At 34.8% G+C, this 57,671-nt stretch carries 55 protein-coding genes and 1 pseudogene (1 of these 56 running past the window's edge); 38 read left to right on the top strand and 18 right to left on the bottom strand.

Annotation, left to right across the window (positions count from 1 at the left end):
* On the bottom strand, window positions 1–789 hold the 5' portion of the coding sequence (locus tag D1606_RS06265) for an Nramp family divalent metal transporter (protein ID WP_233548034.1). The gene continues 474 nt to the left of window position 1, outside the view; only the first 789 of its 1,263 coding nucleotides appear in the window; its start codon is at window positions 787–789; its stop codon lies off the left edge, out of view.
* A gap of 234 nt (window positions 790–1,023) precedes the next feature.
* On the opposite strand from D1606_RS06265, the gene D1606_RS06260 reads away from it, so the two are divergent.
* From D1606_RS06260 to D1606_RS06250, 3 genes are all read left to right on the top strand, one after another.
* Window positions 1,024–2,073 carry an XdhC family protein gene (locus D1606_RS06260; RefSeq protein WP_158582328.1) on the top strand — a complete coding sequence of 350 codons (1,050 nt, stop codon included), beginning with the start codon at window positions 1,024–1,026 and terminating at the stop codon, window positions 2,071–2,073.
* Window positions 2,066–2,677, top strand: coding sequence for a nucleotidyltransferase family protein (locus D1606_RS06255; protein WP_158582327.1), 612 nt, complete (start codon window positions 2,066–2,068; stop codon window positions 2,675–2,677). Before D1606_RS06260 ends, D1606_RS06255 begins: the two co-directional genes overlap by 8 nt.
* A gap of 104 nt (window positions 2,678–2,781) precedes the next feature.
* Complete coding sequence (locus D1606_RS06250; protein WP_119415165.1) at window positions 2,782–4,050, top strand: molybdopterin molybdotransferase MoeA; 1,269 nt, start codon at window positions 2,782–2,784, stop codon at window positions 4,048–4,050.
* Between the two features lie 56 nt (window positions 4,051–4,106).
* Here D1606_RS06250 and D1606_RS06245 read toward each other — a convergent pair whose 3' ends face one another.
* Complete coding sequence (locus D1606_RS06245) at window positions 4,107–4,751, bottom strand: GDSL-type esterase/lipase family protein (protein WP_119415164.1); 645 nt, start codon at window positions 4,749–4,751, stop codon at window positions 4,107–4,109.
* 476 nt (window positions 4,752–5,227) lie between these two features.
* Here D1606_RS06245 and D1606_RS06240 point away from each other — a divergent pair, with 476 nt between their 5' ends.
* From D1606_RS06240 to D1606_RS06200, 8 genes and pseudogenes are all read left to right on the top strand, one after another.
* Window positions 5,228–6,139: an FAD binding domain-containing protein gene (locus tag D1606_RS06240; protein ID WP_158582326.1), complete on the top strand. Its 912-nt coding sequence runs from the start codon at window positions 5,228–5,230 to the stop codon at window positions 6,137–6,139.
* Complete coding sequence (gene pucD / locus D1606_RS06235; protein ID WP_119415162.1) at window positions 6,129–8,387, top strand: xanthine dehydrogenase subunit D; 2,259 nt, start codon at window positions 6,129–6,131, stop codon at window positions 8,385–8,387. Before D1606_RS06240 ends, pucD begins: the two co-directional genes overlap by 11 nt.
* Entirely contained in the window at window positions 8,378–8,905 is a 528-nt protein-coding gene (locus tag D1606_RS06230; protein WP_119415161.1) for a (2Fe-2S)-binding protein, read from the top strand. Before pucD ends, D1606_RS06230 begins: the two co-directional genes overlap by 10 nt.
* Window positions 8,906–9,273: 368 nt before the next feature.
* Window positions 9,274–12,210, top strand: coding sequence for a leucine-rich repeat protein (locus tag D1606_RS06220; protein WP_119415159.1), 2,937 nt, complete (start codon window positions 9,274–9,276; stop codon window positions 12,208–12,210).
* A 327-nt stretch (window positions 12,211–12,537) separates the two neighbouring features.
* Window positions 12,538–12,777: pseudogene (locus tag D1606_RS06215) on the top strand (GNAT family N-acetyltransferase); the annotation flags it as partial.
* Between the two features lie 137 nt (window positions 12,778–12,914).
* Complete coding sequence (locus tag D1606_RS06210; protein ID WP_119415157.1) at window positions 12,915–13,460, top strand: NUDIX hydrolase; 546 nt, start codon at window positions 12,915–12,917, stop codon at window positions 13,458–13,460.
* A gap of 167 nt (window positions 13,461–13,627) precedes the next feature.
* The gene (sspO, locus tag D1606_RS06205) at window positions 13,628–13,789 is read left to right on the top strand and encodes a small acid-soluble spore protein O (protein ID WP_233548033.1); all 162 of its coding nucleotides are present in this window, start codon (window positions 13,628–13,630) and stop codon (window positions 13,787–13,789) included.
* A gap of 308 nt (window positions 13,790–14,097) precedes the next feature.
* A complete protein-coding gene (locus D1606_RS06200) occupies window positions 14,098–15,294 on the top strand; it encodes a chromate transporter (protein WP_119415156.1) in 1,197 nt (398 codons plus the stop codon).
* A 61-nt stretch (window positions 15,295–15,355) separates the two neighbouring features.
* Here the strand turns inward: D1606_RS06200 and D1606_RS06195 are convergent, their stop codons facing one another.
* Window positions 15,356–16,897, bottom strand: a complete 1,542-nt coding sequence (locus D1606_RS06195) for a DHA2 family efflux MFS transporter permease subunit (RefSeq protein ID WP_119415155.1) — start codon at window positions 16,895–16,897, stop codon at window positions 15,356–15,358.
* Window positions 16,898–17,118: 221 nt separating this feature from the next.
* Between D1606_RS06195 and D1606_RS06190 the strand changes: the two genes are divergently transcribed.
* A complete protein-coding gene (locus D1606_RS06190) occupies window positions 17,119–18,012 on the top strand; it encodes a TetR/AcrR family transcriptional regulator (RefSeq protein WP_119415154.1) in 894 nt (297 codons plus the stop codon).
* 103 nt (window positions 18,013–18,115) lie between these two features.
* On the opposite strand, the gene D1606_RS06185 is transcribed toward D1606_RS06190, so the two are convergent.
* Window positions 18,116–18,826 carry a VIT1/CCC1 transporter family protein gene (locus D1606_RS06185; protein ID WP_119415153.1) on the bottom strand — a complete coding sequence of 237 codons (711 nt, stop codon included), beginning with the start codon at window positions 18,824–18,826 and terminating at the stop codon, window positions 18,116–18,118.
* 243 nt (window positions 18,827–19,069) lie between these two features.
* Between D1606_RS06185 and D1606_RS06180 the strand changes: the two genes are divergently transcribed.
* The 3 genes from D1606_RS06180 (at window position 19,070) to D1606_RS06170 (ending at window position 22,323) form a co-directional block, all read left to right on the top strand.
* Window positions 19,070–19,738, top strand: coding sequence for a response regulator transcription factor (locus D1606_RS06180; RefSeq protein ID WP_119415152.1), 669 nt, complete (start codon window positions 19,070–19,072; stop codon window positions 19,736–19,738).
* The gene (locus D1606_RS06175) at window positions 19,728–20,771 is read left to right on the top strand and encodes a sensor histidine kinase (RefSeq protein ID WP_158582325.1); all 1,044 of its coding nucleotides are present in this window, start codon (window positions 19,728–19,730) and stop codon (window positions 20,769–20,771) included. Before D1606_RS06180 ends, D1606_RS06175 begins: the two co-directional genes overlap by 11 nt.
* Window positions 20,772–20,844: 73 nt before the next feature.
* On the top strand, window positions 20,845–22,323 hold the full coding sequence (locus D1606_RS06170; RefSeq protein ID WP_369973758.1) for a multicopper oxidase family protein: 1,479 nt from the start codon (window positions 20,845–20,847) through the stop codon (window positions 22,321–22,323).
* Between the two features lie 83 nt (window positions 22,324–22,406).
* Here the strand turns inward: D1606_RS06170 and D1606_RS06165 are convergent, their stop codons facing one another.
* Window positions 22,407–23,192, bottom strand: coding sequence for a GNAT family N-acetyltransferase (locus tag D1606_RS06165; protein WP_119415149.1), 786 nt, complete (start codon window positions 23,190–23,192; stop codon window positions 22,407–22,409).
* A gap of 495 nt (window positions 23,193–23,687) precedes the next feature.
* Here D1606_RS06165 and D1606_RS06160 point away from each other — a divergent pair, with 495 nt between their 5' ends.
* Window positions 23,688–24,059 (top strand): iron chaperone, encoded by a 372-nt coding sequence (locus tag D1606_RS06160; protein ID WP_119415148.1) that lies wholly within the window; start codon window positions 23,688–23,690, stop codon window positions 24,057–24,059.
* 263 nt (window positions 24,060–24,322) lie between these two features.
* Here the strand turns inward: D1606_RS06160 and D1606_RS06155 are convergent, their stop codons facing one another.
* Both D1606_RS06155 and D1606_RS06150 read right to left on the bottom strand, forming a co-directional pair.
* The gene (locus tag D1606_RS06155; RefSeq protein ID WP_119415147.1) at window positions 24,323–25,132 is read right to left on the bottom strand and encodes a methyl-accepting chemotaxis protein; all 810 of its coding nucleotides are present in this window, start codon (window positions 25,130–25,132) and stop codon (window positions 24,323–24,325) included.
* A 231-nt stretch (window positions 25,133–25,363) separates the two neighbouring features.
* A complete protein-coding gene (locus D1606_RS06150; RefSeq protein WP_119415146.1) occupies window positions 25,364–26,239 on the bottom strand; it encodes a YitT family protein in 876 nt (291 codons plus the stop codon).
* 308 nt (window positions 26,240–26,547) lie between these two features.
* Here D1606_RS06150 and D1606_RS06145 point away from each other — a divergent pair, with 308 nt between their 5' ends.
* Together D1606_RS06145 and D1606_RS06140 are read left to right on the top strand one after the other, a co-directional pair.
* Entirely contained in the window at window positions 26,548–26,841 is a 294-nt protein-coding gene (locus D1606_RS06145; RefSeq protein WP_119415145.1) for a hypothetical protein, read from the top strand.
* Between the two features lie 17 nt (window positions 26,842–26,858).
* A complete protein-coding gene (locus D1606_RS06140; RefSeq protein ID WP_119415144.1) occupies window positions 26,859–27,776 on the top strand; it encodes a phosphotransferase in 918 nt (305 codons plus the stop codon).
* 219 nt (window positions 27,777–27,995) lie between these two features.
* On the opposite strand, the gene D1606_RS06135 is transcribed toward D1606_RS06140, so the two are convergent.
* Window positions 27,996–28,745: a glucose 1-dehydrogenase gene (locus tag D1606_RS06135; RefSeq protein ID WP_119415143.1), complete on the bottom strand. Its 750-nt coding sequence runs from the start codon at window positions 28,743–28,745 to the stop codon at window positions 27,996–27,998.
* Between the two features lie 520 nt (window positions 28,746–29,265).
* Here D1606_RS06135 and D1606_RS06130 point away from each other — a divergent pair.
* The 7 genes from D1606_RS06130 to D1606_RS06100 all read left to right on the top strand — a co-directional run bounded on the left by D1606_RS06130 (window position 29,266) and on the right by D1606_RS06100 (window position 36,339).
* Entirely contained in the window at window positions 29,266–30,033 is a 768-nt protein-coding gene (locus tag D1606_RS06130; RefSeq protein WP_119415142.1) for an ABC transporter ATP-binding protein, read from the top strand.
* A gap of 13 nt (window positions 30,034–30,046) precedes the next feature.
* A complete protein-coding gene (locus tag D1606_RS06125) occupies window positions 30,047–31,039 on the top strand; it encodes an aliphatic sulfonate ABC transporter substrate-binding protein (protein WP_119415141.1) in 993 nt (330 codons plus the stop codon).
* A 19-nt stretch (window positions 31,040–31,058) separates the two neighbouring features.
* On the top strand, window positions 31,059–31,862 hold the full coding sequence (locus D1606_RS06120; protein ID WP_119415186.1) for an ABC transporter permease: 804 nt from the start codon (window positions 31,059–31,061) through the stop codon (window positions 31,860–31,862).
* Window positions 31,863–31,878: 16 nt separating this feature from the next.
* Entirely contained in the window at window positions 31,879–33,009 is a 1,131-nt protein-coding gene (gene ssuD / locus D1606_RS06115; protein ID WP_119415140.1) for an FMNH2-dependent alkanesulfonate monooxygenase, read from the top strand.
* 220 nt (window positions 33,010–33,229) lie between these two features.
* Window positions 33,230–33,787: an ECF-type riboflavin transporter substrate-binding protein gene (locus tag D1606_RS06110; protein WP_119415139.1), complete on the top strand. Its 558-nt coding sequence runs from the start codon at window positions 33,230–33,232 to the stop codon at window positions 33,785–33,787.
* 13 nt (window positions 33,788–33,800) lie between these two features.
* Entirely contained in the window at window positions 33,801–35,519 is a 1,719-nt protein-coding gene (locus tag D1606_RS06105) for an ABC transporter ATP-binding protein (RefSeq protein WP_199670680.1), read from the top strand.
* Window positions 35,509–36,339, top strand: coding sequence for an energy-coupling factor transporter transmembrane component T family protein (locus tag D1606_RS06100; RefSeq protein WP_119415138.1), 831 nt, complete (start codon window positions 35,509–35,511; stop codon window positions 36,337–36,339). The genes D1606_RS06105 and D1606_RS06100 overlap by 11 nt, the downstream gene beginning before the upstream one ends.
* A gap of 22 nt (window positions 36,340–36,361) precedes the next feature.
* On the opposite strand, the gene D1606_RS06095 is transcribed toward D1606_RS06100, so the two are convergent.
* The gene (locus D1606_RS06095; RefSeq protein ID WP_119415137.1) at window positions 36,362–37,219 is read right to left on the bottom strand and encodes a helix-turn-helix domain-containing protein; all 858 of its coding nucleotides are present in this window, start codon (window positions 37,217–37,219) and stop codon (window positions 36,362–36,364) included.
* Window positions 37,220–37,304: 85 nt separating this feature from the next.
* On the opposite strand from D1606_RS06095, the gene D1606_RS06090 reads away from it, so the two are divergent.
* From D1606_RS06090 to D1606_RS06060, 7 genes are all read left to right on the top strand, one after another.
* Window positions 37,305–37,994: a CPBP family intramembrane glutamic endopeptidase gene (locus D1606_RS06090; RefSeq protein ID WP_158582324.1), complete on the top strand. Its 690-nt coding sequence runs from the start codon at window positions 37,305–37,307 to the stop codon at window positions 37,992–37,994.
* Window positions 37,995–38,212: 218 nt separating this feature from the next.
* Window positions 38,213–38,689 carry a VanZ family protein gene (locus tag D1606_RS06085; protein ID WP_119415136.1) on the top strand — a complete coding sequence of 159 codons (477 nt, stop codon included), beginning with the start codon at window positions 38,213–38,215 and terminating at the stop codon, window positions 38,687–38,689.
* A gap of 159 nt (window positions 38,690–38,848) precedes the next feature.
* Window positions 38,849–39,196 (top strand): PadR family transcriptional regulator, encoded by a 348-nt coding sequence (locus D1606_RS06080; protein WP_119415135.1) that lies wholly within the window; start codon window positions 38,849–38,851, stop codon window positions 39,194–39,196.
* Window positions 39,183–40,181, top strand: coding sequence for an HAAS signaling domain-containing protein (locus tag D1606_RS06075; RefSeq protein WP_119415134.1), 999 nt, complete (start codon window positions 39,183–39,185; stop codon window positions 40,179–40,181). The genes D1606_RS06080 and D1606_RS06075 overlap by 14 nt, the downstream gene beginning before the upstream one ends.
* Window positions 40,182–40,426: 245 nt before the next feature.
* A complete protein-coding gene (locus tag D1606_RS06070; protein WP_119415133.1) occupies window positions 40,427–41,278 on the top strand; it encodes a DegV family protein in 852 nt (283 codons plus the stop codon).
* Window positions 41,279–41,509: 231 nt separating this feature from the next.
* A complete protein-coding gene (locus D1606_RS06065; RefSeq protein WP_119415132.1) occupies window positions 41,510–42,427 on the top strand; it encodes a LysR family transcriptional regulator in 918 nt (305 codons plus the stop codon).
* A gap of 98 nt (window positions 42,428–42,525) precedes the next feature.
* Window positions 42,526–43,629 (top strand): 5-methyltetrahydropteroyltriglutamate--homocysteine S-methyltransferase, encoded by a 1,104-nt coding sequence (locus D1606_RS06060; RefSeq protein ID WP_119415131.1) that lies wholly within the window; start codon window positions 42,526–42,528, stop codon window positions 43,627–43,629.
* 170 nt (window positions 43,630–43,799) lie between these two features.
* Here the strand turns inward: D1606_RS06060 and D1606_RS06055 are convergent, their stop codons facing one another.
* From D1606_RS06055 to D1606_RS06045, 3 genes are all read right to left on the bottom strand, one after another.
* Entirely contained in the window at window positions 43,800–43,997 is a 198-nt protein-coding gene (locus D1606_RS06055; RefSeq protein ID WP_119415130.1) for a YwbE family protein, read from the bottom strand.
* Window positions 43,997–44,191, bottom strand: a complete 195-nt coding sequence (locus tag D1606_RS06050; RefSeq protein WP_119415129.1) for a hypothetical protein — start codon at window positions 44,189–44,191, stop codon at window positions 43,997–43,999. Before D1606_RS06050 ends, D1606_RS06055 begins: the two co-directional genes overlap by 1 nt.
* A 196-nt stretch (window positions 44,192–44,387) precedes the next feature.
* On the bottom strand, window positions 44,388–44,693 hold the full coding sequence (locus D1606_RS06045; RefSeq protein WP_119415128.1) for a hypothetical protein: 306 nt from the start codon (window positions 44,691–44,693) through the stop codon (window positions 44,388–44,390).
* Window positions 44,694–44,886: 193 nt separating this feature from the next.
* On the opposite strand from D1606_RS06045, the gene D1606_RS06040 reads away from it, so the two are divergent.
* Window positions 44,887–46,848, top strand: coding sequence for a thioredoxin domain-containing protein (locus D1606_RS06040; RefSeq protein WP_119415127.1), 1,962 nt, complete (start codon window positions 44,887–44,889; stop codon window positions 46,846–46,848).
* A gap of 266 nt (window positions 46,849–47,114) precedes the next feature.
* On the top strand, window positions 47,115–48,857 hold the full coding sequence (nagZ, locus tag D1606_RS06035; RefSeq protein ID WP_119415126.1) for a beta-N-acetylhexosaminidase: 1,743 nt from the start codon (window positions 47,115–47,117) through the stop codon (window positions 48,855–48,857).
* A gap of 118 nt (window positions 48,858–48,975) precedes the next feature.
* Here nagZ and D1606_RS06030 read toward each other — a convergent pair whose 3' ends face one another.
* Together D1606_RS06030 and D1606_RS06025 are read right to left on the bottom strand one after the other, a co-directional pair.
* Complete coding sequence (locus D1606_RS06030) at window positions 48,976–49,473, bottom strand: NUDIX hydrolase (RefSeq protein WP_119415125.1); 498 nt, start codon at window positions 49,471–49,473, stop codon at window positions 48,976–48,978.
* A gap of 47 nt (window positions 49,474–49,520) precedes the next feature.
* Window positions 49,521–49,700 (bottom strand): Fe3+ hydroxamate ABC transporter substrate-binding protein, encoded by a 180-nt coding sequence (locus tag D1606_RS06025; RefSeq protein ID WP_119415124.1) that lies wholly within the window; start codon window positions 49,698–49,700, stop codon window positions 49,521–49,523.
* Between the two features lie 208 nt (window positions 49,701–49,908).
* Between D1606_RS06025 and D1606_RS06020 the strand changes: the two genes are divergently transcribed.
* The 3 genes from D1606_RS06020 to D1606_RS06015 all read left to right on the top strand — a co-directional run bounded on the left by D1606_RS06020 (window position 49,909) and on the right by D1606_RS06015 (window position 53,640).
* Complete coding sequence (locus tag D1606_RS06020; protein ID WP_233548032.1) at window positions 49,909–51,126, top strand: GNAT family N-acetyltransferase; 1,218 nt, start codon at window positions 49,909–49,911, stop codon at window positions 51,124–51,126.
* A gap of 221 nt (window positions 51,127–51,347) precedes the next feature.
* Entirely contained in the window at window positions 51,348–51,500 is a 153-nt protein-coding gene (locus D1606_RS18680; RefSeq protein ID WP_158582323.1) for a hypothetical protein, read from the top strand.
* Between the two features lie 268 nt (window positions 51,501–51,768).
* Complete coding sequence (locus D1606_RS06015) at window positions 51,769–53,640, top strand: dynamin family protein (RefSeq protein WP_119415122.1); 1,872 nt, start codon at window positions 51,769–51,771, stop codon at window positions 53,638–53,640.
* Window positions 53,641–53,816: 176 nt separating this feature from the next.
* On the opposite strand, the gene D1606_RS06010 is transcribed toward D1606_RS06015, so the two are convergent.
* Genes D1606_RS06010 through D1606_RS06000 form a run of 3 tightly spaced genes read right to left on the bottom strand, consistent with a single transcriptional unit; the run spans window position 53,817 to window position 55,713 of the window.
* The gene (locus tag D1606_RS06010) at window positions 53,817–54,548 is read right to left on the bottom strand and encodes an ABC transporter permease (protein WP_119415121.1); all 732 of its coding nucleotides are present in this window, start codon (window positions 54,546–54,548) and stop codon (window positions 53,817–53,819) included.
* Window positions 54,545–55,276 (bottom strand): ABC transporter ATP-binding protein, encoded by a 732-nt coding sequence (locus D1606_RS06005; protein ID WP_119415120.1) that lies wholly within the window; start codon window positions 55,274–55,276, stop codon window positions 54,545–54,547. Before D1606_RS06005 ends, D1606_RS06010 begins: the two co-directional genes overlap by 4 nt.
* The gene (locus D1606_RS06000) at window positions 55,273–55,713 is read right to left on the bottom strand and encodes a helix-turn-helix domain-containing protein (protein WP_119415119.1); all 441 of its coding nucleotides are present in this window, start codon (window positions 55,711–55,713) and stop codon (window positions 55,273–55,275) included. The genes D1606_RS06005 and D1606_RS06000 overlap by 4 nt, the downstream gene beginning before the upstream one ends.
* Before the next feature lie 231 nt (window positions 55,714–55,944).
* Here D1606_RS06000 and D1606_RS05995 point away from each other — a divergent pair, with 231 nt between their 5' ends.
* Window positions 55,945–56,958, top strand: coding sequence for a restriction endonuclease (locus tag D1606_RS05995; protein ID WP_119415118.1), 1,014 nt, complete (start codon window positions 55,945–55,947; stop codon window positions 56,956–56,958).
* 24 nt (window positions 56,959–56,982) lie between these two features.
* Here D1606_RS05995 and D1606_RS05990 read toward each other — a convergent pair whose 3' ends face one another.
* On the bottom strand, window positions 56,983–57,237 hold the full coding sequence (locus D1606_RS05990; RefSeq protein WP_119415117.1) for a hypothetical protein: 255 nt from the start codon (window positions 57,235–57,237) through the stop codon (window positions 56,983–56,985).
* Between the last annotated feature and the right edge of the window lie 434 nt (window positions 57,238–57,671).

The following is a 57,671-nucleotide window of genomic DNA, read 5'->3' as shown; positions in this document are numbered from 1 at the left end:
ACTAATATTAAAATCTGTTCCATATAATAATCCTGCCCCTAGTACGAGTAGGGATAGGGTAAATAACGCTGTAACAATATAGGCAACAGCAGAGTCAAAGCGAACGGCACGTATAAAAGAGGGGCCAGTCCATCTATTTTCTTGTAGCCAATAGCCATAACTAGCCATTGTTAAAGATCCACCGACACCACCGATTAAACCAAGGGCATACACTAATGATCCTTTTGGAAGTGTTGGAATTGCAGTTCCCCATATATCACTTAGTTGTGGAATAACAAGTAGGGCAGATCCAACAACCGCAACAAACATTATGCCGATTAGTACGTTCATCACATTTTCAAATGTTTTATATTTTCCCCACCATACAAGTACAAATCCTAATAATCCATGAATAATAGCCCATTGCGTTAAAGAAAGTTGAGGGAATAGTGCTGTCATTGCGAGTGCACATGAGGCGGTACCAGCAGCACCATAAACAAAGCCCCAAATGACAGAGTAAACGCCAAAATAACCAGTTGCCCATTTCCCCATAGCGTGCCAACCTTCTAGTATCGTTTTTCCGCTAGTTAAATGCCATCGTCCTACCCCTTCATTTAAAGCAAATTTCAGTATAGAACCAACAATAATGGCCCATAGAAATACTAATCCATAATTTGTCCCCGCTACAAGTGCAGCCACTAAATCTCCTGCACCCACCCCAGTAGCAGCAACGATTAATCCTGGTCCAATAATAGATCCTTTTTTAATCATTTGTTCTTGCTCTAAAGGTAATTGTTTTTGTTCTAACATTGTATGTACCCCCTTTGAATACTTGTAATCGATTTCAGTTCGATTAATTTAATTATCAATTTTGTTTTCAGAAAAATCAAATATTATTTTAATAGGTTACTGTTTTACTCATCTTTTGTATTTGCATTGTAAAGTTAGTTAATAATAATTAGTTTTTTAGTTAATGTATACATTGACATACAATTTTGAATTTTGCTAATATATTAAAAATAAACTAGAGTGGGGGATTGTCTATTGTCAAGATTGCATGAATTTCAAGAGCTTTTTCACCAAATACAAATTGCTTGGGAAAAAGATGAACAAACGGTTTTAGTTATCTTAACGGATGTAAAAGGCTCTGCTTATCGCCTACCGGGAACGAAAATGTTGATGACTTCAGGAGGGACCATGGTAGGGACCATAAGTGGAGGCTGTTTAGAAGCGGATTTGTATGAATGGGCGACAAAAGTATTTGAAAATAGGAAACCAATGACGTTAAAGTACGATTTAAGTGATACAGAAATTTGGAGTTTAGGTATTGGTTGCAAAGGAGACTTAGAGATTCTGTTTCTCCCTATTTTTCCACAGGATGAAACGTGGAAGAAAGTAGAAAAACATCTCGCAAATGAGGAATCATTTACATTAATCATAGAAATGGAAAATGGTCAAACAAAAGTATTGCAAGAAATGAATAGCAAGTTACATAACGATACGAATTTACCAATCGAATTGATCGAATATGCTGAAGCTATATATATGAAGCAAACACGTGCAGAAGTCATCGAACATCAAAACAAAAGATACTATATGGACGTTGTGAAACCTAGCGAGAGATTAATCGTTGCAGGAGCAGGGAAAGATGCAGTTCCTCTTGTAGAATTAGCGTATAAGGCAGGATTCTCCGTGACGGTTTTAGATACACGCTCAAATTTAAATAATCTTCAACATTTCCCACATGCAAAACATATTACCTCTGCTATCGAGAATTTATCAGATTCACAGCTAAGTCATAGTTGGTGGCTTATTATGAATCATCATATGGAAAAAGATGAGGCAAGTTTAAAGTATGCAATCGAAAGCAATCCTCGCTATATAGGTGTTTTAGGACCAATTTATCGAACAAATGAAATGCTAAATAATATTGGATATAGTATAAATAGCGCGCCAATCCATTCACCTGTTGGATTAGATTTAGGAGCAGAGTCGATGGACGAAGTAGCCATTAGCATTATATCTGAGTTGATGTGTTTAAGGGCAGACCGTACCCCACAATATTTACATGGAAAAGGGAAAATTCATGTGTAAAATTGGTGCAATTATTTTAGCAGCAGGACAATCGAAGCGAATGGGAGAGCCGAAATTATTTCTTCCTTTTCAAGGTACTCCAATCATCCACTATCCAATTGAAATGGCAGTTCAACATAAACTGGAACCTATTGTAGTAGTGGGAGGAAAGTATTATGATCAACTCAAAGAAGAATTAAAACCTTTTTATCCCTCTTTATCATTGATATACAATGAACAGCATGCAAATGGCATGTCCACTTCTCTAATTGAGGGTATAAATTCTATAGATGGTGACCTTGATGCTGTCCTTATCTTTCTAGGGGATCAGCCTCTTGTAGCACATCAAGTAGTGGAAAAGCTGATAGATACTTATCAAAAAAATAGAGAGAATGGTATATACATAGTTCGTCCTCGCTACGAACAACAACCAGGTCACCCAATATTATTTGATAGAAGCCTTTTTAATCAGTTTCAAAATCTAAAAGGCGATGAAGGTGGAAAAAGTATTATTAAAGCGAACAAAGAACATTTACAATATGTAGATTTTGAGCAAACGGATTGGAATTTAGATATTGATACGAAGCAAGACTATAAGCATTTACTCCAATATTATGGTAACTAATGTGAAGAGTCATGAAATCAGAGATGCTTTTGATAGACTGCTCTAACTTGGCTGAGTATTGATACAGAAAGACATTACTAAAATTTAATCGGTGGGTGAGATGAATGTTGATAAAACGTAATGCAATTTCTATTGGAGAAGCTGTTCAAAAAGTTATGAGTGATATTGAAAAAGGGGGCACGGAGAAGGTCACTTTGGTTGAAGCGAGTGACCGATATTTGGCAGAGGATATTGTTGCCAACCAGGATGTTCCGGCATTTGATCGTTCACTTTATGATGGTTATGCAATACGCTCTGAGGATACGAAGAATGCAACGAATGCTTATCCAGTTGAACTTGAAGTAGTAGGTCATATTGGAGCTGGCGCAGTATTTCATAATGGGATTCAACCATACCAAGCGGTTCGTATAATGACTGGGGCAGAAATGCCTGAAGGTTGTAATGCTGTCATCATGCTTGAACATGTCAAAGAGTTAACTAAGTTTGATAAAGACTATATAGCTGTTGACCGCTTTATTTCTGAACATGAACGTGTATTTAAAAAAGGACAAGAGATTCAAAAAGGTACATATTTGGTTGAAAAAGGGACACGTATCACCCCTGGAATTATTGCTTTGCTTGCAACTTTTGGCTATAGTGAGGTACTTGTAGGGAAAAAGCCAGTCGTAGGTGTACTTGCTACTGGAAGTGAACTTTTAGAAATCGATGAACCATTGGTACCTGGGAAAATTCGTAATAGTAATTCCTATATGCTTATGTCTCAAATTGAAAAAGTAGGGGCACAACCAAAGTATCTAGGGAAACTTGAAGATGATTTGGATAAAAGTTTCGAAGTCATTCGAAATGAGTTGGAAAACGTCGATATTCTCATTACAACAGGTGGCGTTTCGGTTGGTGATTATGATTATCTCCCAGAAATATATGATCGTTTAGGTGCAACTGTATTTTTTAATAAAATCGCTATGCGTCCTGGAAGTGTCACAACAGTTGCAAAACTAGGTCGTCAATTTTTATTTGGTTTATCAGGAAATCCGTCAGCCAGTTTTATAGGCTTCGAATTATTTGTACGACCTGTTATTCGCACGATGTTAAATAACAAAGAGCCTTACCTTGCATCACAAAAAGCTATTTTAGAAAATTCTTATCCAACGCCAAATGCATTTGCCCAACTGATCCGAACAAAAATAGAAAATCACAATTCAACTGTATGTGCAACGTCAACCGGACTAAACATGTCCAGTTCTATCACCTCTTTAGTAGGAGCAGATGCATTAGTTGTTTTACCTCCAACTGAATCGGGGTATGAAAAAGGTGAAATTGTAGATATTTTATTGCTATCTGATGAGGGCCAAGAAGATTTTTCTGTTGTCTAAAGGATATGATGGGATAACCCCGTTAATACTGAAAAATTTTATTTTGATGATAGAATTTATAAGCTTAATAACGGGGAATATCCGCCCCTGCTTAAAGCTAATGCTATTTGATAGTATCCGCTTCCATTAGGATGCACTCCTCCTGGTGGTAATAGTGTTTTTTCATTGTCCTTAAAAACACTATAGATATCAACGACTTTAACATTCGGTTCCTGACTTAACTTGTTTAACATTGAATTAAACGCTCTAATCCCATCATCTGCTATAGGAATATTAGGGAACGGATTGTATAAATTCGTTAATCGTAAAATATATTGATCTTGTTTATCTAGATGGTGAATTTTTTCTAATATTTTTGAGATATTATTTACTGTCTGTTTAATAGCATAAGATATACTTTCTTCGTCTTTATTTACCAAAAATTTTTTTGCCGCGTTTATTAAATCATTTCCTCCAGCTGTTATTGTGATGATATTTGCACAATTGACCGCTTCCGTAACCGTCGGGCTATTTAGCATCTTTAACACATCATCAGTAGTAGCTCCTGACCTTGCATTTTTTTGATAAGCAATGCGCCTTTTAAAAATTTGTTGGCTTAGATATCTGTAGTATTCAACAAATCCAGGATCCAATAGAGGAACACCAATCCCTGCTGTAAGAGAATCACCAATCGCAAGATAACGTAAATGATTAATATCCATAGTTCACCTCAACTAATTAGTATATCCTTATAATATGCAGGAAAAAGATTAATGGAGAAGCAGTAAAAAATGCGTATACAGTCTAGATAATGATGTGTTTCTAAAGATAAGGAATTCAATCAAAATAATAATTTAAGCTGGAATATACACAAGCTCAATTTGTATATTTCAGCTTTTTTGATTTCTCATATATAGCACTTTGATTTCAATGCATAATATGTTATTTCATCTAACAATGCAAGTTATAAAAAATAACATTTAGTTAATTTCACCAAAAATATTCTGAATATTAGATGAATTAAATAGTGACATGCAAAATATCCCTTGATATGATGTTATGTAATATAACACGAAACTTTTATTCTACTTCATGAAAGTCAATCTATAAACCTCAGTTTTATCGATTCACAAGCATCTTTATACTTCAATAAATTAGTGCATCAATGCAATACATAAATCTTAAAGGGGGATGTTGTATGGTAAATCAGATTGAACCTTTGATATCAAGTTCTCCAATCATATGGGCTCCAACTACTATTGAGGAGGCAATTGAACGAAAAAAAGAGTTTGGTTCGGAAGCGGAGTTTGTTTCAGGATCGACGCTTTTGCAATTGCAATGGAAGAATGGACGTAAAGTTCCGAAAAATATAATCAGTCTCGAGCAAATACCAACGTTAAAGCAAATTCAAATAGATGAAGATAAAAGAATTTTGTCGATAGGAGCATCAACTTTACTTAGTAGTTACAAGACAGATCCAAACTTAAAAGACTTCACCGTAATTTGTGAAGCATTGCAATCGATTGCTGCTCCTGCAGTAAGAAATCGTGGGACGATTGGTGGGAATATTATGGGCGGAGTAGGTGACTTGATACCACTTTTCCTAGCGCTTAAGGCAAAGCTACTATTCCACGATGAACAGGAAACGAAATTAGTAGACTTTTGGAATTGGCTTCAACATTCACAAAAGAAAACGGCGGCTTTACTATCAGCTATTCAACTAACCTCTGATTTGGTTCGTACTAACTCGTATTCATTTTATAAAAAAATAGGTAGAAGAGAAACGTTTACGGCAGCTATCTTAACTGTTGCTGGAAGAATAAGTTGGGATGAAGATGGTGTTATTGAAGAAGCCAATCTTGCTTTAGGCGGAGGGGATAATCAGCCTCTCCTTTTAGAAAATACAGCGTACCATTTGATAGGGAAAAAAGGCGATGTACTTGATTGGAAGGGTGTTTATACATCCATTTTATCTGAAATTTCACCTGCAGAAGATGCTTTTGTTTCTGCCAATTATCGAAGAAAAGTTGCGGCCAATCTTATGGTTGCTGCATTACAGAGAGAGTTCACGTCAATTGGTTGTGGTGAGGGGGATACCGATGAAATCTAACTTAATAGAAAAAAAGGATCGAATACGTCCAGATGGATTGTCTAAAGTAACAGGGGATTTGAAATACTTAACTGACTTAACTTTCCCGAATATGTTGTATGGAAAAGTATTAAGAAGCAAATACCCACATGCGAAAATTCTTTCTATTAATACTGAAAAAGCCGAAAGTATACCGGGTGTTGAAGCAGTAATCACTCATAAAGACGTTCCAGGGATGAATAGATTCGGCATCATAATTGCCGACCAACCAGTTTTTTGTGAAGATCGAGTTCGCTATATAGGTGATGCGATTGCAGCTGTTGCCGCAGAATCATTTGAGCTCGCAGAAGAGGCATTGAAGCATATCGAAGTGGTTTATGAAGAACTGCCAATTCTCGATTCACCAGATAAGGCGCTCGAATCGGATGCAATCAGACTTCATCCAGCAGGGAATATTTGTAGCCGTTCATCTTTTCGAAATGGAGATGTTCAACAAGCTTTTGAAGAATGTGTTGCAATCGTAGAAGAAACGTATGAATTACCTCGGCAATTACATGGATATATGGAAACGGAAGGTGGAGTAGTTGTCCCTGAAGATGATGGGGGCATTACAGTTTACGCTGCTACTCAACACGGTTTTAAAGACCGTTTTCAAATTTCAAGGATTTTAGGAATTCCAGAAAGTATGATTCGAATTGTTTCGTCTCCAATTGGAGGTTCTTTTGGAGGCAAGGATGAACAAAATATTCAACCCTATGCTTCGCTTCTAGCCTTAGCAACCAAAAAACCGGTGAAAATTCATAACACAAGAGAAGAATCCATTCGAGCAAGCATTAAAAGACATCCAATGAAAATCACCGTAAAAACAGGTACAGATGCTACTGGGAAAATACTTGCCCATCAAGTGAAAATCATTGCAGATAAAGGTGCATATACCACGCTAGGCCCTGCAGTTCTAGACTTTGCAGTGGAACATGCAGCAGGTCCTTATATGATTCCGAACATTGAAACGGAAGGCGTATCGGTTTATACGAATAACGGTGTATCCGGGGAATTTAGAGGCTTTGGTGGAAATCAAATAACGTTTGCTTTAGAAGGGCAGATGGATCGTTTAGCAGAGGTCTTAAAAATGGACCCAATCGAAATTCGAAAGAAAAACTTACGAACCACTTACGATTTGGGGCCAATGGGGCATCGGATAGCGCCAACAGATGGAGCAGCTCTTGTTTTAGAAAAAGTCCAAGAACTTTCAAAGCTACCCAACAAAGATTATAAAGAATCGCCATGGAAACGATATGGAACAGGAATTGCCATTACCATGCACGGAGGGGGACTTGGATTTGGTCGATTAGATAGTGCTGGTGGCCGAATTTCTTTAAACAAACAAGGTGAAATTGAAATATCCTTTGGTTTTGAAGAATGTGGTCAAGGGCTTCTATCCGTTATTGAAAATCTGGTCATCGAAGAAATCGGTTGTAGTCAACAAGATGTAAAAATTGTCATTGGTGATACTTCAGTTGTTTCGCTTTCCGGATCTTCTACAGCATCACGCGGAACAAGTATTGTTTGGCAATCTCTACAAAAGATGAAAGGTCCGTTTAAAGAGAAAATATGTAAGTACGTATCAGATACAACATCAATTCATGAAGAAGAGCTATATCTAGGTCCAAATGGTATTTGGCAAGTTGGAAAAGATGATGCACCTTGCATGACGTATAAAGAATGTGCTGAAGGAATCGTTGATCAAACTGTTCTAACAAGTTTTCATTTTCCAGTGACACCCGATGCGGTAAATGGGGGTCATTTCTTATACACGTTTGGAGGCGTAAAAGTCGAGGTGGAGGTAGATCTTTTAACTGGAAAAGTAAAGATATTAGCACTTGATCATGTCGTCTCTGCAGGACCTGTTGTAAGTCCTAAAGGGTATATTGGTCAAATTGAAGGCGGAGGTGTCATGTCACTAGGGTATACCTTAATGGAAGAGGTGAAAATGATTGACGGTCAATTAGCAACGACTAACTTTGACGCTTATCTGATGCCTAATATTGTAGATGTTCCTTTTGATACAAATGTTCACGCAATTGAAGATTTAGTAGAAGGGGATCCGTATGGCCCAAGAGGAGTAGGGGAAATCGGCACAATAGCGATTATTCCCGCTGTTGTCAAAGCAGTTCATGATGCAATTGGCTGTTGGGTATCTAAACTACCCATTTCTTCTGAAGAAATCCTTGAAAACATTGAATCGAAGGGGATGCTTACATGGATGTAAATAACACAGCTTTACATAATGATTTGGCTATAGAAGATCAACAAACGTTCACTTTAAATATAATGATTAATGGTGACAAGTATATATTAAAAACATCTCCAACTGAAAAACTAGTCAATATATTAAGAGACGAATTGCAATTAGTAGGAACGAAAATTTCGTGTGGTATTGGCCGCTGTGGTGCATGTAGCATTTTGGTCGATGGTGCACTCGTCAATTCTTGTCTACTAATGGCTTATCAAGTAAATGGAAAATCCATCACGACAATTGAAGGAATGGGCGGTGTGTCTCTCGATGAGATTCAAGAGGCATTTCTTCTTGAGGGGGGTTTTCAGTGCGGATATTGTACCCCTGGTATGATCTTAGCGGTTAAATACTTATTATCTATGCAACCAAACCCTACAGAGGAGGATATTAAAGAAGCCCTTTCAGGAAATTTATGTAGATGTACTGGATACGGTGGAATTATTCGTGCAGTACAAAGCTTGGCAAATAAACATTCAAAAAATATTGTATAGAATCTCTATTAAAGAGAGGAAGTTTTTTGAATAATCCATCTTAATAGAGTTTAAGAATTACTGTAAAAAGCCATACCTTTTTATTGGTTTTCTTGATTAGGTTCCAGGAGACTTAAATTGTCTGGAACGTGGATTCAATTTAAAAATGCGTGGATTGAATTTCCAAAAGCGTGGATTGAACCTTGAAATGCGTGGATTAAACCCAATCTTGCGTGGATTAAAAATCAGTTCAACAGGGTTGTTTGATTGTGGTGAGATTACGATCAATCCATATCCATGCATTTCTTTTAAAATAGAAATATATCACTTTTTTGATATGTTATAATCATATATGAGAATTTTATATCAATATAGAGTGAGGTTTATTTATGAGGTTAGCATATAAGGTAATAGTAATCTTTACATTGTTATTAAGTTTTATATCTATATCAATTATTCCAGTGAGTGCGGAAACACTTCAAGAAGGCAATTTTAAATATATTGATATAAATGGAAAAGTAGAAATTATAGGTTACGATGGGAAATCAAAAAATGTGGAGATTCCAAGTGAACTGAATAATAAGCCTGTAACGAGTATAGGGGATTACGCTTTTAATAGAAAAGATTTAACGAGCATCTCTATCCCAGAAAGCGTGACGAATATAGGTGATTATGCATTTCATGATTGTCAACTGACCAATGTCAACATTCCTGAAAGTGTGACGACAATAGGAGAAGATGCATTTGCTTATAATCAATTAAAAAGTCTCGTTATTCCCGATAGTGTAATAAGTATAGGCAATTTTGCATTTGGTTTTAATCAAATATCGGATTTAACTATTCCGAAAAGTATTAAAATAATAGGGAAGTATGCGTTTAAATCAAATCAACTAACAGATATAACAATGCCAGATAATCGTAAGACAATCATGGGCGATGGTGTATTCGATCATAATCAACTAACAAGTGTGACAATCCCTGACAATGTGACGAGTATCGGTAATTATACTTTTAGCTATAATCAGTTAAAGAGTGTCACGATTCCAGACAGTGTGACGAATATAGGAGTCAATGCCTTTAGTAATAATCAATTAACGAGTGTAACAATCCCTGATAATGTGACGAATATAGGTGGTCATGCTTTTAGCTATAATCAGTTAACTAGTGTGTTGATTCCTAGAAAAGTGGAGAGTATAGGAACTGGAGCATTTGAAAATAATCAATTAAAAAGTGTTGATATACCAGATAATGTAAAGTATATAGAGAGTTCTGCATTTGAAAATAATCTATTAACCAACGTAGTCATTCCCAAAAGTGTAATTATAATAGAGGCAGGAACTTTTGAAGGTAATCAGTTAACAAGTGTGACAATCCCAGACAGTGTAGTGAGTATAGAAAATTTTGCATTTGAAAATAATCAATTAAAAAAAGTAGACATTCCGAATAGCGTTAAAACAATATGGGATAGTGCATTTGAAAATAATCAATTAAAAAAAGTAGACATTCCAAATAGCGTTAAAGCAATATGGGATGGTGCATTCAAAAAGAATCAACTAAAAAGTGTATCTATTCCCAATAGTGTAACTAGCATAGGGTCTTCTGCATTTAGTGAAAACCAATTAACGAATGTCACGATTCCAGAAAGCGTGACGACAATAGTGCATGATACATTTAAATCTAATCGATTAACCAATGTAATCATTCCAAATGGTGTGACGAAAATACAGAATTCTGCTTTTGATCATAATGAATTAACATCTGTCACCATCCCCGATAGTGTAACAACTATAGAGGATTATGCATTTTACAATAATCAATTAACGAGTATAACCATCCCCGATAGTGTGACGAGTTTAGGAAAGTATGCATTTAGTTCTAATCAACTAACGAGTATAAACCTTCCGAAAAGTTTAATAATAGAGAAATCTCCATTTAGTGATAATCCATTAAAAAGTGTTACCATCCCAGATGGAACTACGGAAATAGGACCATTTGCATTTGAAGGAAATAAATTAACAAGTATCACCATTCCTGATAGTGTAACACGTATATACGATTCTGCATTTGAAGATAATCAGTTAACGAACGTCACCATTCCGAATGGAGTAAAGAAAATTGGATCATTTGCATTTAAGGGGAATCAACTCTCTAGTCTCCTTATCTCGAATAGTGTAACGAAAATAGGAGATTATGCATTTAAAAATAATCAACTTACGAGCGTCATTATTCCTAATAGTGTAACAAGTATAGGAGATGGTGCATTCAGTAATAATATCTTGTTAAATGTATCTATTCCCAATAGTATAACTGAAATTTCGGAGAGTACATTTAATCAAAATAGATTAACGAATGTAGATATTCCGGAAAGCGTAACGAAAATAGGAGACCATGCATTTAGTAATAATCCATTAACGAGTGTTACTATTCCTGATAGTGTAACGCGATTTGGCTTGGATACTTTTGATTATAGATTAACTGATTATCCCACTCAAATTAAAGATTTACATGCAAGTATCATCGAATCAGATTCTTTAAAACTTAAATGGAAAAAACAAGATGTAACGGGCTATCAAGTTTTCAGGTATGATACGGACAGCAATAGCTATAAACTTTTCGAAACTATTTCAAGGAATATAGGTAGCTATACAATGAGCAACTTACGTGCCGGAACAACATATCGCTATAAAGTTCGATCATTTAAAACGTTGGGGATATTGAATTACTACGGTACGTTAAGTAGTGAAATTGCAATTACGACCAATCTTCCTCAGGTAAAGAATCTTGTTATTTCTAAGAGAAGTAGTAATTCCTTAAAACTAACTTGGTCTAAACAAAATGATGTAACGGGTTACAAAATCTATCAATATGATAGTAAAAACAAATTGTTAAAAACTATTACAAGTAAGTCAAACAGTTACGAATTATCAAAGCTTACTCCTGGAACAACGTATCAATTTAAAATTCGTTCTTATAAAACGAATGGTAAAACGAATCAGTACAGACCCTACAGCGATGTCTTAAAGACCACTACTAATCCAGGAACTGTAGTATCGAGCGTTAAAAAAGATAAAGCACACAGTATAAAAGTAAACTGGAAGAGTATTGCTTCATCTAGTGGATACCAAATTCAATATTCCACTAGTAGCAAATTTGCAAGTAGTAAAACAAAAAGCGTCACAATAGCAAGTAAAAATACGGTAACTAAAACAATAAAAAACTTGAAAAAAGGCAAAAAATATTATGTGAAAGTAAGAGCGTATAAAACCTTATCTGGTAAATCATATTACGGCTCTTGGAGTACTATAAAAAATGTAACTGTGAAATAGGGTGAACACGATGCAAGATAGAAGAGAACACATTAACCTCTTCTATCTTTTTTTAATAGAGTCTTTAAAACTCATTTCTTTTTATATAAATTTAAAATTTGTATGAATATACAGTCGGATTCCTTTTGAGAACTATAAAATTATAAACACATTTATAAAGCTGAGGGATATCTTTTAATCATTCAATCTTTTAAAGTATAAAGCAGGAGTTTTCGGTATTTGAGTAGAATATGTATAGTATTTGAAAAGTGTTTGGAGGTCGCTATGTTGCTATTATTTTTTTGATATATATCATCTACTAACTAACTAAAAATAATTTTGGAGTTTATTAGTGACGGCGTTCTATCTGCTTACATTCCGTTACTAGAAGTATTACCAAAATACAAAAATAAAGGAATTGGCAAAGAATTAGTAAAATGTATGTTACAAGAACTGGACGAAATTTATATGATAGATTTATGTTGCGATGAAGACTTAATTCCTTATTATGAGAAGTTTGGGATGATTCGATCAAATGCAATGCTTTTAAGAAATTACCAAATGCAGTCGGGGAATTCAGACAAATAATTTGGATGAGTGGGCTGCATTCACATATAGTATTTAAAACTGTAGCACAAATCAAAGACGGGTTTGTGCTATTAGTAATTATAAGGCATTGTAAAAAGATTATAGTAAATTTCAGCCACAAGGCAAGAGGTGAAAAAATGCATTTTCAAAAGATACTAGAAACTACTCCATTAGTTAAAAACCCTAAAAGTATCATTCAAAGACACGCTGTTAAAGCAATAATTATTCATGAAAATAAAATTCTACTAATTCAAACAAATAAGGGAGACTTTAAATTTCCTGGTGGCGGTGTAGAAGAAAACGAAAACCATATTGAAGCATTATTGAGGGAAGTTAGAGAAGAAACTGGTTACATAAACTTTATCGTGAAAGATTTTTTTGGAATTGTTATTGAACGAAAAATAGACAAATTTAAAAGTGATCATTTATTTCAAATGAATTCCTACTATTACATATGTGCATTAAAGAACAAAGAAACAGTTCATCAGGAGTTAGATGCATATGAAACTCTTCAAGAATTTAAGCCAAAATGGGTTAATCTTGAAGAAGCCATAAACCAAAATGAAACCCTATTCACATATCCTGAGATGAATAATTGGTTAAAACGTGAAACACTTGTTTTAAATGAAGTGAAGGAACTGGCTATAAAAAGAAATAAAATGACCATAAAGAGAAATAAATAAGCTCTAAACGGAAATAAACACATACAAAAAAGAGATAAATAGCTATCAAAAAGAAATAAAACATCGAAAAAAAGAAATAAACTCTGTTCAACCTAAAAGAGCAATCGGTTTTTATTTGGAATACTTCATAAGAATTTGCAAAGTCTATTCTTATGGAGGTGGTAAACATGAACGAAAATCAAAAAATGAGTAAACAATTGAGCAAGGATTTCAATAATAAACAAGTAACTCGTGATCAACAATCTAGAGATTTCAATCAGGAATTTGCGAATGAGCCATTGACTGCAACCGAAAAGTTAAATAATAAAAAGACAAAGAAAAGACAATAGAATGAAATAAAAGGGCCGTCTCGAAAGTCGTAAATGTACGATTTTTGAGTATGGCCTTTTATAAATTTATTTAAGTTACTGTAAATATTGTAAATAATTATTGATTATGTTGAATCAAAAAATTAGATGGGGTAACTTCATAATAGCAAAGTTTGCTAGTAATCTCTGACATACATAGTGCAACTATTCAAATAATGAAGGAAGACTTAGATGGCGAGAGATAAAATATGAAATATAGAACAATGCTCAGAGGTGATAGCATACCAGAAAGAATATAGCGCATTTCGAAATTCGAAAGTGGGGTAGTGATGAAAAAGCAAGCGGAAAATAAGTGGAAGAGATGGTTGGAAATTTGGATGGTTGCAACAAAACTAGGGATGACATCTTTTGGTGGTCCAATAGCACATCTTGGTTATTTTCATGAAGAGTATGTCAGGAGAAAAAAGTGGATCAACGAGAAAAACTATGGGGATCTCGTTGCCTTGAGTCAATTCTTACCGGGTCCAGCAAGTAGTCAGGTAGGCATTGGGATAGGCGTTGCGCGTGGGGGAATTGTTGGAGGAATAATATCGTTTCTTGGATTTACCTTACCGTCTGTTATAGCACTCATCTTTTTTGCGTCTTTACTTCAAATTTATGATATTAGAGATGCTGGCTGGCTAAGTGGATTAAAGATTGTAGCGGTTGTAGTTGTAGCTCATGCGGTAATAGGAATGGTTCAACATCATGCGCCTGACATTCAGAGAAAAACGATTGCGTTGTTCGTATTAGTAGTTACACTTATTTGGCAAACTGCATTTACTCAAATTGGTGTGATTTTAATAGCAGGAATTGTTGGATATTTTCTTTATAAAAATAAATCCATAAAAGAAGGACAAACAAACGTATCGCTTTTTCCTATTTCAAAACGTCTTGGATATTTAAGCTTAGCGTTATTCTTTATATTGTTAATTTTTCTTCCTATTCTAAGTAGATTAATATCTAGTAATTGGATTAGTATGTTTGATAGTTTTTATCGTGCAGGGGCCCTAGTTTTTGGAGGGGGGCATGTTGTATTACCATTGTTAGAACAGGAATTTGTGCCAACTGGTTTACTCAGCACACAAGAATTTTTGGCTGGTTATGGTATCACCCAGGCAGTACCAGGGCCGTTATTTACGTTTGCGGCATACATTGGAGCTGTTATGAACGGCTGGCAAGGTGGAATATTTGCGACATTTGCGATATTCTTGCCTGCATTCCTTTTGATCATTGGGTCGTTACCAATTTGGGATGCGCTTCGTACAAATTCAAAGGTTAAGGGAGCTCTGCTTGGAGTAAATGCTTCTGTTGTCGGTATTTTAATCTCCGCACTATACACGCCAATATGGACCAGTGCGATTAAATCATCTATGGATTTTGCACTGGCAGCAATTCTATTCTTCATGTTAGTATATTGGAAGCTTCCGCCTTGGGTAATTGTGCTAACAGGAGCAGTTGGTGGTTTCATAATTTCATATCTTTAATACGTAAATAAAAAAATGGCACAAAACTGAAATATCAGTTTGTGCCACTTTGAATAAATGCTTATTTTGCTGTTTTGTCTTCTTCAACTTGTGCTGGTGTTACTTTAACTCGTTTTAAGAATAAAGATAAGACAAGTGCTACAATTGTAATGATCATAGCGATGAAGAATGAGAAGTTAATACCTTCTACCATGGCTTTGTTAGCTAAATGTTTAGCAACTTCTTTACCATATTTGGCCATTTGAACTTCTGTCATTTGTTCACCGTTTTGAGCAGCTTCCATTGCTTTTTCTTTTACTTTTTTCGCAACAGTTGCTTTAATGTCTAGGTCGTCTGCTTCGCTCTTTGTACGGTTTGTCATGATTGTGATCATAACTGCAGAACCGATTGCACCTGCAACTTGTTGAAGTGTGTTGTTAAGTGCTGTACCATGTGGATTTAAACGTTGTGGTAATTGGTTTAAACCATTTGTCATGATAGGCATCATCACCATTGACATACCTAACATACGAACAGTATATGCAATGATTAAGTAAGTGTAAGTAGTATCTAATTTTAGTTGTGATAAAAAGTAAGTAGAAATAGCTACGATTGATAAACCAACTACTGCTAAAGGACGAGGACCAATCCGGTCAAATAATTTACCAGTGATTGGTGACATAAGCCCCATTACAAGTGCTCCTGGTAACATCATTAATCCAGCGTCTAATGGTGAAATACCACGAACATTTTGTACATAAAGTGGAGTTAAAATCATACCAGAGAACATCGCCATTGAGATAACAACTGAGATTACGCTACCCATAGCGTACATTGGGTGTTTGTATACTTCCATGCTTAGAAGTGGTTTTTCAAGTCGTAATTGACGAAGTACAAAGATGATTAAAGCTATTGTACCAATTGTGATAGTACCCCAAACTTCGAATGCATTCCAACCTGCAGATGAAGCAGTAGAGAATCCATATAACAGGCCACCAAAACCAATTGTAGATAAGATGATGGATAATACATCGACTGTAACAGGTCTTGTTTCCATTACATTATCGAATTTAAAGATTCCCAATAATAATGAAATTACAGCGAATGGTAAGATAACAATGAATAAGTAGTGCCATGAGAAATGCTCAACTAAGTAACCAGATAATGTAGGACCGATGGCTGGTGCCATGATCATAACAAGACCGAAGATTCCCATTGCTGCCCCACGTTTTTCAACAGGGAAGCTAACTAACATAATATTCATTAATAATGGACCCATTACTGATGCGCCAAGAGCTTGAATCATACGAGCTGCTAGTAACACACCAAAGCTTGGTGCCCAAATCGCTAATGCTGTACCGATTGTGAAAATCGTCATTGAAGTGACGAATAATGTTTTATTTTTGAAGCGCGTAATTAAAAATGCACTAGCTGGCACAAGTACACCACTTATTAACATGTAACCAGTTGCTAGCCATTGAACAGTTGATGCTTCAACATCAAAATCCTTCATAATAGAAGGAAGCGCTACGTTTAAAAGCGTATTGTTTAAAAACGCTACGAATGCCCCGACGAATAATATTGCAATCATCAAGTAAGGGGGCTTTTTATGTGTTGTGTTCATGCTTAAATCCCTCTTATCCTATTTTTATATTTTAAGTTTACTTGATTTATTTTATACTCGCAGTTCAATTATTGCAAGAAAAATATAGAGAGGGTATTGGAAACCTTAATAGAAAGGGCTTTCATAATTATAATGTTAGTCCATTCACTTGCCGGTTCGTGTAGAAATAGGGTAAAATTAAACTGTTAGTTCAACTTAATATACTAAAAAAAGGTGAATATATGAACAACCGTAAGCGACAAATTATTAAGGCTTGTGTAAAATTATTCTCTGAAAAAGGTTTTACGGAAACATCGATTCAAGATATCTTGGATGAAGCTCAAATTTCAAAAGGGACGTTCTACAACTATTTCCCATCTAAAAAAGAATGTTTAATAGCTATTTTAGATATTGGACGAAAAGAAACGAATGTACGCAAAATCAAAGCTTTAACAGGAAAAGAAAAGAACGACAAGAATGTACTTGCCGCTCAACTGATTTCTTCTCTGCAGGTGAATAAAGAACAAAATCTATTGCCAATTTTTGAATCTATTCTACATTCTGGTGATAAGGAGTTAAAACAATTAGTCGATCAAATGCTTCTACAAGAGATAAATTGGACTGCTCGTCGACTATTAGACATCTACGGTCTTAAATTGGTTCCCTATCATTATGATGCGGCTATTCTTTTGTTCGGTATGATGCATCAAATGTTTCATATTGGAAAGATCATTGGTTATCCACGTGGAAATGTCACTGATAGTGTAAACTTTGTTCTCACTCAACTTGATGCGATTATACCAGAGCTGATTAAAAAACAAAAAACAATGCTTGGTACGTATTTTGAAGATTATATTAAGGAACATACGTTTGTTGAGACCGTCGATCAACAAGAGCTATTGAAACAAGTTACAGGTTTTAAAGCATATTTGGAAAAGCTGAGCTTTCAACAAAACGAGTATCTGGATTATTTAATCGAAGAACTAGGAAAAGAAAAGCCACGTTTTCATATTTTAAGTGTTGTAGCATTCCAATTTTACAATAGTTTTCGCGATACCGTGCATGCACCAGAAGCAATCGAAATTACTAATCATATTTGGCAATTATCGAGGGATAAAAATCAAAAAAATGCATGATATACAAAATAAAAAGAACAGATGTTATCTCCATTAGAGCATTTTCAAAGCACGTATATTTTCTATATACAAAGTTTTGAAGGTGTTTTTCTTTGGACAAATTTTATGAAATCAGTCTTGCTATTAAGAAGGCGATACCTGCAGCGATACCTCCGACTAATGTTGTTTGGAAAGCACTCTTAAATGGGTTTGCGCCTGTAAAACGTCCTTTTACAAATCCGAAGATAAACAAAGCGATAAGTGTCATAATGACGGAAAGAAGTAAAGCTGAATTTGCATTTTGGATGAGCATATAGGGGAACAAAGGAATGAGACCACCCACTATATAGGATCCACCAATTGTAACAGAGCTCGTTAGTGCACGTTTTGGTTCGGGCTTATCAAGTCCAAGTTCATATTTCATCATGAAATCCACCCATTTATCAGGATCTTTACTCATAGCAGTAACTGACTCTTTGATTGCGGATTCAGGTAGATTCCATTCACGTAATATGTCTGCTACTTCTTCACGTTCTCGATCCGGCAATTCCACAATCTCTCTTCTTTCACGTTCTACTTCGGAAGCATAGTGTTCCTCATCTGTACGTGCGGCTAGGTAACCACCAAGTCCCATTGCAATTGACCCAGCAGCTATCTCAGCCACACCTGCTACGACAACTAGACTTGCATTTGAGATACTGCCGGAAAGACCAGCAGCAAGTGCAAAAGGAACGGTCAATCCATCAGACATACCGATTACAATATCACGAATTAGATCTGACGCAGTGAAATGTTTTTCTTCATGTGTTGGTTTAGTACTTTCAGTCTCTGACATAAAAATCTCCCTTTTTTAATAAACGATCTCTATAAATTAAACGATAATAAATACCCATTCATTTCCTAGAAAATAAAACATGGTGCATTTCCAATTGAATAGCACCATGTTTTCTTTTAATATGTATTATTTTCATTATGACATACAATAAAATACACAAATATGTCTTATTGTAATTGATATTTTATAGAAGTAATTAGATTATATTTAAAATATAATTAAAGAAAACAGGAGATTTTATACATGAAAGTTTTAATCGTAGATGATGAAGAAAAGATTACTAATGTATTGGTATCTTATTTTGAAAAGAATGGAGATATCACTTATGTTGCACATACTGGCGAGTCAGCTATTCAAATAGTAGATGAGGTACCGCTGGATATGATTATTTTAGATTTAATGTTATCCGATATGGCTGGTGAAGATATATGTCAATACGTGAAATTAAATTACGATATTCCAGTAATAATGCTTACGGCCAAAATCTCAATTGATGATAAGCTAAAGGGATTTGAATTAGGTGCTGATGATTATGTAGTAAAACCATTTCACCCTAAAGAAATTATAGTGAGAGCAGAGAGGTTATTACCTGAATCACGTAAAAAACAAATCATTCAATTTGGACAGTTAGTAATTCACAAAAATGAAAGACAGGTATTATTAAATCAAGAAAGTCTTCAACTAACACAACATGAATATAGCATTTTACTATTACTAGTTGAAAATCCTAAAAAAGTCTTTAGCCGAGAGGATATTATAAAAAAGATATTTGGATTTGATATGGATATAAATCTTCGGGTAGTTGATCAACATATTAAGAATATCCGTAAAAAAATAAAGGATAACTACATTCAAACTGTTTTCGGACTAGGTTATAAGATGAATGAAAAGGTTGAAAAAGATGAAATTTAACATAAAAGTTGCATTTATAATAGCGATTTTCACTTTAAGTATGCTTTTAATGATTACGGGCATTTTGCTTTATAAAGGGCATGAACATTTAATGATGCTACATATAACAGATTCTCAAGAAGTCATCCACCATTTTGATATGGCCTTAAGAGAGACGGCATTTTGGTCTATAGCGGTATTGCTCGTTGTCATACTAATTTCAAGTTTATTGATCGCACGTGCATTGGCACGGCCTATTCAAGAAATGAATAATTTCGCTTTATTACTTGTACAGGGAAAGCGGAATTTACATATAACATATACAATCGATGATCAAATTGGACAATTAGGACAATCCTTATTAAAACTAGACGAAACATTAGAAACCTATGAGCTTCGCCGAAAGGAAATGACACAAGATCTTGCTCATGAAATTCGAAATCCACTAGCTTCGATTAAAAGTTATTTGAGTGCATTTGAAGATGGAGTTTGGACAGCGACTCCTGAACGTTTGCAAGCATGTGTGGAAGAAATTGATCGACTCATCCTCCTTGTTGGAGAATTAGATACCCTGAATGATATTAATAGTCCAACGTTTAAAGTTGTGAAGAAAGAAGAAACAATCGAAAATTTAATAGAGAAAGCTGTGATAGGAATTGCCAGTGAGTTGCTTGAAAAAGATATCCAGCTAGAATTGGATTTAGATTCATCAATCCATGCGCATGTAGACGAGCTTAGATTAAATCAAATTCTCCATAATATTATTAAAAATGCCATGTACCATGTTCAAAGAGAAGGCTTAATCCTCATTAAATTATTTAAAGAAAGTAACTACTTTATCATTCTTATCCAAGATAACGGAGTAGGTATGGATTTAGAAACAAGTAAAAAGATTTTTCAGCGAAATTATCGAGGGGAAAATCTCTATCCCGGTAGTGGAATTGGAATGACCATAACGAAAAAACTTGTTGAGGCACACGGTGGAACGATTACAGTAAAAAGTCATGAAAATGAAGGAACAACTTTTTATATAAAAATGCCTCTTTCTACATAATTTCTACACAACTCTTTCGTATGATCGTTGCGAAAGGACGTGTTGATGTATGAAGAAAGTGGCATTAGCAAGTATGATAATTAGTCTTGGGTTACTTAGTGCTTGTAGTGAAAGTAATAGTGATCATTCTTCCAGTAAAGACATGAAGGGAATGGATCATTCATCTATGAATATGGGGGGCATGGACCACACCAATATGGATATGAGCCATGAATCCATCACAGAGTTAAACAGTAGCCTTGGAGAAAATGAATTAACGTTTCCGAAAATGCTTGGACCAGACCAAAAGAAGAACAATTCAATTTCATATACAGTTCGAGCACAACAAGGTACTTCTGAAATTTATGATGGGGTTAAAACGATGACATATGGATATAATGGTAACTTTTTAGGCCCTGTTATTCGCCTCGAAAAAGGCATGAACGTCAACATTCATTTAGTAAATGATTTAGATGAAGAAACTACTTTCCATTGGCATGGACTTGAAATTCCTGGAAACGAAGATGGCGGTCCACATAAAGTATTAAAACCAGGAGAAACAAAGACCATTCACTTTAAAGTGAATCAAGAAGCAGCAACACTTTGGTTCCATCCACATCCAATGCATGAAACAGGCAAACAAGTATATAAAGGCTTAGCAGGATTGCTTTATATTGATGATCAGAATAGCGAGAAATTAGATATTCCAAAATCATATGGAGAAGACGATCTACCAATTATTCTTCAAGATAAAACATTTACAAAAGATAAACAACTAGATTATGACAAAGTGTTGAATGAAGATGGAACGACAGGGGACACGCTGTTAATCAATGGAGTTGTAAACCCAAAACTAACAATCGAGCGAAAAAAAGTTCGATTACGCATTTTAAACGGTTCTAATATGAGGAATTATACGTTACATTTTAATAATGATATGGAATTCCAACAAATCGCAAGTGACGGTGGTTTCTTAAATAAACCTACTACAACAAATGAGATTGAAGTTGCACCTGGAGAAAGAGTAGAGGTCATTGTAGATTTAACAAAAGTGAAGGAAAATGAAGTTTCTCTAGTCAATGAAGACAAGAAAACAATTTTACCAATTCATCTAAAAGGAACCGTAAATCATTCCAAAACAGTAGAAACTGTAAACCAATTAAATTCTATTCGTACTACCGATGATATGAAAAACAAAAAGGTCACAAAAACAATAAAACTGGCGGGCATGATGAACAATGTGACGATTAATGATAAGAAGTTTGACCCAAATCGAATCGATTTTACACAAAAGGTAAATGAAACGGAAGTTTGGGAAATTGATAATGTAAAAGATGCAATGGGGGGGATGAACCATCCATTCCACATCCATGGCACACAATTCCGAGTGATCTCAATTGATGGTAAAGAACCACCGGCAAATTTATCTAGTTTAAAAGATACGATTTCATTGAAACCGGGTCAAAAAGCAAAAATTGCTGTGAAGTTTACACAAAAGGGAATCTATATGTTCCATTGCCATATTCTTGAACATGAAGATAATGGCATGATGGGACAAATTAAAGTTGACTAGACAATATACTTAGAAATAAAAAGCAATAAGCCATTTTGATACATCTTGTCAAAATGGCTTATATTTATAAATTGAAAGGATACTTACCCCTGAATTTCTTTGATACTTTTTCCGCCTAAAAAAGCATGTCCTGTTCTAAGCTTATCTACCGTTTGGAATCCATATTTTTGATATACTTTTTCGATTGATTCATTTATTGGAAATACCCAGAGTTTCTCTAGACCGTTATTCGTAATTTCTTTTTGTACAAATTGAATGAGTTCACCTACGAAGCCTTTTCCTCTATATTCTTCGAGTGTCGCAACACTCTCTAATCGAGCTTGATGATTATGTTCAAAAATACATGCTGTTGAGCAAGGGGTTCCATCATATCGAAGAAGATAGTGTGTGAAAGAAGGATGATTGAATTGTTCTTCGAAGACTTTCTGTATGATTTCTTTTCCACCAAATTCCTTGATGCTAGACTCGATTTCTAATGCTTCTTGATAATTCTTTTTGGTAACCTTTTCAATAGAGGTTAGTTTTCTTTTTTCGATTTTAATAACTTGATTGTCCCATAACTGAACAGGACTAATGAGTTCTTCATAGCCAAAATTATTTGACTTAAGCTCAGAGATTAAGTCTTGTTGGACATCTAAATTATAGATATAAAATCTAGGTATGATATTTCTAGAAATATAAAAATCTTTGACTTCATCAAGGATTTGTTTTGGATCATGAAAAGAATCGCTTATATGCGCATGATTTGCATCATAATAATTTGGTTGGTTTTCATTGCAAAAAAAAGCACCCCAGGAAGTATCGAATCGTTTCGTAAAGGTTTCCAAGTATGCGAAATCAAGTAATAGAATATCTTTTAAATTTAACATATTATTAGTCTCCTATATTTTATTTGAATAATTGAAATAGAGAATATAACTATATTTTTCATTCTCTAGAATTTATTTTCAATTGTCCAGTCGATTTTAACATTTAATTTCTTGCAATTGTAAATATTATAAATGATTCTTCTTATCGTTATATCTATAATTTTCCTATTTATGGTATCATTACTGAAAGATTGGCGGTGTAATAAAGTGAAAAATATCATTTTGGGGATTTTTATTGGGGTTTTAATAGGTGAGATTGTATACGATTTTTTCTTTAAAGGTGAATTTAGTTTATTTCACATTCTCTTTTTAACAATTGCCATAAGCTTCGGTTTTTACTTTGCTAGACTAATAAATAGTTATAGATTGTAGTAGTTGAGGTGATAAATTGGACTAAAGTATTTATAGTTATGTATTCTAATAGAAGATAAAAAACTAGCAAATGCTGAAAGATAAATCTTTTGGCTAAAATAAATAATATCAAAGGAGGAAGACATGGAAGTTTTTGCAGAATATTTATCAGGTATCGATAATCCAGATCACCGCGAACGAACAGAAGAAATTTTGACATGGGTTGCTAGCAAGTATCCAAATTTAGAACCACAAATCAAGTGGAATACACCAATGTTCACAGATCATGGAACATTTATCATTGGCTTTTCCACATCGAAGAATCATATGAGCATTTCCCCAGAAGAAGCTGGCATTGCACACTTTGCCGATGACATTACCAATGCTGGCTACACTCACACAAAAGGCTTGTTCCGAATTCTGTGGAAAGAACCTGTAAATTACGAATTGCTTGAGGAAATAATAGAATTTAATATTCAGGATAAAGCAGGAGATATGAATTTTTGGCGGAAATAAACTATTGCTCCTAAAAGTACATCAATTTTGTTAGAGTGAAATTGACTAGAACAGCTGTGTCAACACTAAACAATACAACTTTTATGAGGAATGTAGCTTGAATTCTTTAGGGGTTATGTACCCAAATGTTTTGTGTATTTGACAATAACATAATCATTTAATTCAAAAGACAGTGACAGCGGGTAAGCATCTAAAGTTAATTTAGAGTAAAAAGGAACCGATTAATTCCCATGAGGAAGTCGGTTCCTTTTCACTTAGAATTATTATTCAATGTTTTCAAAGTCCTCAATGGTTTTCTTGAATTTGGTTTGCGTTTCAAGAATTGATTTTTGTAAATTATCGGTGATAGCATTTATCCTTTTTACTTCTTGTGTGATGTTTTCTATATTGCTATCTACTTGACTAATTGAATCTGAGACATTTCCCGCTAATCTACGAACTTCATCCGCTACAACCTTAAAGCCTCTACCATATTCCCCTGCACGAGCGGCTTCAATGGCTGCATTTAATGCCAGCATATTCGTTTGAGTAGCTATATTGCGTATTAACTTAGATACTTCACTGATTAAATTGGTATGTTCTTTTAAAGATTGAATTGTATCTACTTTCTCCTTAGAATTTGCAACAACCAAATCTACTAATTCTACGGGCATATTTTTTAATTGAGAAATGACGTCTGTTGTTTGGTTTTCCCGTTCTGTAATATCCGTAGCTATTTTAAGGACAGCCTTTACCTGACCTTCCTCATTGAGAACGGGCATATATGTAGCTTCAAACCATAGTAAATTTCCTTTTTTGCCGACTCTTTGGATTTTTTCTTGAAACTTGACTCCTTTGCGAAGACTTTCCCATAATTCAACATATTCTTTGCTATTAACATATTCTTTCGTACAGAATTGTCTATGAGTCATATTTTTCATTTCACTAACGGTGTAACCCAAAGTTCGTGCAAAATTTTCGTTTACCCAAATGACTTCTTTATTTAAGTTGAACTCTATCATTGCTAGATTTGTTTCTAAAGCTGATAAAATAGCTTTTTGTGTGCTTGGATTGAAATTTACAATGGTGTTCATTAGTAAAAAACTCCTTTGTGAATATATTTAAATGGATTATATGTAAAATAATATATAACTTTTTTCCTGCTTTTATATAGATAAAGTATCATAGAATTTATTTTTAGTATAGTTTTATGGTATGGGTAGGGGAGTCTATAATCATATCTTTCACCCTATAAGGCAAAAAAAGATGAAATAACCTCAGACTCATAAAAAATGATGAATCTGAGGTTTCTTCGTGAAAATATTTTAGTGAATGTTCTTTTTCGTGAAGTTACCGCCCTTTACTTCGGCCATATCATAAACTGTAACGAATGCTTTTGGATCGATTTCGAATATAATTGATTTGATCTTAGTATCTTCTAAACGGTTAATAACACAAGTAACTTCTTTAAATTGCTCGTTCGTATATCCTCCATAAACATCTGTTAAGGTAGCACCACGACCAAGACGATCTCGAATAGTTTCGACAAGTAATTCTGGTTCTTTCGAAATAATTTTATATGTTTTAGTCCCACTAAATCCTTCTTCAACAATGTGAATAACTTTCGAAGCGATAAAGTAAGCAAGCCCAGATAAAATTGCACCTGTTAAACCAAAAACAGTTGAAACAAGAATAAATACAAACATATTTAAAAATAATATCAAGTCGCTTGTCCCAAACGGTAGTTTACGTGAGAGTAAAACGGCTAACATATCAATTCCATCTAATGCTCCACCATTACGCAAAGCAAGACCCATACCAAAACCTAAAATAATCCCCCCAACAACTGTTATTAAAAGGGAATCACCTTCGATAATCGTTTCGACATGATGAAAAGCTACTGTACCAATCGCTAAAGAAAGGATGCCTAATACAGAATAAATGGCAAAGCTTTTACCAATTTGTTTATAGCCTAACCATATAAAAGGAGCATTAATAATAGCGATTAATACGCCTAGTGGAAGACCGAAAAGCTGAGAAAAAACAATGCTAATACCGGTCACACCACCATCAGATACATTGTTTGGTATTAAAATGGATTCTAATCCATAGGCAGCTATTAATGCGCCAATTATTACTAAAATCCCTTTAAAAATAGCCCCTTTCGCACTTATTTTTGTCTTCGTTTTACTATTTCCCATAGTGTACCTCCATAGTTGTTTCAATCTAAATAAAATTGCCTTATACAAATAGCGTTCCTCTAGGTTTAACTTAATTGTACCAAAAATATGCGGGAAACGTGATGAACTGGGTATCTATTTAGTAGAAAAAGGTTAATTTACACCAAAAATTCAGGTGGAATTCTATTACTAAGAAGTAAGATGTGTTAAACAAAAAAGGACTTATGCTATTTTTGTAGAATTGATTATAAGATTATAAATGTGCAACAGGCCAATTTTTTTTCTGAAAAATTGGTTGGGAAGCTTTTCACTATTAAAGGGGGAGCACGATGTCAAAAGAACAAATTAAGGGACTTAGTATTATCTTGTCCATAATGATGATTATAGGATTGGTGTTGATGTTTTTCAGTGTTTCGATTGGAACTTATTTAGGAGACTCTTGGGCTTCAAGTCAACCAGATGGTTATCTTGATAACAGATATGAGGTAGTTATTGAGAATTATATAAACAACTTTGTAATTATTGGAAGTATTCTATTTGGTGTGGGTATATTAACTGGCGTATTTACTTATATTAAGTCCTTTTCGTTGAAAGGAAACGAAGATGTATCTGAAAATGATTGAAGAGAGGAGAAAAAACTTTGAATTCAAAAGAGATTATCCATAAATTTGGTATAAAAATTGATGAAGAACCCACTAGTATTTATCCTTTCTCACCCGTTTATAAAGTCAAAAAAGATGATCAAGATGTAATTATTAAAAAAACGCAAACGCCTTTAAAAGCAGCTCAAAACTTAATGTGCTTTTTAAAAACATTAAAAGAGCATGAAATAAATATCGTGACACCTTTAACTGAACCCATAGAAATTAATGAGTCCATTTACGTGATGTATCCTTTTATCGATGGAAATAAATATACAGCAAAAGATGAAGAAATTTATCAGTCAGGTAAGTTGCTAGGTAGAATCCACTCAGTTTCAAGTCAGATCAATGAATTTTATTTACCTACATATGATGTCTTTGATTTTACTGAGCAAGAAGTATTACGCGACATGCAATCCATTCGGCAAAACATTCAGAAGACAAACCGTACTTTCTCAGTAGACGGTATGGAACAAAAACTATTAGAAGCTGTTAAAAACCAAGCAACTATAAAAGATTTAAAGCTGCCTTTAGTGGCTACACCATATGATTACAAAGCAAATAATATAGTATATACACCCAAACCATTTTTAATCGACCCGGACAACGCTACATGGTTGCCAAGAATTTTTGACTTAGCATTAGTTTTACTATTATTTCATAATGAGCTCGATACAGCACCAGATTGTATATTCACGCCAAAACAATGGAAGTTATTTTTAGAAGGATATAAAAAATACACGACAATAACTGATTTAGAAAAAGAGGTTTGGGATGCAGTGTTACAACATATTTTTTTAGATGAAGTTATGTGGTTAATGGCAGAATATGAAGAAGATTGGCTTGATCATAACCAATATAACTTATATAGAAGTCTAGTTGATATTCTTTTCAACTCAGCTGATTATAAAATTTAGGTAGATCAGCTTATGTGAATGTTGTGCTTGACTTGAAAGCTTTCTTTTCAACTAACATAATATTTTTTGAAACATACAAAGCAGACGGTTTAGAAGTGTTGGTACCATACCTCTAATTGGCGTCTGCTTTTACTATAGTTTATGAAAATCTTTAATTATAATGTATATTAGAATTCCAACTTTGATAACTATTTGTTATTGTATTCTTTGTAAATCCTCTTATTCCTCATATATCATTTTTCTCGTCATTCCACCATCTACAACTAGGTTAATGCCTGTGATAAAATCATTTTCTTTGGCAGTTAAATAAAGAGCAGCTCGTGCAATATCATCTGGTTTTCCTACACGTTTTGATAAATGTTGTTCATGGTCTATTTTACTTAATTTAGAATAATCTCCTGTTTCAATCCAACCAGGGGAAATGGCATTAACGGTAATCCTATCTTCACTGAATGAGGCTGCAAGGGCATGTGTAATTGCAACAATCCCACCTTTTGTGGCAGCATAACTTTCTGAATTTGGCTCAGACATGATGGCCCTTGTGGAGGCAATATTTACAATAGAGCCACCTTCCTTGTTATGACGCATATATTTTGCTGCTTCACGTGATGCTAAGAAAACACTTCTTAAGTTTGTGTTTATCATATCGTCCCATTCTTCAATTGATAAATCATAAGGAGACTTAAATAACGTTTTTCCAGCATTATTGATTAAAATATCTATTTGACCGTATGTTTGATGGGCTACTTCCATTAATCGAACTATATCTTTCTCCAGCCTTACATCTGATTGTACGAAAAGTGCTTCTCCACCTTGTTCTGTAATTCTAGCAGCTGTTTGTGCTCCAGCGTTTTCATCGATATCTGCTAAAACGACATTGGCACCTTTCTCTGCATAATGTAAAGCAATTCCTTTCCCAATTCCATTTCCAGCGCCTGTTATGATCACTGTTTTATTTGTAAAATCCAATGTATTCTCACATCCTTATTTAAAATTACATAACATCAATATAGTTTTTAAGGTAACATAAAAAGAAAATAGAAGCATCAATCTTATGGGGTCTCGAGATGTTTAGTAATTGTTAACAAGCACAGTAGTAAGTATAAAATCTTGTATACTACTTATCGTTTTAAATCCATAAAATTAAAATGAACTATAATGCAATAGGCTAGATTTCTCTCAAGTAGGAACCTAGCCTCTAAAGTGTTTATGTTAATCTAGAAATGAAAGAATATTTCGAAAAAAGTATTGACATTATATTTGGAAGAACCTAAAATAAACTTATTGAAATACTAGGTATTGAAATACATTAAGAAGCAGGATAGCTTTAAACTCATCTAAAGGAATTTAAAGCTTTTTATATTCAATGAATACCTAGTTATTAAATAAGAATAATAGATAATTAGACTCACTAGACAACTGGAGGTCTTTATTCATGTTAGGAACATGATGAAGACTTCTTGTTGTCTTTTTTATTAGGAGGTATTAAATGAGTGTACAAATTCAAATCGATGAAAAAAGCTTCCAAATCGAACAAGAACGTAAACGTGTACTCGATGAAGTTAAATTAACAGTTAAAAAAGGTGATTTTTTAACGATTATTGGACCAAGTGGTTGCGGTAAAAGTACGCTTTTAAAAATTGTAGCGGGACTTGACACAGAATATCAAGGTGCTGTTCATGTTAATGATCGTCAAGTTGTAAAGCCAGGTATTGCTCAAGGGTTTATTTTTCAGGAACATCGTTTGTTTCCGTGGATGACCGTTGAGCAAAATATAGCAGCAGATCTAAGTCTGAAAGATCAAGATGTTCGTCAAAAAGTAGACGAAATGATTGAAATTGTGAGATTAAAAGGTTACGAGAAGGCGTATCCGAGTGAAATATCAGGCGGTATGTCACAGCGGGTAGCAATTGCGAGGGCGCTTATTCGAGATCCGGAAGTATTGTTACTTGATGAGCCGTTTGGAGCACTCGATGCATTCACACGCCAGCATTTACAAGATGTGCTCATTGATATATGGCAACGTAAGAACATTACGATGATACTTGTAACACACGATATTGACGAGGCAATTTATCTTGGAACCGATGTTGCGATTTTACGTGCAAATCCAGGACATATACAAAAGCTCGTGCATGTCGGACTGAGTTATCCACGTGCAAAAACAAGCCCTTCCTATCAGCAGGTAAGGCAGCAAGTCTTACAAGAATTCGAAAAAACAGAAAGCCAACGTTATATCGATGGTGAAGGCATATAGGAGGAAGAGACATATGAAAAAAACATTTTTATTATTACTGACAGCAATCACGTTATTGTTAGCAGCTTGTTCATCATCAGATGCTAAAAGTAACGGCAGTAAATCCTCAACGAAAACAATTAATTTAGGCATTCAGCAAGTGCTTTCGCCATTGTGGGTAGCGAAAGAAAAAGGATGGCTAGAAGACGCGTTTGCAGAAGTTGGTGTGAAAATTGCCTGGACAGAATTTCAAAGTGGCCCACCGCAATTTGAAGGAATTGCAGCAGGAAAGTTAGATATTACAGAGGTAGGTAATACACCACCTCTTTCAGGTCAAGCAGCAGCCATTGATTTTAAAGAAATCGCTTTATTATCAAACGGTGAAACAAATAATGCGATTTTACTTCCAGAAGGTAGTGATATAAAGTCAGTAAAAGATTTAGAAGGCAAAAAAGTAGCGGTAGCAAAAGGTAGTAGTGCGTTTGGTTTGTTATATGCGGCATTTGAAAAAGAAGGTGTTGATCCTTCGAAAGTTGATGTTATTCAGCTTCAGCCGGATGAAGCTCAGCCAGCATTTGAAAATAATTCAGTAGATGCATGGGCAACATGGGAGCCGTTTATTTCCTATCAAACTGTTGGAAACAACGCAACAGCATTATTAAAAGGTAAGGATGTTGGCACGTATGGTGCAATGTTTACAATTGCACGCACAGCATTTACAGAGCAAAATCCAGATTTAGTAGCTACTTATTTAGAAGTATATCAAAAGGCAACAAAATGGATGAAAGAGAATCCAAAGGAAGCTGTACAATTTTTTGCTGATTTAAAAGGAATCGATCCAGCCACTGTAGAGGAAATATTAAAAAATACACCATATGAATTACAAGTAATTAATGACAAAGTAATTGCTAGTCAACAAAGCGCAGCAGATTTATTTGTCGAGCAAGGCGTTTTTAGTAACAAAATCGACGTGACAAAAGTAGTGGATAATCAATTCGTCGAAAAACTGTTAAAAGGAGCTGAGTAATTTGGTACGTGCACAGGCTATGAATCAACCAGTTGCACGAGAGAAAAAAGCACGGAAAAGCATACCAATTTGGGTAAAAGGATTAGTTTTGCCACTGTTCATTATCGTTATTTGGCAAATAGTCTCATCCAGTGGCGTTGTTTCTGCTACGGTTCTTCCTAGCCCGCTTCAAATTATAATAACCTTTTATAATTTAATTGTTAGCGGTGTATTATTTAGTCATTTACAAATTAGTATTTATCGTGCAGTAGTCGGCTTTTTACTCGGTGCAAGTATCGCATTAGTTCTAGGTTTTGTTGTTGGCTTTTCAAAGCATTCTGAAAGCTATATTGATCCGACGATGCAAATGCTACGAACAATTCCTAGTTTAGCAGTAACACCATTATTTATATTGTGGTTTGGTTTTGATGAACTGTCAAAAATTTTACTTATTGCGTTTGCTTCGTTTTTTCCGGTATATGTCAACACGTATAACGGTATTCGTTCAGTTGATTCGAAGCTGTTTGAAGTGGCACAAGTATTGGAATTTAGCAAATGGAAGCAGTTAACGAGATTAATCTTACCATCAGCACTTAGTCATATTTTAGTAGGGATTCGCCTGTCAATTGGGATTGCATGGCTTAGCCTTGTCGTCGCCGAGCTAATGGGTTCAAGCGCTGGTATTGGTTATATGATTATGGATGCACGGCAGTTTTCACAAACAGATAAAGTGTTTGTTGGCATTATTATTTTTGGAGTCGTCGGTAAATTGACTGATTCACTTGTTCGTATATTGGAGAAAAAATTATTAAAATGGCGAACTAACTTTGAAGGCGTCGAATAATAAAGGAGCGATTTTAATGGATATATTCTGGTTTATTCCAACTCATGGTGATGGTAAATATTTAGCAACGAGCAAAGGCGCTCGCGAAACGAATTTCCCGTATGTAAAGCAAATTGCACAGGCAGTCGATGAGCTTGGTTATGAAGGGGTATTAATTCCGACGGGTAAACCTTGTAACGATCCGTGGGTAACAGCCTCAGCACTAGCGTCAGTGACACAAAAATTGAAGTTTTTAATCGCGGTTCGTCCAGGGATTATGAATCCAACTGTTGCGGCACGTATGACTGCTACGTTAGATCAAATTTCGAATGGTCGTTTACTAATCAATGTCGTAGCAGGGGGCGATCCGGTCGAGCTAGCAGGCGATGGTGTATTTGTTTCCCATGATCAACGTTATGAAATAACAGATGAATTTTTAGATATTTGGCGTGCTTTGTTAGCTGGAGAGACAGTCAATTATGAAGGCAAGCATTTAAAAGTTGAAGGTGGAGAAATCATGTTCCCAGGTGTTCAAAAACCACATCCACCTATTTACTTTGGAGGCTCATCCGATGCAGGGATTGAGGTTTCTGCAAAGCATTCGGATGTGTATTTAACTTGGGGAGAGCCACCGCAACAAGTAAAAGAGAAAATTGAGAAAGTACGTGCAGTAGCAGCGAAGCAAGGGCGTGAACTAGAATTTGGGTTGCGCGTGCATGTCATTGTACGTGAAACGAAGGAAGAAGCTTGGCATGCAGCAAATGAGTTAATCAAATATGTCGATGAAGATGCTATTCAAAAAGCACAAGAAGTATTTAGTCGCTATGATTCTATCGGCCAAAAGAACATGACCGTGTTAAACAAGGGTGACCGTAATAACCTAGAAATTTATCCGAATTTATGGGCTGGTGTTGGTCTTGTACGAGGTGGTTGTGGTACAGCAATCGTTGGTGATCCAGAAACAGTAGCAGCACTGATTCGTGAATATCAAGCAGTGGGTGTCGATAAGTTCATATTATCGGGTTATCCGCATTTAGAGGAAGCGTATCAATTTGCGGAGCTTGTGTTCCCATTACTTGATTACAAGCAAGATAAACAAGCAAGTGGTGCACCAAAAGGTGAAGTTGTAGGTTACCAATATACAGCAGATAAATTAACGAAAATATAATTAAGAGCCAATTCATAAACTACAACTACAGGGGATTGTTGAAACGAGAGCAATCGTGGAATAAGCATAATCTGCTAAATGAGGCTAAGTAATTAGCGAATTAAGGTGGTATCGCTATGAATCGCCCTTAAATATGTAACAGTAGTTACATTTTTAAGGGCTTTTTTATAATCTAGAGACTACAACTAATAAAATGTTTTTAAAAAGGGAGAGATGGAAAATGAAAAAATCAATATTTGACACAAAAACAATCGTAGCAATTGGGGTGGGCACAGCTTTATTCTTCGTCTTAGCACGCTTTGTCATTATTCCAACAGGGATTCCAAATACAGAAATCCAAACATCTTATGCGTTTTTAGCATTAATTAGTGCAGTTTTTGGTCCGATTGCTGGTTTCTTTGTAGGCTTTATAGGTCATGCATTAAAGGATATTACAGCTTACGGTTCTGCTTGGTGGAGCTGGGTAATTGTTTCTGGGATTGTAGGTCTAGGAATTGGGTTATTTTTCAATAAGTTTAAAGTTGAAGCAGGCGAATTTACGAAAAAGTCCATTATTTCATTTAATATTGTCCAAATCGTTGTTCAGTTAGTTGGTTGGGGATTAGTAGCACCAGTATTAGATATTTTAATATATTCAGAGCCTGCTAACAAAGTATTTACACAAGGATTAGTAGCAGGACTTTGGAATATTGTAGCAGTCGGTGTTATAGGTACACTTCTACTTATCGCATATGCAAAAACTCGTACTCAAAAAAGTAGTTTAAGCTACGAAGAATAGGTTGGTGATTTCGGTGCAGCCGATCATACAGTTTGAAAATTTTAGTTTTAAATATGATAGTCAGCAAAAGCCGACATTAAAAAATATTAATTTATCGATTTATCCAGGTGAAAAGGTCTGCATCGTAGGTCCATCTGGTTCTGGAAAAAGTACATTAGCACATTGTATTAATGGACTTATTCCAGAACGATATAAGGGGGAGGTATCTGGCACTTTATCTATTGCAGGTAAAGTGGCAGATTCGTTTTCTTTATTTGACCGTTCCAAAGTTATTGGTACGGTATTACAAGATACGGATAGTCAGTTTGTAGGTATTACCGTAGCGGAGGATATCGCCTTTGCATTAGAGAATGCCATGGTACCGCAGAACGAAATGAAAGGCAAAGTAATGGATGCTGCTATACAAGTTGGTATCGAGGACCATTTACAGCATCAAATTTTTGAACTATCTGGTGGGCAGAAGCAGCGTACAGCGATGGCAGGAGTCCTAGTAAATAATATAGAGATTTTACTATTTGATGAGCCCTTAGCGAATTTAGACCCTGCGACAGGAAAAAGTGCTATGACATTAATCGAACAACTTCATCAACAAAATAATAAAATAGTTATTTTAATCGAGCATCGTTTAGAGGACGCATTATCGCAAACGATTAATCGTATCATTTTAATAAATCATGGAGAAATTGTCGCGGACATGAAGCCAACGGAGCTGCTAAAAACAAATTTGTTAGCAGAAAATGATATTCGTGAGCCACTGTACACACGTCTTTTAAAATATGCAAATGTACCGCTACAAGAGATGGAACAATTGGATAAAGTAGAGGAAATACCATTTCATAATTATCGTAAGGAAATACTTCACTGGTATGAAGCAAATGTACCTGTTATGAATGAAGAAAAAATACAGGAAGCACCACTTTTAGTTTTGGAAAATCTACATTATACATATCCTGGAACGAAACAAAGTATTTTAAAAAATATTAACCTGACATGCCATGCTGGGGAATTTATTAGTATTGTAGGTACAAATGGTGCGGGAAAATCTACGTTAGCTAAATGTATAAGCGGCTTTGAGAAGGTGAAAGATGGCGTGATCCGTATAAATGATGCAGATGTGACAAATGAATCTATTAAATCACGAGCAGAAAAGGTTGGTTATGTTTTACAAAATCCTAATCAAATGTTTTCGCAGCCGAAAGTATTTGACGAGGTAGCATTTGGATTGCGCCAGCGTGAGGTTTCTTCTGAAAAAGTGACAGAAATTGTTCATGACACATTAAAAGTGTGCGGTCTCTATCCGTTCCGGAATTGGCCAATTACTGCACTAAGCTATGGACAAAGGCGTCGAGTAGCGATCGCGACAATTTTAGTGTTAAATCCTGCTATTTTAATTTTAGATGAGCCAACAGCTGGACAGGATTATAAGCATGCTAAGGATCTCATGACATTTCTGCAATCATTAACAGCCCGAGGGACAACGGTCATTGTCATTACACATGATATGCATCTAATGACGGAATATACGAATCGTTCGATCGTCATACACGGAGGAGAAGTAATCGCGGATTGTAAACCATCACAAGTACTGACAAATCCGGAGCTCGTTCGCAAGGCTAGCTTAAAAGCATCTTCGTTATACGAAATAGCGTTAGCTGTAGAGCTAGCAGAACCGTTTGAACTAGTAGAGCGCTTTATCCAATTTGAAAGGAGAGTGGCGCAATATGGCGAATGAAATGTTAGGTTATATTGAGCTAGATTCCTTTATTCACCGTTTGACCGGGGCGACAAAATTAATAGTTTTTATTTTATGGTCTACAGCTACTATGCTTACGTATGATACGAGGCTACTTGTAGTTTTACTTGTATTTAGTATCATACTTTTTTCTGTTTCGAAAATTAAGCTGAAGGAAATAATCTTTATTCTTGGTTTCATTTTATTTTTTTTACTTTTGAATAATATTGCGATTTTTATATTTGATCCTAATCAAGGGGCTAAAATTTATGGAAGCAAAACGATGCTAACGGGTACATGGTGGCGTTATCATGTAACAGCTGAACAGCTATTTTATCAGTTTAATATTACTTTAAAATATATTGCTGTTATTCCACCAGCGTTATTGTTTTTACTAACAACACAGCCAAGTGAATTTGCAGCATCGTTAAATAAAATTGGGGTCAGCTATCGTTTGTCATATGCTGTTTCCATTGCGTTTCGTTATATTCCAGAGGTGCAACGAGATTTTAAAACGATTTTACAAGCACAACAAGCACGTGGAGTAGATATTTCTCGTAATGAAAAAATCGTCAAGCGAGTTAAAAATGTAATAGCTATTATTGTGCCACTTATTTTCTCTACACTTGAACGAATCGAAACGATAAGCAATGTCATGGATATGCGTGGATTTGGTCAACATAAAAAGCGTACGTGGTATGTTGGCAGAAACTTTAAGGTGGCAGACATCATAGCAATCGTTATTTGTGGTGTGTTAGTTGGTGTAACGCTATGGCTATTTACCGTGAATGATGGACGTTTTTATAATCCATTTCAGTAATAAAATCATGCCCAATTTTGGCCTAATCGAATTCGACTTGATGAAGAGCCAATTCTTGCTTGAAAACTTTAAATACATGTTCGTCGTTAAATAGTTGCTGAAGCATGTCGAATTGTTGTTTCTCTTTTGTATAATTCATCTTTAAATGGTGCTTGCAAATAATTTTCCGACAAATGATAAAACCAAGTGTTTGGTAGGTTAATTTGTTTTGGTACTTTTTATGAATTGTTTCTAATTCTTTAAGGCACTCTTCAAACGCGCCATCCTCTATATAAAGTGACGTTAAATTAAGGAGGAAATAGATTTTTAAATATGTCATATCGCGTTCATAGTGCTCATATGTATCAAGGCGACGAATTGCAGTTTGAGTAATTTCATGAGCGATGTCGAGTGGAAAATATAATATTATAGCATTTAACAGCTCTAAATCATTAATATACCAGTTATCAAGTTTTTGCATGCGTGCCCAAACTTGTGTAGCAAATGCACGAACTGCATCGATATTGTGCCCTGTTACATGCTCTTTCAACGCTAAATAAGAAAAGTGAAGCATTGTAATATCTTCATCGGCATTCAAACTTAAAAACTGCGTAATTTCCGAAAGTTGGTACTCTATTTCATCTTCTAATACGAGTTCCATACGGGCAAAGTTTTGGATAAGTTGCTGCTTTTTTGTAGCTTTATAGCCTTGATGAATATAAAAAAATTCGTTCATTGACAAGTTAAGCCGCTCAACTAATTTTTTTAAAATATCGGCATCAATCGCTAGCTGTCCACGTTCAATTCGTGAATAAGTGGCCTGTTGCAAAATGCCCTTTGCTATCTCTTTTTGTGTTAAATTACGATTTTTACGAATTTTTAGTAGCGTTTCTCCAATCATTTTATACCTCCGAATATACCGATTCGTATATTTTGCTAGATTATTACATTTCCTAATTATACTAGATATAAAGGAGGAAATGTCTATGATTTTTTTAGGGATAGTATTATTAGGAGCAGTTTTATTTTTGATAGTGAGTGACTGGTTATTTTTAAAAAAGGATGTAACAAAAATTGAACGATTGAAAATATATAAAGATACAATTGTGATTCAATGGAGTATCTTATTAATTATTTGTATTGTTTGGCTCGTTAGTGATTTTAGCTGGAAGGAGCTATTTACGATAGATAGTGGCAATAGCGAAGAGTATAGTTCTTCATTTATAGCTGGATTTTTAACAAGCGTTATTATAGGAGCGCTTTTATTCGTTTTCATTATGAATTGGCGAGCAAAAAAGGGGGATTCTAAAAATCTAGTAGTTGGAAATATTGACTTTTTATTACCTCAAACGAAGAAGGAACGCTTGGCATTTATTTTTGTAGCTGCAACAGCAGGCATTTGTGAGGAAATTGTATTTCGCGGTGCAATGGCTGTTTTTTTATTCGGGTTGCCATTTGAATTTTCATTAGGTACGGTTGCAATTATTAGTGCTGTTATTTTTGGGATAGCACATTTTTACCAAGGGGCAAAAGGTATCCTTGGAACAGGTCTTTTTGGGTACATAATATTTAAAATATATATGGCTAGTGGCTCACTATTAGTACCGATTATTATTCATTTTATTGTCGATTTAAAATTTGTTCTAACACCTAATGGTAAGGTGAATCTAAAGTAGATATGAAAGTTAATTGTTATAAATACTAAGGGGATTAGGGACATCTTTAATAATTTTTGCACCGCTATCAGCACGATTAAGAACGAATTTCCTTGAGAAATTCGTTTTTTCTTTGCTTTTAAAACAAAAAATTAAGATTAACTTAAGATTTTAAATGACTTTATTTTAAGTTTTATAGGTTATGATACTAGTGGAAAAATATAGAGGGAGAAACCTGAATGAAAAAATTTTTAAATTTAGGCTATTGGATTGTATTATTATTCTATTTGTATCTACTAATCGATACGGTGTTTTTTGCAAGAGATGCTAGACGAAGCATTAACTTGACTCCCTTTGACATGATTGCAGAGCAAGGCTTTACGTTAAATGTATGGGGAAATATATTGATGTTTATTCCACTTGGAATCTATTTTGCTAACTGGATGAAAAAGTTTCATTTTTGGAAAGTGCTCGGAGCAGTCATTGGGACAAGCTTAGGAATTGAAGTACTGCAATATATTTTTAAGCGTGGAGCAAGCGATATCGATGATTTGTTGTTAAATTCTGCAGGGGGTTTAATCGGGATTTTGATCTACCTCGTATTGAAAGTAATATTTAAGTCAAAAGAGCGAGTGCATGTTGCCATCTCAATCTTATCAATAGTGGTAGGCATTCCTGTCATTTTATTAACTATCATTCTTTTTGTTTATAACTAAATACAAGTGTATGACTTTTTTCAAGCGTATAAAAGAAACCGATATCTATCATGGTTTCTTTTTTAGTGCTGAAAAAAAGATTATTTCTGGAACTAAAATAATGTACGACACATAGTATAGGTTAAATACTTGTAATAAAAGTACAAGAGAGGTGAGCGTATGAGTAAGTTATTGGATTCATTAACAACAGAGCTGAGGAGAGGGACTCTGACATTAGCTGTTTTAAGTCAGTTAAGAACGCCACAGTACGGGTATTCACTGGTGCAGTTATTAGAGAAATCAGGAATTTCTATTGATCAAAGTACCCTATATCCGTTACTTCGCCGAATAGAAAAACAGGAGTTGGTTTCAAGTAGTTGGGATACATCAGAGAGTAGGCCTCGTAAGTACTATGTTTTGAGTGAATATGGATTGGAAATCCTTTCGCAACTGGAAAAGGAATGGATGAATATTTCGAACGAACTTAATACGCTGTTGAGAGGGGATGACGAAGATGAAGTTAATTGACATTTATATTCAAGAAGTTATTCGTAGGCTACCTGAAAAAATGCGTACAGATATTGCCCTCGAGTTACGTTCGACGATTGAGGATATGCTACCGAGTAATTATATGGAAGAAGATGTTAAGCACGTATTGAATCAATTAGGGAGCCCTGCAGTATTGGCCAGTGGTTACAAAGACCAACCAATGCATCTTATAGGCCCGCGCTATTTTGATGTATATCTCTCGTTATTAAAAATGATTTTGCCAATTGCAGCAGTTATTTCATTAATTACAATGATTGCCCAAAATTTTATTGGCTACAATGGCGATGAGGCAATACTATATGTTGTTTTAAGCATTATAGGTAAAGGTATTGGCGTGATCATTGAAGTGGGGATTCAAGTCTTCTTTTGGTTAACCGCTACCTTTGCTATTATAGAAAGATTAGATAAGGACAAAGAACAGCAACCATTAACCGCAAGCTTGGGGAAATGGACAGCAGATGATTTGAAAAATATTGCTTATATCCCGAAGAAAAAAGCCATTTCGAAGTTTGAGGTTTTCGGGAGTTTAATGTGGACTGCAATCTGGGCAACCTTTTATTTTTATGCCGACAAGCTTTTAGGGGTATATAAAGGGGATGGGGAAAGATTGGATTTTGTGATTCCGGCTTTAAATCAGGACGTTTTACTACAGTATTGGCCAATTATTGTAATAATCATTGGGTTAGAAATAGCTTTTGCTATTTATAAGCTACTCAAAGAACAATGGACAAAAAGAATGGCTATTGGTAATACTGTTCTCCAAATCATTACAACCATTGTCTTCATTGTAATTTTGAAGAATCCGAATCTAATGAGTGAAGCGTTCATTGAGTATATGACCACTGCATTTACGATTACGAAGGAACAATTTAATATGTGGGTAGTTGGGGGAGGAATTAGCATCTTTATAATTGGTGCAATAGTTAATGCATATGATGGATTTAAAAAGTCGAAAATCCGTTAGGTAATACGGATAGGTGTATGAAAGTGACTATGAATCTAAGTATAAAATGGAACTAGTTTTGGCTGCACTTTGTACCATATCAGCCCACATTCAATTGGTGAAGTAACAAAAGTTAAAATGTAGTAACTATGTGAGAGGAGAGAGCATTTTTTCAAAATAATTTTATTCTGGCTTCTGGAGTATATTTAGAATAACCCAAAATATACGTACGCGTGAACGGCTGCGTGAGTTGGAAGGGATGCACAATGAGCAAGATTGTTTTATCTACAGAAAGTGTAGCAGATTTACAGAAGGACTTTATTGACAAATATCAAATTCAAATCATTCCGATGCATGTCATCATGGATGGAAAAGATTATTTAGAGAGCGAGCTCTCTGTAGAGGAAGTTTATGATTATCATAATCGTACTAAAAAAATCCCAACAACAACATCAACGAATGAACAGGAATATCATAATTTATTTTCAGGAATTCGAGAGAAATTTCCAGATAGCATCATTATACACTTGGGGTATACGTCAAGATCATCGGCTTCTTTTCAAAGTGCCTTAATCGCGGCGAAAGAATTTGAAAATCTATATTTAATTGATACGCTAAATGTGACAGGTGGATTAGCCACAATTGTAATGTACGCGGCAAAATTACTTAAGGAAAACCCAACGATTGACCATATCGATTTAATAGAAAAAATTGAATCCATTGCTTCTAAAACAAAGTTTGCTTTTATTCCGGATAGTTTAGAGTTTTTAAGAGCGGGTGGACGGGTGAGCAATATTGCTTTTATTGGAGGGTCATTGTTAAAGATAAAGCCCTGCATCGAACTAAAGGAAGGAAAGCTTGTTCCGACTAGAAAATATCGTGGGAATATGAGCAAAGTTGCGGAAAAACTGATGCGAGATTTCTTAGACCAATACGACATTGACCGAAAACAGCTAACTTTAATCTATTCGGTAGGACTTGATGAAAGTATAAAAAGGAATATGGAAGAGCTTGCGAAGGAAAATGGTTTTAAAAATATTACTTGGATACAAGGTGGTCCAACGATTTCTACGCATTCTGGACCTGGATGCTTCGGGATTTCAGGGATAGAACATTAAGATGAAAATATAAAAGCAGATGGTATAGAAGGGTAATGCATTTCTATACCATCTGCTTTTTCTATAATTATATAGATAAAATGATCTAAGTTTGTTACAGTTATCGTGGGATTTTTAAATATTTTTTATTATAGACCTTATAATCTAAAGGGGAACGAAGAAAGAATCCCTATACATACAATTACATCTGACTGAGAGATGGAAATACACCATAGAAAGAGGTATAGCATAATGACACTACAGCAGTTAAAATATGTAATTGAAGTTTCAAGGAGTCGTTCCATCAGTAAAGCTGCACAAAATTTATTTATTAGCCAGCCAAGCCTTTCAAATGCACTTAAAGAGTTAGAACATGAAATTGGCATAATCATTTTTTTAAGAACCAATAAAGGAATTATTTTGACACCTGAAGGGTCAGAGTTTTTAGGGTATGCACGACAAGTAGTGGAACAAGCTGATCTTCTAGAAAATCGCTATTCAAATACTCAACCATTACAACAACATTTCTCTGTATCTGCTCAGCACTATGCGTTTGCGGTAAGTGCATTTGTACTCTTGTTAAAAGAATACAATCGAGATGAATATGAATTCACGTTAAAAGAAACAAAGACCTATGAAATTATTGAAGATGTAAAAAATCTACGAAGTGAAATAGGCATTTTATATGTCAATGATTTCAATAAAAAAGTGATTCATAAATTTCTTAGAGAAGGAAATCTCATATTTCATGAGCTTTTTGAAGCAAAGCCACATGTATTTATTAGCTCACGAAATCCACTCGCAAAACAAGATTTTGTGACATTATCAGATTTAGTTCCTTATCCATACCTTTCCTTTGAACAGGGAGACTATAATTCTTTTTACTTTTCCGAGGAAATTTTAAGTACCATCTCAAGGCCTAAAAATATTACTGTTAGTGATCGGGCTACACTCTTTAATTTACTAATCGGACTAAACGGATATACAATTTCTACGGGCGTGATTAGTCATGAATTAAATAGTAATGATATCGTAGCGGTTCCTTTACATGTAGATGAACGTATAACAGTTGGGTATATTACACATAAAAATGTCAAAACTAGCCCTCTAGCGAATATATATATTGAGTATTTAAAAGAAGCAATTGCTGAAGAACAAGAACGGATATAGTTTAAAACTATAGCTAGAGATACTTTATATGTGTTATCTGTTACCAAATGTATCGTGCTACAATCTCCTTAAGTTATAAATAAAAGGGGATAGATACGATGACAGTAAAAACTATTACTATACCATTTCGTTATGATCAAGTAGGTAGCTTATTACGCCCAGCCAATTTAATAGAGGCACGTGAACAATATAAATCAGGCGAAATTACATATGATGAATTGAAAAAAGTAGAAGATAACGAGATTATCCGCATTATTGAAAAGCAAAAAGAAAATGGCTTATTAGGAGTTACAGATGGTGAATTCCGCAGAAGCTGGTGGCATTTTGACTTTTTAGGCGGCCTTGATGGCGTAGAGTATTACGAGAAAGAGAAAGGTTTAGATTTCCATAACATGGAGACACGTAAGGAAGGCATTCGTGTTATTGGTAAAATAGATTTTTCAACACATCCATTTATAGAACATTTCAAATTTTTAAAACAACATGCCGGTCAAGCAGTTGTTAAACAAACAATTCCAAGTCCAAATATGCTTGTTCGACGTGTTGATATGAACGAAGAAGTGTATAGTGACATTGAAGAATTTAGAAAAGATACCATTGTAGCTTATCAAAAAGCAATCCAAGCTTTTTATGATGCAGGTTGTCGTTACCTACAATTAGATGACACGTCTTGGGCAGATCTATTTTCACAAGAAGGTCATGATAAGTTACGTGCTAAAGGTTTAGATCCAGCTGAAGAATTAAAAGTATTGCAAACGATGATTAACGAATCGATTGCAAACAAACCAGAAGATTTAACAATCACAATGCATATTTGCCGCGGTAACTATAAATCTAATTACTTTACAAGCGGTGGCTATGATTATGCTTCTGAAGTGATTTTCGGTGGTTTAGACGTAGATGGTTTATTTTTAGAATTTGACGACGAACGTTCAGGCAGTTTTGAACCATTAAAATATGTAAACCGTAAAGATTTAAAAATCGTATTAGGATTAATAACATCTAAAACAGGTGAATTAGAAGATAAAGAAAAGATTAAAGCGCGCATTAAAGAAGCAGCAACTTATGTACCGCTTGAACAACTTTGTCTAAGTCCACAATGTGGCTTTTCATCCACAGAAGAAGGTAATATTTTAACGGAAGAAGAACAATGGCGCAAACTTCGTTTTGTTAAAGAAATTGCAGAGGAAGTTTGGGAGTAATGAATTAGGAAATATGTAATTTGTGAGAAATTAGATTGCTAAGTTAGCATCTTTAACTGAAAAAACTTTATTTCTTTCAAAAGATGATAGCCAAAATAAATCATTTATTGTGAAAATAATAAAAAGCATTTAGGGAACTGAACTGGTCCTTGAATGCTTTTTCGTTTCTTTTATTTAGAGTGAATTTCCTGGACTCGTCCAATTTGTCCATCTGTTAGCCTAACTTTAATACCGTGAGGATGGGTGGCCGATTTGGTAAGGATATCTTTTACAATCCCTCTAGTAAGCTTCCCTGTTCTTTGATCCTTTTTTAAAACACTATCAACAGTCATACTTGGTAAAATATCTTTCCGATTTTGTCCGTTCATTAGACACCCATTTTTCTGCGGGTATTGCTTGCTTTTTTCGTTTGTTGGCTTTTCATTTTTTTTGTTGAATGGTCGGTATTCGGTTTTCCTTTATAAGCGGAAGCTTGGTTCTTTTTGTTTTCAAGCTGTTGCTTCACTGCATCACGCAGGCTGATTTTCTTTTTTGGTGCCTCAGAATGATTATTCTCGGTCAAAGGAATTGTCCCCTTATTAAATATATAGTTAGTCCAGTATATATATTATAGCTTATATGTGAAAGAATGTATTTAAAATACCGGGGCTGTAGTTGAGAAAAATCCATTCTGTTGGGGGTGGTGTCGAAAATAAAAAGAAGTAGTTATCAAAGAATTGATTTATGAAAGATATGTAAAAGCGCAGGTACTATAATGTTTAACCGAAATAGTTAATGATTATAGGAACTGATATTAATAGAAATGAAATCGATAAAATTGACCATGTTATCTTAGGTGGCATCTTTTTTGCTCCTTTAGTATAAAAACCAGTAAATTGTAATTTGTTCGTATAAATAACATAGACAATCAACAAAATAGCAAAAGTAAGTATATAAAAATAATTCTCCGTTTCGATACCAATTGTTTCATATAGTGTTCTTAACGGATAATATAGAATAGCTGTTAAGAAAAACAACAAAATGAGCACTCGCATAAATTCAAATAAAATTCCTACCTTACGCATTTTAAGCTGCCTCCTAAAATACCCTTTAAATTCCAATTATTATAACTGGTTTAATTATTTAAAGTCAATTATTTTTTGATCTTTATTCTCTTCCGTCCTAAAAGAGTGTTTTTGGGGCCATTATTTTATTATTAAATATAAATAATTATGGTTACAATTTAGTTTGAAGTAATTAAAGAAAGAGGGTGATCCAATGCCTAATACTGATAAACCCAATAGACTCATTGCGGAGACTTCGCCTTACCTTTTGCAGCACGCATACAATCCTGTGAATTGGTACCCATGGGGGGAAGAAGCCTTTCAAAAAGCAAAGGAAGAAGATAAACCGGTACTTGTCAGCATTGGATATTCAACTTGTCATTGGTGTCATGTCATGGCACATGAATCGTTTGAAGATGAGGAAGTTGCATCATTATTAAATGAATATTTTATCTGCGTTAAGGTGGATAGGGAAGAGAGACCTGATATTGATTCGATTTATATGAATGTGTGTCAGATGATGACGGGGTCAGGGGGATGGCCTTTGAATGTCTTTTTGACGCCTGATCAGAAGCCGTTTTATGCGGGGACTTATTTTGCAAAGCATAGTAAGTATGGCAGACCGGGTATGATGGAGATCATCCCGAATTTAGCTAAGGTATATCATGAAGATCCAGGGCAAATTGCAACAGTTGTGGACAATGTTGTGACAGCATTACATGATATGGCACAGCAAGAGAGTTCACCTATACCATCAATGCGAACGAAGGAAGCATTTCAAAATTTGCAGTCCAATTTTGACGGTATTTATGGAGGCTTTGGAACAGCGCCTAAATTTCCAACTGCTGGTCAAATTTTATATTTACTGCGCTATTATCGTTCAACGGGAAAAGAAAGTGCTCTACTGATGGCAACGAAAACATTAGAGCAAATGCATCTTGGAGGGATTTACGACCATATCGGCTTCGGTTTTGCACGATATTCTACCGATCAAATGTGGCTCGTTCCGCATTTTGAGAAGATGCTCTATGACCAAGCACTTTTATTGCATTGTTATACAGAAGCCTATCAAATTACGAAAGATGATTCCTTTAAGCAAGTAGTGTTTGAAACGATGACATTTTTACAACGAGAAATGCAAAGTCCAGAAGGTGGATTTTATAGTGCGATTGATGCAGATAGTGAAGGTGTAGAGGGAAAATATTATATTTGGTCATACGATGAAATCATTGAAATCCTTGGAAAAGAAAAAGGGACTAAATATGCCAAAACTTTTAATATTAGTCCGCATGGTAATTTTGAAGGGAAAAATATTCCGAATCTAATTAAAACGGAAAAAATGCTCCTTTCTCAAGAGGAACTGGAACAATGTCGTAAATCGCTGCTAGACTATCGAGAAAAAAGAGTCTATCCTAATGTGGATGATAAAATTCTTACTTCTTGGAATGCGTTATTAATCAGTGCATTGGCAAAAGCAGGGGCTGTATTTGAAGATAAAACATTTATCGACCTTGCTAAATCAGTGGATGATTTTTTGCAAACGCATCTTGTAAAGAAAGGGAAGTTGCTAGTTAGTTATCGAGATGGACAAGCTAAACAGTCTGCTTTTATCGACGATTATGCGAATTATTTATGGGCATTAAATGAGCTTTACTTAGCAACGGGGGATTCAGTTTACTTAAATCGTTCAGAAAAATTGGTTGAAGAGACGCTTTCACAATTCCATGATCAAGAAAATGGTGGCTTTTACATTACGAATCATGCAGCTGAAACATTAATCGTTCGAGAAAAGACTGCTATAGATAATGCTTATCCTGCAGGGAATAGCACCATTGCTATGCAACTTTGGCGACTTGGAAAACTCACTGAAAAGGAAGAATATATCAAACTAGCTGACGAAGTTCTTAACGCATTTTCCGCAGATATTAATCGATTTCCTTCCGCAACCTTGTGGCTATTGCAACTCATGTTGACCCATCAATCAGCCTCAAGTGAAATTCATCTAACAAACCCAACAGATGAAATCCACACGGAACTTTTCTCACAATATCGTCCATTTGACGTTTGGCATCTAAAACAACAAGGCGACTTTGAATTACAAGTATGTCAAAATTACAGTTGCCAATTAGCCATTAAAGATCCAACAAAAGCTTTAGAAGTATTGAAAAATAAATAAAGAATGGGGACTTGCAAGTATGCAGAGTCCCTTTTTTTATGAAAATAAACTCCACACAGCTACGAAGAAAGCTCCTTATTAATCACATAACAAATTATGAAAGATCAAATGACCAAATACATACATAAAATAGAAGGATATAATAAGCTCTAAATTGAATTTATACTAAACCTTCATCAACAGCCCCTCACTTAAATTGGGGCTTTTCGCCAGAAAGAAGAGGATAGTTAAAAATAATTCCGGTAGGAGAAAGAGAAATTAGAAAAATGCATAGAAAAAGATTTCCATGGAAAAAGCTGCTACTGATTTTTACGATTCCGCTTTTAACTTTAGCATTGTTCATGGCTGTTTACGCAATTAAAGAAAACAAAAAAACACCGGCAAAAGAGAAGACAGTGATAACTTATCATCCAACCGATAAAAAAACAGCCGATTTGGGAGATGAGCAGATTTCAAAACTTGTTGAGGAAACTTTTTCATTATCTAAGGTAGGGAAGGTTCCGAACATTCCTTTTGTTTCAGGTAAAACAGCATGGCAGGAAGTAAATAAAAAGTGGGGAAAGTCAGATTCTGTAACAGAGGCTGCTAAAGGTAGGTATGAAGGGTACGAAAGTCATCAATCTACAATTGGCTATGCCGGTAAGACTGTGAATGATTTACGATCTTATGATTCCGAACTACAAAAGATATCCTTAAATGATATTAAGAAAGTTGGAGGAGAGCCAGATGCCATTCGATATTATAAGGACAAAACGCATAATCAAATGATCCTTGTCTACCATGCATCTACTTCAACTGAATTATTATGGGTATTGTCTAATACAACAGAGCAGGAACCAAATCCTAAAGTTGACCATATCTCACTCTATACGAAAATAGATCAACAAGCACATGTTGGAAAACAGCCAGAAGTTACACTCCCTTCAGAGGTGGTTTCTAAAATGAGTTTAGAAGAAAAAATTGGGCAAATGATTCTTGCTGGGATTTCTGGAACCACGATGGATGCTAACACCAAAAAATTAGTAAACCAATTCCATATTGGGGGCATTATTTTTTACAAAAATAATTTCAACACCCCTGCACAAACCATTCAACTTGTAAATCAATTGAAAACTGAAAACAGTTCGCGTCTACCGCTATTTTTAAGTACTGACCAAGAGGGTGGACGTGTAACAAGATTGCCCGGAGGACTTACTAATTTTCCTACTAATGAACAGATTGGAAAGGTAAATAATCGTGAGTTTTCTTATAAAATCGGAACACTTTTAGGCCGAGAATTAAAAGAATTCGGCTTAAATCTCGATTTTGCACCTGTTCTTGATATTAATAGTAATCCGAATAACCCTGTTATCGGAGATCGCTCATTTGGAAACAATCTTGAAATCGTAAGTGAACTTGGGATTCAAACGATGAAAGGGATTCAGTCGCAAAACGTTATCCCGACAATTAAGCACTTTCCTGGACATGGAGATACATCAGTTGATTCTCATCTAGATCTCCCGATTGTAAATAAAAGCTTGAAGGAACTGAAAGAACTAGAGTTAATACCATTTGAACGTGCGATAGATGATGGAGCAGATGTTGTGATGGTCGCTCATATTTTATTGCCTAAATTGGATAAAACAAATCCGGCGTCTATGTCAAAAGCAATCATGACAGATTTACTTAGAAATAAACTTAGTTTCAATGGAGTCATCATAACGGACGATATGACGATGGGAGCTATCACAGAACATTTTGATATAGGCAAAGCAGCGGTAGAATCGGTTAAGGCAGGAAGCGATATTATTTTAGTAGGCCATAATTATGATAATGTCGTGAAAATTATCGCCTCTTTAAAAAGGGCTGTTCAAAATGGAGAAATTTCCGAACAAAGATTAAATGAAAGTACAGAAAGAATTATCCAACTAAAAAGGAAATATAACATTAACGACAAAAAGGTAAAAAATCCGAACATAAATGAAATAAACAACTCTATTAATAGCCTTTTGAAAAATTATTTGCATTAATATGTACAGTCAACGTTGGCGGGTAAGCGTGGGTTGAAAATGATCTTACTCGTCAACATTTATATTATTTATTATTTGGTTCACCTTTTTACTTTATTGGTATTTTAACTAATTAGTATTATTTAAGTTTCTTTAACCATCCATCGTTCCACTGGAAGAATATTTCGTCTGAAGTCAACTCGAAAACTGATTTAGGATATGGTAATGCAAGTTCAGGCATTTCATTAAAGTTGAAATAGCGTAATTCAAAAGTTTCATCGTCTATAGGGTTTAGTTCACCACTTTGAACTTCACATTCAAATAAGAACACATTGTACTCAACTTTATGACCATTTGGATACTGATAACGAAATTCCTTTCCACCAAATACTCCTAATAATTTTTTGGGAGTAACACAAAGACCAGTTTCTTCCCAAACTTCTCGAATTAGAGCTTCTGCAGGTGCTTCTCCCAGTTCAATTGCCCCAGCAGGCAGACTCCATTTTTCTTCGTTCCCTTTGTTCTGAAATAAAATTTCTCCAAATTCATTTCGAATTATTCCTGCTACACACGGCATAAAAATTAAGTCTGAACCAAGTTTATCTCTTAACTTTTCATAGTAGTCTGACATAGCCATTTCTCTTTCATCCTCTCACTAAAATTTAGCATGTGGTTTTTAAGTATTTAAAGTTGGTTTGTCTTCTTATGAAAACAATCTTCACAGATGAAACGACCTTCATTTTTTAGATAGGCTTTAATTTCCGTCATTCCTTTATGCTTTGGATAACGCATTTTCACGAAAACAACCTCATTATCCTCAATTTCTTTACTACAAACAGAACATTTAGGTTTTTCTCCAAACAATTTTAATTCCCCATTCCTTTTAGACTTTATATATGAATTTTTATTCTATATTTAGTAAGCGCTTATCTCGATGTTTAAGCCTATAATCAATTATTTATATAAAAGTTCTATAACTACTTCAAATAGACCTGCCAAGATTTATCCTTATATTTCGATTAGTTTGATACAAACTGGGAAACATAAAGAAAACGGAAAAAGGGGAACTATGATGAAATCGAACTTACATATGCGGGAAATAAAGCAAACAGAGATTAAACAATCGATTGAGTTACTTAACTATGTTTTTCAAATGAATTTATCCATCAACAAAGATCGTCTCTTTGTGTCAGCTAAATCCACACAGTTTGATGAAGGGGTTGCGCTTGGTTGGTTTGACGGGGATCATTTGGTTGCGCAAATATTAAATCTGCCATTTGAAGTCAATATTCATAATCGTGTTTACAAGATGGGTGGAATCACAGCTGTTGGAACATATCCTGAATATTCTCGCCACGGTTTAATGCATAAATTAATATACGCAAGTCTAAAGCAAATGAAAAAAGACGGCTATACGATTTCTTATTTATTTCCATATTCAATTCCGTATTATCGAAAAAAAGGTTTTGAAATTATGAGTGATATTGTAGAATATCAAATTCGAGATACCCAAATTCCTCATTATGATAATATTCCCGGACAAGTGCGTCGTGCATCTACAACCGATGAAGATGTGAAAAATGTGTATCATCAATTTGCGATGCGTACACATGGTGCGATGATTCGAAATGAAATTTCATGGAACGAAAAGTATCAGGAAGATTACTGGGAGGAAAAGTTTATCGACAGTGATGCCAATTTACAGGCTGCTGTTTATTATGATGAAGAGGGAAACGCGCTTGGCTATATGTTCTATCGAATCATGGAAGAAAATTTCTATATCGATGAACTCATCACTTTAAAAGAAGTAGCTCGAAAAGCCCTTTGGAATTTTATCTATGCTCATCAATCCATGGTCTATAAAGTATTTGGTAAAACAACCGGTAACGAGGCAGTCGCATTTCTGATGCAAGATAGCGAGATCAAACAAAGTCTGTCCCCTTATTTTATGGCTCGGATTGTTGATCTAATCGGTTTTGTGAAGCAATTTCCTTTTGCAGAAAACGAATTCCATATGCGCTGGGCTATTAGTGACCCATTAGCCGAATGGAATCAAGGTACTTTTGAAATCTACTCCGATGAAAAAGGTCTAAAAGTACAGAAAATTTCTGATGAATTAATAGAAGATGTTGTTCAAATGACCGTCCAAACCTTAATAACAATGCTGCTCGGTTATTTAAGACCAATTTATTTATATAAAATAGAAAGAATAAAAGGAGATCCCTCCTCCATCCTCTTATTAGAAAGAATCATTCCCACAGGCGTCCCAACATTTGTAGATTATTTTTAGAATACCGATAGTTGTTTCTAAAATGGAGAAAGAGTTGTGCAAAAGGGATTCCGAGTTGTGCCAAAGAGAGTCTGAGTTGTGCAAAAGGAATAGTGAGTTGTGCAAAAGGGGTTCTGAGTTGTGCAAAAGGGAGTGAGTTGTGCAAAAGGAATAGTGAGTTGTGCAAAAGGAAGTGAGTTGTGCAAAAAGGATTCCGAGTTGTGCAAAAGGAATAGTGAGTTGTGCAAAAGGGAGTGAGTTGTGCAAAAGGGATTCCGAGTTGTGCCAAAGAGAGTCTGAGTTGTGCAAAAAGGATTCCGAGTTGTGCAAAAGGAATAGTGAGCTGTGCAAAAGTAGCCACCCAGTTCCAACAAGGAAACAAAGTTGGTTCATGACTCACAAATTATGATAAAGGAACCACAAATTATAGCAAAGCGAACCAAATAACAAGTCATTAACCGATCAACCAGGAAAAAGAAATGTACAGAATCTTTATAAAAACAATGTTTTATATTAAAAGTACTATATAAATAGTGAAAAATAACTATTCACAATACTAAATTAGTCTTTACAAAAAAAGATTTATGAATAAAAAATATTAAACAACACCCGTTGAATTTCATGTATACTAAAGAGTAAGCAGTATTAAAGGAGATTTAACGGATGGATAAAGACCTAATGAAGATTGCCGACTTAAAAGAGAAATTACCTATTCGTTGGGAAGATGATAAACTTGCAGATTTTTTACAAAATTTTGTAGAAAAACTAACATATTTAAATACATTACTTTCTCAAAATTCATATGTAAAAGAAACAAACAAAATCTTAAAATATATCATTCAAGATGCAACGAATAGCACGATGGTCTTATTAGCTGGTATGACTGGTAATGGTAAAACAACTTTAGTTAATGCTTTATTGAAACGAACAATTTTTAGTTCAATGGAAGTAGCGACAGAAGTAAACACCATTATTTGTTATGGAGAAAAAGAAGAAGTTCGTGCTCATTTTTTAGATGGACAAGTTGCTACATTTGATATGGATAAAGTAGAATTGTTCACAGTTTTAGATACATCAAGCGCCAAACTTTTAAGAGAAAGTCTTGATTTTATCGAGATTTTTATTTGCAATGATCTCTTGAAGATGGTTACGTTAATAGACACAACACCAATTCAAGTTTCTGGTAGTGAATCTGCATACTTGAAAGAGACTATATTAAATCGTGCGGATGATGTATTTTGGATTTTTAAACATGGAAATCCTATAATTCCAGCTGAACTAAATTTACTTAAAAAGCTGAAAGAAAAGAAAATAGTTCCATTAGGGATTTTAAATGGCCTTGATTTAATGGGGCTGAATGAGCAAGCCATAATTGCATCGTATGAAAGCCAGCTTTCCGACCATGTAAGAGATATAGTATGTATTTCTTCAAAAGAAGCATTTGACTCTTTATCAGCTAATGATGATGAGCAATGGAACAACAGCCAAATTGAACTTGTCATTAAAGAGTTGGAGAAGACAGCAAATAACCAAGCGAAACGATTATCCTATTTGCAAGAACGATTTATCCATTGGCTGAAACGATTTCAAACTGAGATTGAAATCATTCCAGAGCGTGAACCATATTGCTCTTCACTTCTGATTTTGAAAGAATATATTGAAAATTTCGATATGCGACAAATTACAGAAGCTGCACAAAATCAATATTTTAGTGAGCTAACGGAACAGTATAAGATACATAGCGAAAAATTTAAAAATGTAGAAACCTTATATCAGTTAATCCAAGTAATGGATGACAAATTATTTAATAAACATCGACCAATAATTAGTTTTGTTCAACAAGCAAAAGATTATCTAACGAAAATTAGAGACTATCGTAAAATTCTTCAAGAATATGAGGCCCTCTATGAACTTGTAGATAAAAAACACCAAAAGACTAATGGCATGAAATTATTAAAATATATTTTTAAAAACGGTAGTGACGAAGCATATTTCGTCGAAAAAATTGAAATTCTCAACGAACAACAACAAATTTTAGAGAGAAAATATCATCTTCTTAAATTAGAAGAAGAAAAATTACTAGAATCTTTTATAAAAGTAAAAGATCTATTAAATAATATTGTCCAAGAAAAGTTATCATGGATTCTAAAAGATTGCTCGACTATCGCACTTCAAAGAAAGTCTGAGAATGCCCAAATTCAAAATGCAATCGCAAAGTTAAAAGGATTTAATAGTATTGTTGAAGCGAAAAATTTTATCATAAAATTTGTAAACGACTGTGTATTAACAGATGGCATCAATTTAACAGAAGAAGAGGAAATCAAATTACAAGAAACGCTTCAAACGATTGAAAGCGTGGAATTTGAATATCCAAGCTATATCCGTCAATATGAACAAATAAAACCAATGACGAATGACCAATTTCAAACTATGGTTGCTGAAGAAAATCCATTCTATCCATTGAAAATAACTGAAGACAATATCCTCATTGAACTAGAAGAACCACCAGAGATATTGTCGTTAAGGATTGAGTAAAGTTTCGATAGAGGATTCTCTGAGAAAAGTTATGCCTTGCAACACTATCATCAGCAATTTATATAAAAAACAACTTCAAATCTTGTCCTAATGGGCATCGTTGAAGTTGTTTTTTTATATTAGTAGAAATATATGATTAGCATAATATACATTGTAAACTTTTCAGTCTGATATTCTTATATTGATTTCATCTTTTTATGGAATAAGGTGACCGCGATTGCTAATAGCACAATACCGTAACCCGCTACTACTCCAAGATGGGGCCAAATATCTTGATAATTACCGGCTAAAGCAGCCTTTCCCATTTCTACTGCATGGACGAATGGAAGGGCATAGGCAATATCACGGAAGGCGCCACCAACAAGTTCTAAGTCAAACCAAGTGCCAGATAACCAACCACAAAGATTCGTTAAGAGAGCTCCTGATATGGCTGTAGCAGCCTTTTCACTTAATGTTGAACCGATTAATAATCCTAATCCGATGAAAATAAGGGATACCACAAATAGTAACAGGATTGTTGGGACAATTGACCAAGTCATCTTAAGTCCAAGGATAATCGCGCATAAGAAGCACACAACACTTTGTAACAATGCCATTGGAAGAAGCGGTAATGTATAACCTAAGATAAAATCCATTGCTGTCATTGGTGTTGTAAACAATCGACTAAGTAAAGCAGTTGTTCGGTCTTTTGCTATCAATTGTGCAGAAAAGAGTGATAAAAAGGAAAGTCCAAACACCGCAATGCCAGGCGTTAAGTTACTTACCGAAAATAGGTCAACCGGAATGTTTTTATTTATAATGGATAATAAGACCAGTAAAATAACCGGAAAACCTAATCCGAAAAATAGGGAAAGTGGGTCTCTTATAATTTCTAATGTATTTCTTTTGGCAAACACCATAGCTCTCATGCTTTTTCACCGTCCATTACTAACTTAATAAAGGCATCTTCAAATTTAGTCGTTCCAGTTTGCTGTTTCAGCTCATCACTTGTACCAGCTGCTTCTAAACGACCATTTTTTAATATGAATATGCGGTCAGACAAAGCATCGGCTTCTTCCAAATAATGTGTTGTCAATACAATCGTTGCTGTTCCTCTAATTTTCTCAATTACTTGCCATAATTCACGGCGTGCTAAAATATCTAACCCCAGTGTTGGCTCATCTAAGAAGAGAACTTTTGGTTCGCTAATAATAGCCATTGCAATACTAAGGCGACGTTTCCAGCCACCGGACAAAGTTTTACTTTTTTGTTTCTCTACAGTCGATAAATTGAAATTTGCTATGAGCTCATCCGTTTTAGACTTCGTTTTTTTACGATCGAAGCCGTGCACACCTGCCATAAGCTCTAAATTTTCTCGAACGGTCAAATTGGGGGCGATAGCTGTTTCTTGAGGAGATACGCCAAGCAATGATTTTACTTGATGAGGATCTTTCACAATACTTTTGCCATGTATCAATGCATCACCAGCAGTAGGTGTTATAAGACCTGTTAATAGATTGATTAACGTTGATTTACCGGCACCATTAACACCGAGTAAGCTGACTAATTCACCTTGAGCAACAGATAAAGAAACGTTGTCTACTGCATGTTTTTCTCCATAATATTTTGAGATGGACTGGATATCAATTGCGTTCATTTTTCATCGTCCTCCTCCTCTAAAAATGCTTGCTGAAAGAATTTCTTCATGTAGTGTTGAGGCACAATTCCCAATCCGCGTTCATCATCACCGACAATAATCAGTTGTGCGCCAGATTGAATGTTAAACACTTCACGCGCTTTTTTGGGTATGACAATTTGCCCACGTTCACTCACTGTAACAATTCCGAACATATGCTTCCCACGAGGGGGTACATCAACTCCAACTTCTTTACTTGAATAGTTCACTAAATCATCGAGTGCCACATCAAACAATTCTGCTAACTGTGAGCAAAGTTGAATATCGGGTAGTGATTCACCTTTTTCCCATTTTGCGATGACTTGTCGTGAAACATTGAGTTTTTCAGCTAATTGTTCTTGCGTATAATCATATCGTTTACGCAAGTTTTTCAAATTCGTACTTATCAAATTTTTCATATTAGACCTCCTAATCCCTATTATAGATGGATATGATGGAACTTGGTAGCAACAAAAGGTGACATTCATGTTATGATTCATGGAATTTGATAATTTTGGAAAAATAGCAATAAAGAATTAGATGCTACTTAAAAATGTAGTAATTATCACTCATTTAATTGGAGGGTATATTTTAATATAATAATGGTAAGGTAAAAATATAAATAGCCTTGGAATTTAAGAGGTGTAGAAATGGAAAGCCAAGTATGCACAATACATAATATGAAGACAGAAAAGGTTTTAAATGGTCGAAAAATTGTTATTTTCTGTCCGGAATGTGCGAAAAAGAATATGGATATGATTTTGAAAATGGAGAAAAACCAAGAGTCTTCTGGAAAAGCAGCTAAATTGGCTCAGGAAAGGAAAATCTCAATTTCAGAAATTTGGAAAGGTATTTGTTTAAGTGCATATCTATTAATTTTTCCTTTTTTGTTAGCTTTATTTTTTCCATACATACATAGTAAGAGTTATGTTGAACGCTTAGTTTATATTTATCAGAACTATCTCTTTCATCCAGTCGGTCTTGTATTAATTGTTTTTTTCTTTTGTTTCGGTGTTTATTATATTCTTCAAGCGACGAAAAGAATTGTATCTCTGCAAAAGAAGAAAATTCATATAATTCAATCTACGGAAGAATTATCGCAAATTCTTGATGAGTTTTTGTCACCGAAAAGAGTAGACATGTTAACAGAATTTGTAAAAGGTTTATGGGAGCGATTTGAAAAGACTTATGGAATTATGGGAGACAATGATATGTCTCAAATGTCGCTTCGTGAGTTACAAATTTTTACGATAAAGTCTCTTAAAAAGTTTGGTTATCAAAATATTCAATTTAATAGTCATTTTGATTCAGATGAATTTGGAATTCAATATTTTGCTGAAAATAATAATGAGAAACATGCAATAAGTATTGTTAAAGACGAAATTATTATAACAATGGATGATATTCATCGAATTGCGATTGGAAAGGCATATTTTGGATGTAATGAGTGTATATTAGTGACTGCATCCAAGCTAACTGAAGATGCGAAAACCCTAGCTGAAAAATTATACATAAATGTTTGGAATCAAGAGAAGATGAATGGATTATTAAAAAAGAATATTGCAGAACAATGGTCGAAAGTTCTAGAAAATTACTATGATTATTCAGATCACGATTTAGCTAAGTATGCGAGCTTAGAAATACAAAGAATGCAAAGATTTTAATAAGTAAAAAGAGAGGAGCAGCAATTATTGCGCTCCTTTTTTTGTGATTTGAAACTGGGAAGTGAGTAGAAACGCAATCGCAGCCGAAATCATTGCAATGATAAAGGACGAAATAGATACTGAAATTCCAAATATAGTTGTACTAGGAGCAGTTGCTTGCATATACCAAGCAGAAGAAATATCTGGCGTATAAACCAACGTAAGAAATAACCCGCACAATACTTGTAATACAACAAATGCGACTGCGAATGTAAGAAGATAGATTATTAACTTTTTCATTATTTGGTACCTCCTTTGATAGATAGTATACGGATGAAAGTGATGAAAGGTTTCATGGTGAGTTGTGCAAAAAGAGGCTTGAGTTGTGCAAAAAGAGGCTTGAGTTGTGCAAAAGGGAGTGAGTTGTGCAAAAGGGGGCTTGAGTTGTGCAAAAGGGAGTCTGAGTTGTGCAAAAGAGAGCTTGAGTTGTGCAAAAGGGAGTGAGTTGTGCAAAAGGAAGTTTGAGTTGTGCAAAAGGGGGCTCGAGTTGTGCAAAAGGGAGTCTGAGTGATTAAGTCCATATAATTGTGTAAAAAGAAAAAGAGTCAAATTAATCCCTCTTGGTTACAATGTTTTCATCGACGATAAACAATGAGGAGGAATTAATAATGACCCAACTACAGTTTAACCTAAATGTGGACCTTTTAAAAGATTCTGTAATAAATTCTAATATC

Source organism: Rummeliibacillus sp. POC4 (assembly GCF_003576525.1).
Lineage (GTDB): Bacteria > Bacillota > Bacilli > Bacillales_A > Planococcaceae > Rummeliibacillus.
This window is presented reverse-complemented; position numbering and strand designations above follow the sequence as displayed.

Bases quoted from the DNA above. Each gene is read 5' to 3' on its own strand.
- D1606_RS06170 (WP_369973758.1), top strand. From the start codon at position 20,845: ATGATAATTAGTCTTGGGTTACTTAGTGCTTGTAGTGAAAGTAATAGT.
- D1606_RS06020 (WP_233548032.1), top strand. From the start codon at position 49,909: ATGAAATCGAACTTACATATGCGGGAAATAAAGCAAACAGAGATTAAA.
- D1606_RS06240 (WP_158582326.1), top strand. From the start codon at position 5,228: ATGGTAAATCAGATTGAACCTTTGATATCAAGTTCTCCAATCATATGG.
- D1606_RS06070 (WP_119415133.1), top strand. From the start codon at position 40,427: ATGAGCAAGATTGTTTTATCTACAGAAAGTGTAGCAGATTTACAGAAG.
- D1606_RS06110 (WP_119415139.1), top strand. From the start codon at position 33,230: ATGAAAAAATCAATATTTGACACAAAAACAATCGTAGCAATTGGGGTG.
- D1606_RS06040 (WP_119415127.1), top strand. From the start codon at position 44,887: ATGCCTAATACTGATAAACCCAATAGACTCATTGCGGAGACTTCGCCT.
- D1606_RS06155 (WP_119415147.1), bottom strand. From the start codon at position 25,132: ATGAACACCATTGTAAATTTCAATCCAAGCACACAAAAAGCTATTTTA.
- D1606_RS06120 (WP_119415186.1), top strand. From the start codon at position 31,059: ATGAATCAACCAGTTGCACGAGAGAAAAAAGCACGGAAAAGCATACCA.
- D1606_RS06145 (WP_119415145.1), top strand. From the start codon at position 26,548: ATGTCAAAAGAACAAATTAAGGGACTTAGTATTATCTTGTCCATAATG.
- D1606_RS05990 (WP_119415117.1), bottom strand. From the start codon at position 57,237: ATGAAAAAGTTAATAATCTATCTTCTTACATTCGCAGTCGCATTTGTT.
- D1606_RS06085 (WP_119415136.1), top strand. From the start codon at position 38,213: ATGAAAAAATTTTTAAATTTAGGCTATTGGATTGTATTATTATTCTAT.
- D1606_RS06060 (WP_119415131.1), top strand. From the start codon at position 42,526: ATGACAGTAAAAACTATTACTATACCATTTCGTTATGATCAAGTAGGT.
- ssuD (WP_119415140.1), top strand. From the start codon at position 31,879: ATGGATATATTCTGGTTTATTCCAACTCATGGTGATGGTAAATATTTA.
- D1606_RS06125 (WP_119415141.1), top strand. From the start codon at position 30,047: ATGAAAAAAACATTTTTATTATTACTGACAGCAATCACGTTATTGTTA.
- D1606_RS06185 (WP_119415153.1), bottom strand. From the start codon at position 18,826: ATGTCAGAGACTGAAAGTACTAAACCAACACATGAAGAAAAACATTTC.
- D1606_RS06095 (WP_119415137.1), bottom strand. From the start codon at position 37,219: ATGATTGGAGAAACGCTACTAAAAATTCGTAAAAATCGTAATTTAACA.
- D1606_RS06175 (WP_158582325.1), top strand. From the start codon at position 19,728: ATGAAATTTAACATAAAAGTTGCATTTATAATAGCGATTTTCACTTTA.
- D1606_RS06230 (WP_119415161.1), top strand. From the start codon at position 8,378: ATGGATGTAAATAACACAGCTTTACATAATGATTTGGCTATAGAAGAT.
- D1606_RS06190 (WP_119415154.1), top strand. From the start codon at position 17,119: ATGAACAACCGTAAGCGACAAATTATTAAGGCTTGTGTAAAATTATTC.
- D1606_RS06030 (WP_119415125.1), bottom strand. From the start codon at position 49,473: ATGGCTATGTCAGACTACTATGAAAAGTTAAGAGATAAACTTGGTTCA.
- D1606_RS06010 (WP_119415121.1), bottom strand. From the start codon at position 54,548: ATGAGAGCTATGGTGTTTGCCAAAAGAAATACATTAGAAATTATAAGA.
- D1606_RS06015 (WP_119415122.1), top strand. From the start codon at position 51,769: ATGGATAAAGACCTAATGAAGATTGCCGACTTAAAAGAGAAATTACCT.
- D1606_RS06075 (WP_119415134.1), top strand. From the start codon at position 39,183: ATGAAGTTAATTGACATTTATATTCAAGAAGTTATTCGTAGGCTACCT.
- D1606_RS06080 (WP_119415135.1), top strand. From the start codon at position 38,849: ATGAGTAAGTTATTGGATTCATTAACAACAGAGCTGAGGAGAGGGACT.
- D1606_RS06245 (WP_119415164.1), bottom strand. From the start codon at position 4,751: ATGGATATTAATCATTTACGTTATCTTGCGATTGGTGATTCTCTTACA.
- D1606_RS06100 (WP_119415138.1), top strand. From the start codon at position 35,509: ATGGCGAATGAAATGTTAGGTTATATTGAGCTAGATTCCTTTATTCAC.
- D1606_RS06210 (WP_119415157.1), top strand. From the start codon at position 12,915: ATGCATTTTCAAAAGATACTAGAAACTACTCCATTAGTTAAAAACCCT.
- D1606_RS06250 (WP_119415165.1), top strand. From the start codon at position 2,782: ATGTTGATAAAACGTAATGCAATTTCTATTGGAGAAGCTGTTCAAAAA.
- D1606_RS06160 (WP_119415148.1), top strand. From the start codon at position 23,688: ATGGAAGTTTTTGCAGAATATTTATCAGGTATCGATAATCCAGATCAC.
- D1606_RS06130 (WP_119415142.1), top strand. From the start codon at position 29,266: ATGAGTGTACAAATTCAAATCGATGAAAAAAGCTTCCAAATCGAACAA.
- D1606_RS06220 (WP_119415159.1), top strand. From the start codon at position 9,274: ATGAGGTTAGCATATAAGGTAATAGTAATCTTTACATTGTTATTAAGT.
- nagZ (WP_119415126.1), top strand. From the start codon at position 47,115: ATGCATAGAAAAAGATTTCCATGGAAAAAGCTGCTACTGATTTTTACG.
- sspO (WP_233548033.1), top strand. From the start codon at position 13,628: ATGAACGAAAATCAAAAAATGAGTAAACAATTGAGCAAGGATTTCAAT.
- D1606_RS06195 (WP_119415155.1), bottom strand. From the start codon at position 16,897: ATGAACACAACACATAAAAAGCCCCCTTACTTGATGATTGCAATATTA.
- D1606_RS06200 (WP_119415156.1), top strand. From the start codon at position 14,098: ATGAAAAAGCAAGCGGAAAATAAGTGGAAGAGATGGTTGGAAATTTGG.
- D1606_RS05995 (WP_119415118.1), top strand. From the start codon at position 55,945: ATGGAAAGCCAAGTATGCACAATACATAATATGAAGACAGAAAAGGTT.
- D1606_RS06165 (WP_119415149.1), bottom strand. From the start codon at position 23,192: ATGTTAAATTTAAAAGATATTCTATTACTTGATTTCGCATACTTGGAA.
- D1606_RS06055 (WP_119415130.1), bottom strand. From the start codon at position 43,997: ATGAACGGACAAAATCGGAAAGATATTTTACCAAGTATGACTGTTGAT.
- D1606_RS06150 (WP_119415146.1), bottom strand. From the start codon at position 26,239: ATGGGAAATAGTAAAACGAAGACAAAAATAAGTGCGAAAGGGGCTATT.
- pucD (WP_119415162.1), top strand. From the start codon at position 6,129: ATGAAATCTAACTTAATAGAAAAAAAGGATCGAATACGTCCAGATGGA.
- D1606_RS06045 (WP_119415128.1), bottom strand. From the start codon at position 44,693: ATGCGTAAGGTAGGAATTTTATTTGAATTTATGCGAGTGCTCATTTTG.
- D1606_RS06090 (WP_158582324.1), top strand. From the start codon at position 37,305: ATGATTTTTTTAGGGATAGTATTATTAGGAGCAGTTTTATTTTTGATA.
- D1606_RS06005 (WP_119415120.1), bottom strand. From the start codon at position 55,276: ATGAACGCAATTGATATCCAGTCCATCTCAAAATATTATGGAGAAAAA.
- D1606_RS06180 (WP_119415152.1), top strand. From the start codon at position 19,070: ATGAAAGTTTTAATCGTAGATGATGAAGAAAAGATTACTAATGTATTG.
- D1606_RS06065 (WP_119415132.1), top strand. From the start codon at position 41,510: ATGACACTACAGCAGTTAAAATATGTAATTGAAGTTTCAAGGAGTCGT.
- D1606_RS06255 (WP_158582327.1), top strand. From the start codon at position 2,066: ATGTGTAAAATTGGTGCAATTATTTTAGCAGCAGGACAATCGAAGCGA.
- D1606_RS06000 (WP_119415119.1), bottom strand. From the start codon at position 55,713: ATGAAAAATTTGATAAGTACGAATTTGAAAAACTTGCGTAAACGATAT.